The 57,671-nt window shown below is 68.2% G+C and carries 50 protein-coding genes and 1 tRNA gene (2 of these 51 running past the window's edge); 30 read left to right on the top strand and 21 right to left on the bottom strand.

Translation table 11 applies throughout. From position 1 onward, the window contains the following. On the top strand, positions 1-191 hold the end of the coding sequence (gene hisC, locus BM150_RS07380; protein WP_092925403.1) for a histidinol-phosphate transaminase. 862 nt of this gene lie to the left of the window's left edge; the window shows 191 of its 1,053 coding nt (coding positions 863-1,053); its start codon lies beyond the left edge, outside the window; its stop codon occupies positions 189-191. Positions 192-331: 140 nt separating this feature from the next. On the opposite strand, the gene BM150_RS24425 is transcribed toward hisC, so the two are convergent. From BM150_RS24425 to BM150_RS07355, 3 genes are all read right to left on the bottom strand, one after another. Further along, the gene (locus tag BM150_RS24425) at positions 332-802 is read right to left on the bottom strand and encodes a hypothetical protein (RefSeq protein ID WP_139219465.1); all 471 of its coding nucleotides are present in this window, start codon (positions 800-802) and stop codon (positions 332-334) included. Between the two features lie 74 nt (positions 803-876). Then, positions 877-1,713 (bottom strand): L,D-transpeptidase, encoded by an 837-nt coding sequence (locus BM150_RS07365; protein WP_092925401.1) that lies wholly within the window; start codon positions 1,711-1,713, stop codon positions 877-879. Positions 1,714-2,385: 672 nt separating this feature from the next. After that, positions 2,386-2,470 (bottom strand) — tRNA-Ser (locus tag BM150_RS07355). A gap of 234 nt (positions 2,471-2,704) precedes the next feature. Here BM150_RS07355 and BM150_RS07350 point away from each other — a divergent pair. After that, complete coding sequence (locus BM150_RS07350) at positions 2,705-3,691, top strand: ABC transporter ATP-binding protein (RefSeq protein ID WP_092925397.1); 987 nt, start codon at positions 2,705-2,707, stop codon at positions 3,689-3,691. Then, positions 3,688-4,473, top strand: coding sequence for an ABC transporter permease (locus BM150_RS07345; RefSeq protein WP_092925395.1), 786 nt, complete (start codon positions 3,688-3,690; stop codon positions 4,471-4,473). Before BM150_RS07350 ends, BM150_RS07345 begins: the two co-directional genes overlap by 4 nt. Positions 4,474-5,001: 528 nt before the next feature. On the opposite strand, the gene BM150_RS07340 is transcribed toward BM150_RS07345, so the two are convergent. Next, complete coding sequence (locus tag BM150_RS07340; protein ID WP_175496722.1) at positions 5,002-6,525, bottom strand: M28 family metallopeptidase; 1,524 nt, start codon at positions 6,523-6,525, stop codon at positions 5,002-5,004. Positions 6,526-6,803: 278 nt separating this feature from the next. On the opposite strand from BM150_RS07340, the gene BM150_RS07335 reads away from it, so the two are divergent. The 6 genes from BM150_RS07335 (at position 6,804) to BM150_RS07310 (ending at position 14,927) form a co-directional block, all read left to right on the top strand. After that, the gene (locus BM150_RS07335) at positions 6,804-7,793 is read left to right on the top strand and encodes an NAD(P)H-quinone oxidoreductase (protein WP_092925392.1); all 990 of its coding nucleotides are present in this window, start codon (positions 6,804-6,806) and stop codon (positions 7,791-7,793) included. A gap of 157 nt (positions 7,794-7,950) precedes the next feature. After that, complete coding sequence (locus tag BM150_RS07330; RefSeq protein WP_175496721.1) at positions 7,951-8,532, top strand: bacterial proteasome activator family protein; 582 nt, start codon at positions 7,951-7,953, stop codon at positions 8,530-8,532. Between the two features lie 177 nt (positions 8,533-8,709). Beyond that, the gene (gene wzm, locus BM150_RS07325; RefSeq protein ID WP_217641466.1) at positions 8,710-9,573 is read left to right on the top strand and encodes a galactan export ABC transporter permease subunit Wzm/RfbD; all 864 of its coding nucleotides are present in this window, start codon (positions 8,710-8,712) and stop codon (positions 9,571-9,573) included. A gap of 83 nt (positions 9,574-9,656) precedes the next feature. Continuing rightward, complete coding sequence (gene wzt, locus BM150_RS07320; RefSeq protein ID WP_483860517.1) at positions 9,657-10,418, top strand: galactan export ABC transporter ATP-binding subunit Wzt/RfbE; 762 nt, start codon at positions 9,657-9,659, stop codon at positions 10,416-10,418. Beyond that, the gene (gene glfT1 / locus BM150_RS07315; protein ID WP_092925385.1) at positions 10,418-11,347 is read left to right on the top strand and encodes a galactofuranosyltransferase GlfT1; all 930 of its coding nucleotides are present in this window, start codon (positions 10,418-10,420) and stop codon (positions 11,345-11,347) included. Before wzt ends, glfT1 begins: the two co-directional genes overlap by 1 nt. Positions 11,348-11,567: 220 nt before the next feature. Further along, positions 11,568-14,927 carry an arabinosyltransferase domain-containing protein gene (locus BM150_RS07310; protein WP_245755332.1) on the top strand — a complete coding sequence of 1,120 codons (3,360 nt, stop codon included), beginning with the start codon at positions 11,568-11,570 and terminating at the stop codon, positions 14,925-14,927. 256 nt (positions 14,928-15,183) lie between these two features. Here BM150_RS07310 and BM150_RS07305 read toward each other — a convergent pair whose 3' ends face one another. After that, on the bottom strand, positions 15,184-15,633 hold the full coding sequence (locus BM150_RS07305; RefSeq protein ID WP_092925383.1) for a GtrA family protein: 450 nt from the start codon (positions 15,631-15,633) through the stop codon (positions 15,184-15,186). Between the two features lie 211 nt (positions 15,634-15,844). Here BM150_RS07305 and dprE1 point away from each other — a divergent pair, with 211 nt between their 5' ends. The 5 genes from dprE1 to BM150_RS07280 all read left to right on the top strand — a co-directional run bounded on the left by dprE1 (position 15,845) and on the right by BM150_RS07280 (position 21,873). Continuing rightward, positions 15,845-17,182, top strand: coding sequence for a decaprenylphosphoryl-beta-D-ribose oxidase (dprE1, locus tag BM150_RS07300; RefSeq protein WP_175496734.1), 1,338 nt, complete (start codon positions 15,845-15,847; stop codon positions 17,180-17,182). Next, complete coding sequence (gene dprE2, locus BM150_RS07295) at positions 17,179-17,934, top strand: decaprenylphospho-beta-D-erythro-pentofuranosid-2-ulose 2-reductase (RefSeq protein ID WP_092925379.1); 756 nt, start codon at positions 17,179-17,181, stop codon at positions 17,932-17,934. Before dprE1 ends, dprE2 begins: the two co-directional genes overlap by 4 nt. A 328-nt stretch (positions 17,935-18,262) precedes the next feature. After that, entirely contained in the window at positions 18,263-20,035 is a 1,773-nt protein-coding gene (locus tag BM150_RS07290; protein WP_092925377.1) for an LGFP repeat-containing protein, read from the top strand. 231 nt (positions 20,036-20,266) lie between these two features. Then, a complete protein-coding gene (locus BM150_RS07285; protein ID WP_245755331.1) occupies positions 20,267-21,112 on the top strand; it encodes an LGFP repeat-containing protein in 846 nt (281 codons plus the stop codon). A gap of 164 nt (positions 21,113-21,276) precedes the next feature. Continuing rightward, a complete protein-coding gene (locus tag BM150_RS07280) occupies positions 21,277-21,873 on the top strand; it encodes a DUF2017 family protein (protein WP_483860516.1) in 597 nt (198 codons plus the stop codon). 116 nt (positions 21,874-21,989) lie between these two features. Here BM150_RS07280 and BM150_RS07275 read toward each other — a convergent pair whose 3' ends face one another. After that, positions 21,990-22,529, bottom strand: a complete 540-nt coding sequence (locus tag BM150_RS07275; RefSeq protein ID WP_245755329.1) for a nitroreductase family protein — start codon at positions 22,527-22,529, stop codon at positions 21,990-21,992. 115 nt (positions 22,530-22,644) lie between these two features. Between BM150_RS07275 and BM150_RS07270 the strand changes: the two genes are divergently transcribed. Beyond that, complete coding sequence (locus BM150_RS07270) at positions 22,645-23,121, top strand: YbaK/EbsC family protein (RefSeq protein ID WP_092925676.1); 477 nt, start codon at positions 22,645-22,647, stop codon at positions 23,119-23,121. Between the two features lie 521 nt (positions 23,122-23,642). On the opposite strand, the gene BM150_RS07265 is transcribed toward BM150_RS07270, so the two are convergent. The 4 genes from BM150_RS07265 to glf form a co-directional block, all read right to left on the bottom strand. Beyond that, on the bottom strand, positions 23,643-24,899 hold the full coding sequence (locus BM150_RS07265; protein ID WP_245755328.1) for a decaprenyl-phosphate phosphoribosyltransferase: 1,257 nt from the start codon (positions 24,897-24,899) through the stop codon (positions 23,643-23,645). Next, positions 24,892-25,482 carry a phosphatase PAP2 family protein gene (locus tag BM150_RS07260; RefSeq protein WP_217641437.1) on the bottom strand — a complete coding sequence of 197 codons (591 nt, stop codon included), beginning with the start codon at positions 25,480-25,482 and terminating at the stop codon, positions 24,892-24,894. The genes BM150_RS07265 and BM150_RS07260 overlap by 8 nt, the downstream gene beginning before the upstream one ends. A 118-nt stretch (positions 25,483-25,600) precedes the next feature. Then, complete coding sequence (locus BM150_RS07255) at positions 25,601-27,520, bottom strand: glycosyltransferase (RefSeq protein ID WP_342752549.1); 1,920 nt, start codon at positions 27,518-27,520, stop codon at positions 25,601-25,603. A gap of 133 nt (positions 27,521-27,653) precedes the next feature. Continuing rightward, positions 27,654-28,841 (bottom strand): UDP-galactopyranose mutase, encoded by a 1,188-nt coding sequence (glf, locus tag BM150_RS07250; RefSeq protein ID WP_092925371.1) that lies wholly within the window; start codon positions 28,839-28,841, stop codon positions 27,654-27,656. Positions 28,842-29,246: 405 nt separating this feature from the next. Here glf and BM150_RS07245 point away from each other — a divergent pair, with 405 nt between their 5' ends. Beyond that, positions 29,247-30,134 carry a peptidoglycan recognition protein family protein gene (locus tag BM150_RS07245; RefSeq protein WP_245755326.1) on the top strand — a complete coding sequence of 296 codons (888 nt, stop codon included), beginning with the start codon at positions 29,247-29,249 and terminating at the stop codon, positions 30,132-30,134. Between the two features lie 371 nt (positions 30,135-30,505). Here the strand turns inward: BM150_RS07245 and BM150_RS07240 are convergent, their stop codons facing one another. Next, entirely contained in the window at positions 30,506-31,318 is an 813-nt protein-coding gene (locus BM150_RS07240) for an HAD family hydrolase (RefSeq protein ID WP_092925367.1), read from the bottom strand. A 123-nt stretch (positions 31,319-31,441) separates the two neighbouring features. On the opposite strand from BM150_RS07240, the gene BM150_RS07235 reads away from it, so the two are divergent. Continuing rightward, positions 31,442-32,335, top strand: a complete 894-nt coding sequence (locus tag BM150_RS07235) for an LLM class flavin-dependent oxidoreductase (protein ID WP_092925365.1) — start codon at positions 31,442-31,444, stop codon at positions 32,333-32,335. Positions 32,336-32,465: 130 nt separating this feature from the next. Continuing rightward, positions 32,466-33,110, top strand: a complete 645-nt coding sequence (locus BM150_RS07230) for an endonuclease (protein ID WP_092925668.1) — start codon at positions 32,466-32,468, stop codon at positions 33,108-33,110. Positions 33,111-33,201: 91 nt separating this feature from the next. Here the strand turns inward: BM150_RS07230 and serS are convergent, their stop codons facing one another. Then, positions 33,202-34,461: a serine--tRNA ligase gene (gene serS, locus BM150_RS07225; RefSeq protein ID WP_092925363.1), complete on the bottom strand. Its 1,260-nt coding sequence runs from the start codon at positions 34,459-34,461 to the stop codon at positions 33,202-33,204. A gap of 145 nt (positions 34,462-34,606) precedes the next feature. Between serS and BM150_RS07220 the strand changes: the two genes are divergently transcribed. Together BM150_RS07220 and BM150_RS07215 are read left to right on the top strand one after the other, a co-directional pair. After that, complete coding sequence (locus tag BM150_RS07220; protein WP_092925361.1) at positions 34,607-35,638, top strand: septum formation family protein; 1,032 nt, start codon at positions 34,607-34,609, stop codon at positions 35,636-35,638. Positions 35,639-35,643: 5 nt separating this feature from the next. Then, a complete protein-coding gene (locus tag BM150_RS07215) occupies positions 35,644-35,994 on the top strand; it encodes a metallopeptidase family protein (RefSeq protein ID WP_092925666.1) in 351 nt (116 codons plus the stop codon). 14 nt (positions 35,995-36,008) lie between these two features. On the opposite strand, the gene pheA is transcribed toward BM150_RS07215, so the two are convergent. Continuing rightward, on the bottom strand, positions 36,009-36,932 hold the full coding sequence (gene pheA, locus BM150_RS07210) for a prephenate dehydratase (protein ID WP_092925359.1): 924 nt from the start codon (positions 36,930-36,932) through the stop codon (positions 36,009-36,011). A 148-nt stretch (positions 36,933-37,080) separates the two neighbouring features. Between pheA and BM150_RS07205 the strand changes: the two genes are divergently transcribed. From BM150_RS07205 to BM150_RS07195, 3 genes are all read left to right on the top strand, one after another. Next, entirely contained in the window at positions 37,081-37,680 is a 600-nt protein-coding gene (locus tag BM150_RS07205; protein WP_092925664.1) for a macro domain-containing protein, read from the top strand. Between the two features lie 141 nt (positions 37,681-37,821). After that, positions 37,822-38,349 (top strand): DoxX family membrane protein, encoded by a 528-nt coding sequence (locus tag BM150_RS07200; protein WP_092925357.1) that lies wholly within the window; start codon positions 37,822-37,824, stop codon positions 38,347-38,349. A gap of 101 nt (positions 38,350-38,450) precedes the next feature. Next, positions 38,451-39,086, top strand: coding sequence for a response regulator (locus BM150_RS07195; RefSeq protein WP_092925662.1), 636 nt, complete (start codon positions 38,451-38,453; stop codon positions 39,084-39,086). Between the two features lie 124 nt (positions 39,087-39,210). Here the strand turns inward: BM150_RS07195 and BM150_RS07190 are convergent, their stop codons facing one another. From BM150_RS07190 to BM150_RS07170, 5 genes are all read right to left on the bottom strand, one after another. Next, positions 39,211-40,365, bottom strand: coding sequence for a GAF domain-containing sensor histidine kinase (locus BM150_RS07190; protein WP_092925660.1), 1,155 nt, complete (start codon positions 40,363-40,365; stop codon positions 39,211-39,213). 134 nt (positions 40,366-40,499) lie between these two features. Next, entirely contained in the window at positions 40,500-41,684 is a 1,185-nt protein-coding gene (locus tag BM150_RS07185; protein ID WP_092925354.1) for an arginine deiminase, read from the bottom strand. A gap of 128 nt (positions 41,685-41,812) precedes the next feature. Then, positions 41,813-42,640 carry a CPBP family intramembrane glutamic endopeptidase gene (locus BM150_RS07180; RefSeq protein WP_092925353.1) on the bottom strand — a complete coding sequence of 276 codons (828 nt, stop codon included), beginning with the start codon at positions 42,638-42,640 and terminating at the stop codon, positions 41,813-41,815. A 108-nt stretch (positions 42,641-42,748) separates the two neighbouring features. Beyond that, positions 42,749-43,519 (bottom strand): DUF2470 domain-containing protein, encoded by a 771-nt coding sequence (locus BM150_RS07175; protein WP_092925351.1) that lies wholly within the window; start codon positions 43,517-43,519, stop codon positions 42,749-42,751. 460 nt (positions 43,520-43,979) lie between these two features. After that, on the bottom strand, positions 43,980-45,167 hold the full coding sequence (locus BM150_RS07170; RefSeq protein WP_092925658.1) for a homogentisate 1,2-dioxygenase: 1,188 nt from the start codon (positions 45,165-45,167) through the stop codon (positions 43,980-43,982). A gap of 172 nt (positions 45,168-45,339) precedes the next feature. Between BM150_RS07170 and BM150_RS07165 the strand changes: the two genes are divergently transcribed. From BM150_RS07165 to cydD, 6 genes are all read left to right on the top strand, one after another. Continuing rightward, a complete protein-coding gene (locus tag BM150_RS07165) occupies positions 45,340-46,203 on the top strand; it encodes a hypothetical protein (protein ID WP_245755324.1) in 864 nt (287 codons plus the stop codon). Then, positions 46,200-47,405: a fumarylacetoacetase gene (fahA, locus tag BM150_RS07160; RefSeq protein WP_092925349.1), complete on the top strand. Its 1,206-nt coding sequence runs from the start codon at positions 46,200-46,202 to the stop codon at positions 47,403-47,405. The genes BM150_RS07165 and fahA overlap by 4 nt, the downstream gene beginning before the upstream one ends. Positions 47,406-47,409: 4 nt before the next feature. Then, positions 47,410-48,111: an IclR family transcriptional regulator gene (locus tag BM150_RS07155; RefSeq protein ID WP_092628081.1), complete on the top strand. Its 702-nt coding sequence runs from the start codon at positions 47,410-47,412 to the stop codon at positions 48,109-48,111. 534 nt (positions 48,112-48,645) lie between these two features. Then, a complete protein-coding gene (locus BM150_RS07150; RefSeq protein WP_092925347.1) occupies positions 48,646-50,163 on the top strand; it encodes a cytochrome ubiquinol oxidase subunit I in 1,518 nt (505 codons plus the stop codon). A gap of 108 nt (positions 50,164-50,271) precedes the next feature. Beyond that, a complete protein-coding gene (cydB, locus tag BM150_RS07145) occupies positions 50,272-51,279 on the top strand; it encodes a cytochrome d ubiquinol oxidase subunit II (RefSeq protein ID WP_092925345.1) in 1,008 nt (335 codons plus the stop codon). A gap of 315 nt (positions 51,280-51,594) precedes the next feature. After that, positions 51,595-54,987, top strand: coding sequence for a thiol reductant ABC exporter subunit CydD (gene cydD, locus BM150_RS07140; protein WP_217641436.1), 3,393 nt, complete (start codon positions 51,595-51,597; stop codon positions 54,985-54,987). A 214-nt stretch (positions 54,988-55,201) separates the two neighbouring features. On the opposite strand, the gene BM150_RS07135 is transcribed toward cydD, so the two are convergent. The 3 genes from BM150_RS07135 to BM150_RS07125 all read right to left on the bottom strand — a co-directional run bounded on the left by BM150_RS07135 (position 55,202) and on the right by BM150_RS07125 (position 56,871). Continuing rightward, positions 55,202-55,798 (bottom strand): RICIN domain-containing protein, encoded by a 597-nt coding sequence (locus BM150_RS07135; protein ID WP_092925652.1) that lies wholly within the window; start codon positions 55,796-55,798, stop codon positions 55,202-55,204. A gap of 102 nt (positions 55,799-55,900) precedes the next feature. Next, positions 55,901-56,575, bottom strand: a complete 675-nt coding sequence (locus BM150_RS07130; RefSeq protein WP_092925343.1) for a hypothetical protein — start codon at positions 56,573-56,575, stop codon at positions 55,901-55,903. Further along, a complete protein-coding gene (locus BM150_RS07125) occupies positions 56,572-56,871 on the bottom strand; it encodes an HC3 family zinc finger protein (RefSeq protein ID WP_092925341.1) in 300 nt (99 codons plus the stop codon). Before BM150_RS07125 ends, BM150_RS07130 begins: the two co-directional genes overlap by 4 nt. Before the next feature lie 139 nt (positions 56,872-57,010). Between BM150_RS07125 and BM150_RS07120 the strand changes: the two genes are divergently transcribed. Next, on the top strand, positions 57,011-57,671 hold the 5' portion of the coding sequence (locus BM150_RS07120) for a helix-turn-helix domain-containing protein (protein WP_175496720.1). Its footprint extends 191 nt past the window's final position; only the first 661 of its 852 coding nucleotides appear in the window; it begins with the start codon at positions 57,011-57,013; its stop codon lies off the right edge, out of view.

The raw sequence follows: 57,671 nt of genomic DNA, 5'->3' as shown, positions 1-57,671 counted from the left end.
ACGAGGTTCCCGCCAGCCAGGCGAACTTCGTGTGGCTGCCGCTCGGGGAACGCAGCGCGGCCTTCGACGCGCACTGCGCGGAGAACCGGGTGGTGGTGCGGGCCTTCGCCGGAGACGGCGTGCGCATCACTGTCGGTGCGCCCGAGGAGAACGACGCGCTGCTCAAGGCCGCCGCCTCGTTCCAGGGATGACGTTTCACTCCCGGGATGAGGCCGACTCGCGTCGGCTTCTTCCCGGGAAACCGGACCCCGTACCGCCCCGGCCGGGTCGGTCGCGCCCCTTCGGGGCGACAGCCCTTCGGGAACGAATACGGGGTCCCGTTCGGTGATCGTCAGCCGGTGACGGCCGCGTGTCCCTCGTGGCTCACCGGAGTGGGAGCGGTGGGCATCTCCTCCTTCGGCTTGCCCGGCTTCTCCGGGTTGTCGGGCTGCTCCGGCTTCTTGGGCTCTTCCGGCTTCTCGGGTTTCTTGGGCTCGTCGGGGTTGTCGGGCCCCTCCGGCTCCTCGGGTTCGTCGGGGTTTTCGGGCTGCTCCGGCTCCTCGGGACCCTCGTCGCCGGTCTTGGGGTGATCGACCACCGGCGCGTTGACGCACTCGGAGGACTGGCTCGAAAGGACGTTGGCGACAACCCCCAGCACGGCGACGTTGTTACCGCAGAGCTGGACCGGCAGCACACTGGCGTTGTTGTCGTTGCCGACGTTGATGCCGTCGTTGTCGACACTGTCCGCCAGAGCCGGGGTGCCCGCGATCAGCAGACCCGCCGTCGCGGCCACGCTTCCCGCGAAGTATGTCTTCTTGGCCACTGTCACACTTCCTTCGTCGAATACCTGCGGATTTCGCACGGTGAGCCGGCGAAAACGCCTCACCGTCCGCCCACTCAGCGCAGCCGGACAAGCGTCCCCAACGGCAGCGACCGCAATAACCGCAGCGCATCACCGGGAACTCGGACACATCCGTCGCTGCTCGCCGTGCCGAAGACCTCGGGCTCCGGCCAGCCGTGCAAGGCGACGGTTCCGGGACCACCGCCGTACGTGGTGTAGGTCTCGGAGTGCGTCCCGAGCGGCAGAATGATCGGGCTGAAATCGCTGACCGTCTCCCGGATGGAGGCGAGAATGAAGGTGCGCCCCCTCGGTGTCGGCGTATCCACGGAACCGACCCCGACGCTCCAGGAACCGAGTTCCCGACCATTTTCGAGCACCACCAGCCGGCGGTTCCCCACGTCGACATCCACGACGTACGGGGAGTGCGCTTTGTGCACTTTCTCGGTTCCCAACCGAACCCAACCGGTCGAACCGTTCGGGCGCGAAGGCAACAGAACTCGTGCCCAGCCATCGCGTTCGGCGACTATCGGAACCCAGGTCGGCGATTCGAACTGGGTAGCGGGTAGTCGCGCGATCGCTTCACCACCCACGGAATCGTGTACCGCGATGTCCCGCTCCACACGCAGCACCACGCCGTCGGTACCGGAGCGCGGTGTCGGATCGGAGGGTGCGTCGGGCGTGGTTCCGAAAGTGGTCGCGTCCGGAAGCGTGGAGAGATCCACCTTCGCGCGCCGGGTCGACGACGTGGTCTCGTCGGCCTGACGCGACTCGGACGTGGCCGCCGAACAGCCGGTGACCAATACGGCCAGCAGGACACCGAGCACCGCGACGGCGCGACGGGATGTGGATGTCCCGCCGCCCGCGTAACGGAACTCGACTCCCGAGAACTCCATTGCGAACGTCCTTGCGGCCGTGGCTGCCTTCGCTGTGCGCACCGATCCCCTCGGGGGTCGTCTCACCGACCCCGCGAGTACGATCAGCCGCGGAACCGACTCGACTGCACGGTCGGATTCCGAGCGAACGCTAACCGATCACCGATGTATAGCAATCGCCAGGCAACTGTTCACGCATTACGGGAAATTCCCGACAAAAAGCCGATCACCTGGTCAAACGACCGAACGAGTCGACCTCGAAAGCCGTTACGCGAATAATTTTTCACTTCGGATGGATTGAATTTTCACCCGAAAGAGCGAAGCCAACTCCCGATTGAAAGCGTTTCCCACGCGGTTGTCGAAAGTTGATCACTATGTGGGTGGTGACACGTACGACCGGATCGATGTCCGTTCGACGACGCTCACCACATCGCCACGACCGTGCTACTCGAACTGGGCGTCCCGGATCGCACAGCGATGGGGGTGACGGGGTGGTTCCACGCCGCTCTCACAGAGCGCTATCAGCACGTGACCGGACGCGTGCTGGGAACCGTTACCGACAAGATCGGACACCATCTGTGGGAACCACACGAGGCCTCCGACTACCCCTTTGATGAGGGCAACTGAGACGGAACCGAATGAAGCCCGGCGGAACGTCCGCCCACCGGGCTTCGTCTCCCCTGCTCACACCGGCGGAAGCGGGGGGATTCGAACCCCCGGGCCCTCTCGGACCGCTCGCTTTCAAGGCGAGTGCATTAGGCCGCTCTGCCACGCTTCCGCGCAGTAGGGTAGCCCTCGACGCTCACCACGCCAACAGGGGGCCGCCAGCAGGGAGCCGCCGACAGGAGGCCGCCAACAGGCGAAAGTTGACCTCGATCACGGATCGGCGGCGTACAATCACGGCAGTAACCCAGCTGCCGCACGGGTTTCCGGTGCCGCGTGGCCCGCACGAGTGGCATGGGAGCACCACAGAGGGAACAACCGAGACGACGAGTTCCTGCCAGGGGGACGGGTGACTGCTGCGGTCGAAGTGGCGGATCTGGTCAAGCACTACCCAAAGAGCACCCGCAACGCGGTGGACGGGTTGAGCTTCCGGGTCCGGCACGGTGAGATCTTCGGACTGCTGGGACCGAACGGTGCGGGCAAAACCACGACGGTGGGGATTCTGACCACCCGGATCGTGCTCACCGGTGGAAGCGCCACGATCGGCGGGGTCGACGTGGCCCGTGATCCAGTGGCCGCCAGGAGCAAGGTCGCCGTGGTGCCGCAACGGGTAAATCTCGACAGGTCGCTCAACGCCAGGCAGAACCTGCTGTTCCACGCCTCGTACCACGGAATCGGTCGCTCCGAGCGGCACGCGCTGGCCACCCGACTCATGGAACGGATGGGCCTGGCCGACAAGTCCAAGGCACGCATCGACGACCTCTCGGGCGGTCAGGCACAGCGGCTGATGATCGCCAGGGCGCTGATCCACCGACCCGAGGTGCTGTTCCTGGACGAACCGTCCACCGGGCTGGATCCGCAGGCGAGGCTGTTCGTGCACGACCGCGTCAACGATCTGCGTTCCGAGGGAGTGACCGTCGTGCTGACCACGCACGACATGGAGGAGGCCGAGAAGCTCTCCGACCGGGTGGGTGTGGTCGATCACGGCAGGATGCTCACCGTGGACACCCCCACCGCGCTGATCAGGTCGCTGCCGGGCAGCGGAACCATCGACGCGCGGCTCCGTCCGAACGGTTTCGACAGTGACAAGCTCACCGGCCTGCTGTCGGACATTCCCGGCGTGCGGCGGGTCGAAGCCCCGGGCGGTTCGACCGCCCTCGACGGGGTATCCCCGGAAACCGAGCTGCGCCTCTACGTCGACGGTGAACCCGGTTCGCTGCTCGGTCCGATCGCCGCGAAGCTGCACGACAACGACATCACGGTCAGTGACCTCTCACTCGGCTCGGCGAGCCTGGAGGACGTATTCATCGAACTGACCGGCAGGGACCTGCGATGACCGGCACCACGCAGAGCTCGATACGCGCGTTCTGGGCCGTGCTCGGCAGGGACGTGTTCGTCACCGGACGCGAGATGCCCAGTTTCCTGGCGCAGGTGCTGGTGCAACCGGTGGCGCTGCTGTTCATCTTCGGCAAGGTGCTGGGCCAGCTCGGCTACACCCAGCCCGGCTACGCCCAGATCCTGCTGCCGGGGATGATCGCGCTCAACTCGTTCCTGGTGGCACTGCAGAACACCTCGTTCCCGCTGGTGCTGGACTTCTCGTTCTCCCGCGAGATCGAGGACAGGCTGCTCGCGCCACTGCCGATCACCTGGGTGGCCGTGGAGAAGATGCTCTTCGGCGCGTTTCGGGGGCTGTTCGCGGCGCTGCTGATGTTCCCGATCGGGCTGCTGATGCTGGGAAACGTCGCGTGGGACCTGTCCGGCCTGCCGTTCGCGGTGCTGTGCATGGTGCTCGGCTCGCTGGTGGGCGGGGCAGTGGGGCTCACCGTGGGGGCGGCGGTACCGCCTCGGCGGATCAACATCATGTTCGCCGTGATCCTGGCTCCGCTGATCTTCACCGGTGCGAGCCAGTTCCCCTGGGCACAGCTCGACCAGCTGCGCTGGTTCCAGGTCGTCTGCGCGTTCAACCCGCTGACCTACGTCAGCGAGGGCATGCGCGGCGCGCTGCTGCCGAACGTGCCGCACATGGCGCCGTGGGTGTGCCTGCTGGCCCTGCTGGGAGCTTGTGTGATCTTCGGTGCGCTCGGTATCAAGTTCTTCCTGCGCCGTGCCCTGGACTAGGAATCCGCGACAGAAGTTGCTCGGGTGGCCGGGTAGCCGTCACGTGAGTCGGCGCCTTGGGAGTGTTGGGCCGGCTCTCGAGTAGCGACCTACGCGGCGAGCGGCCCGGCCTCGCGATGCATCCGACTCACGCACCGGGGACGATCCCGCTGCCTCGCTCATGGTGCGATACCGGGCCGGTGCCGGTTCGAACCAGTTACGGGTGCCCCGACATCGGGTAGTTACTACACAACGTCGGGCCTTCCTCGCGAGAGCACCACGAGAGAACCCGCGGCGGCGCCGACTGCCAGGGTGGTCGTAGTTCGGCACCGCGCCGTACGCTGCCCGGCGATTTCGCGAGAAATCGACGCCGCCCCTACCCCGGGGACCACTTCACCGCGCCGGGGCCACTCGGTACTCGGGGGCCGATCGAACGGAAACGGCCGGGGCGCCGCGAGGACGCCCCGGCCGTCGATTCGCCGGTCGAGCGACCGTGCTGTGAACCGGTCCCTACGGCAGCCGGGTCACTTCAGCGGGAGCTGGGCCGGCTCACTTCAGCGGAAGCTGGCAGCTGTGACCGTGCGAGTCGGTGTTCGACGCGAGGCTCATGGGCTGCGCCATCGCCATGCTGCGCAGCCGGGCGCGTTCGGCCCTGCTCCGCATCCCGTTGACGTCCTCGGTCGTCTGCCCGTAGTGCTGGACCACTCCGGCCAGTGCCCGGGTGTTGCGGATCAGCGCGGTGCGATCGACGTTGCCGAGGTCGTCACCGGCCTTGTGGTAGTTCGGGTCGTAGGCGACACCGGCTTCGCCGCCCCACTTGGCCGCCTGGGCCTCGGTCTTGATGCCACCGGCGCCGGTGAACAGTCCACCCGCCGGGATGCCCACGGCGATGAACTGCCCGTAGTCCGACCGGCCGTTGAAGTCGGTTCCCTCGACCTCGATGCCCTGGCGCTGCATCGCCTCGGTGAAGTCCTGCTCGATCTGCGCCGAGCCGTACGGCCCGGGACCGGCGCCCACGCCGTCCGAATCGTCACCGTCGTAGGTGAAGTAACCGGCGTTCGGCGACCCGATCATGTCGAAGTTCAGGTACATCGCGATGTCGAGCTGCTGCTCGAAGCTCAGCCCGTTGACGTACTTCGTGGAACCGATCAGGCCGGACTCCTCGGCGCCCCACCAGGCGAACCGCACCGCGTTGTTGACGTCGGGGCTGCCGCCCATCTCCAGGGCCGTTTCCAGCAGTCCGGCACTACCGGTGCCGTTGTCGTTGATGCCCGGCCCCGCGTCCACGCTGTCGAGGTGGGCGCCCGCCATCACGACGTTGTCCTTGCGACCGGTGCGGGTCTCGGCGATCACGTTCTCGGTGGTGATCTCGTCGAAGGTGGCGTCGAGGTTCAACGTGGCGCTCTCGCCGGCCTTGGCGACCAGGTCGGCACCGACGGCCTTGCCGACCGAGGCGGTGGGGATCACGCCCGCGTCACCACCGCCCAGGGTGCCGTTGAGCTCTCCCTCGACGTTGTTGTAGATGATCGCGGCGTCGGCGCCCTGCTCGGCCGCGAGCCGTTGCTTCTTGGCGAAGGTGCAGGCACCCCGCTTGACGAGCGTGATGGTGCCGGTTACGTCCGTGCCCTCGTAATCGGCCGCCTGGCAACCGGTGGAGTCGTCCACCGGTGTGACCGACAGCGGTGCCTGGACTCCGCCGTCGGGAGTGGCGGGCGAGTACTCCATCGCACCGACTTCCTCGACCGACGAGCCCGCGACGCTCAGCGAGACCGAATCGAGGCGGTACTTGGTGTATTCGAAGTCGGGAGTGGACACTTCGTATCCCGCGCGCCGGAGTTTGCCCGCGACATAATCCACGCTGGCCTGATAGCCGGGCGTTCCGGAAGCACGTGTGCCGTCGTTGCGGTCGGCGATCCGCTGGAATGCCACGAGATGCCGATTCACGTCGTTGACATTGAATCCGGGCCCCGCCGCCGGGGTCGCCGCAGCGGGAACCGCCGTGAAAGCGGCGGTCGCGCCGGTGGCGAGCAGCGCGGCGACGAAGCGTCCTGATCGGACGTTGTGCACTGTCATCTTGCTCCCCGTATCGGGTGAATACGTGCCGGCCAAGAGTTCATAAAACTCCCCGGTAAAGTCAAGACGCCATGGCGGTGGAACGGATGGTCGAGATGCCGAAATGTCTCCGTTCACGCGGCCCAGCGGCACGCACGAAGACATTTCCCGTTTTTCCCGAACAACCCTCACTGCCGCTTTCGAGAATTCCACCTTCCCAGCACCGGAACAAACCGACACACCGCGGCCGAAAGGCACTCACCGCGTCCGGGAGGCGTGACGGCGCTACGGTCGGGAGCATGCACGCGATCACCATCCGCGAAGCGGGCGAACCCGATGTCCTGGAGTGGCGCGAGGTCTCCGCGCCCGAGCCCGGCCCCGGCGAGGTGGCCGTCGACGTGACCGCCGCCGGGGTCAACCGGGCCGATCTGGCACAGCGCCAGGGCTCCTACCCACCGCCCGAGGGGGCCAGTGAGCTGCTCGGGCTGGAGTGCTCGGGCACCGTGGTCGAGTCCGGCCCCGGGGTCACCGGCTGGCGGCCCGGGGACCGGGTGTGTGCCCTGCTGTCGGGTGGAGGCTACGCCGAACGGGTGGTGGTGCCCGCCACCCAACTGCTGCCGGTACCTCCGGGGGTCGACCAGGTGGACGCGGCCGGACTGCCGGAAGTCGCCTGCACGGTGTGGTCCAACATCGTGCACGAGGCCGGACTCGAACCGGAACAGCTGCTGCTGGTGCACGGCGGCTCGGGTGGCATCGGCACCTGCGCGATACAGCTCGGCCGCGCGCTGGGCGCGAAGGTGGTCGCCACCGCGGGCAGCGAGGACGGGCTGCGGCTGTGCGAGGAGCTCGGAGCCAGCCCGGCGGTGGACTACCGCGAGGGGGACTTCGTCACCGAGGTCAAGCGGCTCGGCGGGGCGAACGTGATTCTGGACAACATGGGCGGCTCGTACCTGGACCGCAACCTCAGCGCGCTCGCCACCGACGGCCACCTGGCCGTGATCGGAATGCAGGGTGGCCGCAAGGCCGAACTCGATCTGGGAAAGATGCTGGTCAAGCGGCTGCGTATATCGACGTTGGGACTGCGTGGCAGGCCGTTGGAGGGCCCCCACGGCAAGGCCGGGATCGTGCACGACGTACGACAGTGGGTGTGGCCGATGATCGAGCGTGGCGAGGTCCGCCCGGTCGTGTGGCACCGGCTCCCGATGCGGGAGGCGGCACGCGCGCACGAGCTCATGGAAGCAGGCGGGGTGCACGGCAAGATCCTGCTCACGACCGACCGAGCGGAATGACCAGCGGGCGGAGTGACCGGAACTCGGGTGCCGGGCAGGCGAGCCCGAGTTCCCCCGGGGTCACCACCCGGCATCACGGGCGAGTTCCGCCGCCTCGGAGTCACGCAACCGGCACACCGGTTCGCGTTCCGTGTGGCGCACGCGGCACCATTGAACGATGAACGGCAGCGACATCGACCCGGGACGAATGTTCGTGGTCGGCGACGAGAACACTCCGGTGGGGGCCTCGGTCACTCCGAACCAGCCGCTCGGCGACGACAGCACCGAAGGGGACGCCGAGCCCACGACCGAGAACGGTGATCAAAATCTCGGCGAGCTCGTGGAGCAGCCGACCAAGGTAATGCGAATCGGCACGATGATCAAACAGCTGTTGGAGGAGGTGCGCTCCGCTCCGCTGGACGAAGCCAGCCGGTTCCGCCTGAAGGAGATCCACCGGTCCTCCGTCAAGGAACTGGAGCAGGGACTCGCACCGGAACTGATCCAGGAGCTGGAACGCCTGTCGCTGCCTTTCACCAGGGAGGAAACCCCTTCGGAGGCGGAACTGCGGATCGCACAGGCCCAGCTGGTGGGCTGGCTCGAAGGGCTGTTCCACGGACTGCAGACCGCGCTGTACGCCCAACAGCTCGCCGCCCGCGATCAACTGGAGAAGATGCGGCAGGGCGCGCTGCCCGCGGGAGAGACCGACGGCGGCGGGGAACACGATCACCGGAGCGGGTCGTCACACGGGCAGTACCTGTGACCCCCGCCCAGCGGACCGTGCCACCCGCCTGACGGGGGCGTGCGCTGCATCGATCGAGCGGTGCTTAGATCCCCCGTTCGAGCGATCTCGAAACGGAACAACCTGACCAAGCGGACAATGCTCCCCGGGGTGACTCCCACCGCAACAGCGCGTGCCCCGGTCGGTACGCTGCACAGCGTGCAGGCGACCAGCACGACAGACCAAACCGAAGCGCCCGCGGCAGCGCCCATCACGGCACGCTCCCGCAGCTGGCGCAGGGTGTTCGACGACATCAGCAGGGCGGCGCAGCAGCGACAGCTCTGGGCCCATCTGGGGTGGCAGGACGTCAAGCAGCGTTACCGCCGCTCCGTCCTGGGCCCGCTGTGGATCACCATCAGCATGGGCGTCACGGCCACCGGACTGGGGCTGCTGTACTCGACCATCTTCGGCATGGAAGCCGGCGAGTACGTGCCGTACATGACCGTGGGCTTCATCATCTGGTACTTCATCTCCGGATGCCTGACCTCGGGTACGGACGTGTTCATCCAGAACGAGGGGATGATCAAGCAGCTACCCGCGCCGATCAGCATCTACGTCTTCCGGACGGTGTGGCGCGAGTTCCTGCTCTTCTTGCACAACCTGGTCATATATTTCGCGATTCTGGCGATTTTCCGGCCCGAGCTGTCGTGGACCGTCTTCAGCGTGTTCCCCGCGCTGCTGCTGCTGCTGGTCAACGCGGGCTGGGTCGTGTTGCTGTTCGGGATCGTCAGCACCCGGTTCCGCGACATCCCGCCGGTGGTCAGCAGCTTCATGCAGCTGCTGTTCTTCATGTCGCCGATCGTCTGGCCCATGTCGGCGCTGGAGGAGAACGCGGGACCGCGCGCCTGGCTGGCCCAGATAAATCCCGTCTACCATTACGTCGACATCGTTCGTTCGCCGCTGCTGGGCAGCAACCAGGATCTGTACCACTGGCTGATCGTGCTGGCCATCACAGTGGGCGGCTGGGGCCTGGCACTGCTGATGATGCGCAACTACCGGGCCCGCGTTTCCTACTGGGTCTAGAAGGAGGTCGACGAACCGTGGTCAGTATCGACGTGTGGAACGCAGCGGTTGACTTCCCGATCTTCGACGCGAAGTCGCGCTCGATGAAGAAGGCCATGCTCGGCAAGACCGGTGGCAAGATCGGCACCGACACCAAGGTCCCGATCATCGAGGCGCTGCGCGACATCGACCTCTCGCTGCGGCACGGCGACCGGGTCGCCCTGGTCGGCCACAACGGCGCGGGCAAGTCCACCCTGCTGCGGCTGCTGTCCGGCATCTACGAGCCGACGCGGGGCAGCTCCCGCGTGGAGGGCAAGGTAGCCCCGGTCTTCGACCTCGGCGTGGGGATGGACCCGGAGATCTCCGGACACGAGAACATCATCATCCGGGGCCTGTTCCTGGGCATGAGCCGCAAGCAGATGGAGCAGCGGATCGACGACATCGCCGAGTTCACCGAGCTCGGGAACTACCTGTCGATGCCGCTGCGCACCTACTCCACCGGTATGCGGGTCCGGCTCGCGCTGGGCGTGGTCACCTCCATCGACCCCGAGATCCTCGTGCTCGACGAGGGCATCGGCGCGGTCGACGCCGACTTCCTGGAGAAGGCCAAGGGCAGGCTCAACGAGCTGGTCAAGCGTTCCGGGATGCTGGTGTTCGCCTCGCACTCCGACGAGTTCCTCGCCGAGCTGTGCAGCACCGCGATCTGGATGGAGAAGGGTCAGATCAAGGAGCACGGTCCGCTGCGCGAGGTGCTCACGCACTACAAGGGCAAGGACCCCTTCGAGAACCTGAGCCCGCGGGCGAAGGCCCGGATGCAGGAGGACCACGCCGGTTCGACCGCGACCATCGGGAGCGGCGAGGGCTGATGACGGCATCCGAACAATCCGCACCGCTGCCGGCGGACTCGGTCGTGACGGTGATCGTCACCCGGCACCGACCGGAGCTGCTCGCCGAGTCGCTGAAGGTGATCGGCAGCCAGACACGGCCGCCGGACCACCTCGTGGTGGTCGACAACGGCCCCGACCAACCCGCCGCCGAGGTGGTCGCCGAGTGCCCGATCCCCACGACCTATCTGCCCTCCCGGCGGAACCTCGGTGGTGCGGGCGGATTCGCGCTGGGCATGATGCACGCGCTCTCGCTGGGCGCGGAGTGGATCTGGCTCGGTGACGACGACGGCCGCCCCGCCGACGAGCACGCGCTGCGCACCCTGCTGGAAGAGGCGGAAACGCGCGGTCTCGCCGCCGTCTCGCCGGTGGTGGTCGACATCGACAGCCCGGACACCCTCGCCTTCCCGCTGCGGCGTGGCCTGACGTGGAAGCGCCGCCCGGAGGAACTGCGCGGCACCGGTTCCGAGCACGACTTCCTGCCGGGCATCGCCTCGCTGTTCAACGGCGCACTGTTCCGGGCCGGAACGCTGGACGTGGTCGGAGTTCCCGATTACCGGTTGTTCTTCCGCGGCGACGAGGTGGAAATACACCGCCGGATCGTGCGATCCGGACTGCCGTTCGGGACCACGCTGCGTACTCGATTCCTGCACCCCAACGGCTCGGGAGAATTCAAACCGATGCTGGGTGGGAAGTTTCACGCGCAGGATCCGGAGGATTCCACCAAGCGCTACTACACCTACCGAAACCGCGGTTACCTGCTCGCCCAGCCGGGCATGCGCGGGATAGGGATGCTCGAAGTGGCCCGTTTCGGGCTCTACTTCGTGTGGCAGCGCCGGAGTCCGAAGGATTTCCTGGAATGGCTCCGGCTGCTGCGACTGGGCAGGCGCGAACGTTTCTTCCGCAGGTAAACCGGGGCAGTCCACGGCAGGCTCACCCGGCACGCCGGACCGGTCCGACCGCCACGCGGCCGGACCGGAAATCGGCGTGCCGCCGGTTCGACGCCGCGTCGCCGGACGTTGGACAAAACGGCGAAAACCAACTCGGGGAGAATCGGTGCGACGTGTCAGGCGGCACATGCCGGTGATACCGCGAAACAGCGCCGCCTGAACACCTACTATTCTCCAACTCGTGCTTAGCGTCGGGCGGAAAGAGGACGAGCGGCCCAATCGGGGAAACGACTCCGGTGACACCGGAGGCCGCGATGCCGCGAACAACACCGATTCCCGCAGACGTCTTCGGGTGATCGCGGCGGTACTCGGAATAGTGGGGACGATCCTCTCGCTGTCGGTGCCGTTCCTGCCCGTCAAGCACGAGATCACCAACCTCAGCTGGCCCACGGCCGAGGGGACCGACCCGGTGTCCGCCCCGCTGGTCAGCTACTCGCCGGTGGACCTGGAGTTCACCGCGCCGTGCGCGACCGCCCGCAGCCTGGACTCCAGAACCTCGGACTCGGCCAACGTGCTGAGCACGAATCCGCCCTCCTCCGAGTACGGCGATCTCACCGGCATGGTGTTACGCGTCGAGGACGGCAAGCTGACGCTGCTCTCCCGCGGGAGCCGACTCGGCAACGCCACCATCCCGGACGGGAACTGCACGATCTCGGTGCGCTCCGACGGCTCGCGGACGGTCGCCAGTGTGGGCGACAAACCACTGGCGAACGTTACGGGCGAGGACCGGCGCCCGCAGCTGACCGGCATCTACTCCGATCTCGACGAACGGCGGGACCCGGTCGAGGAGGTCTCGTTCCGGGCACAGGTCGACACCCGGTGGTCCACCAGCGCGACGGTGTTCAAGTTCGTCGTCATCGGGTTGGCGGTGCTCTGCTTCATCGGCTGCGTGATCGTGATCCGCAGGCTCGACCGCCACGCCGGACGACGCGCTCCCAAACTGGTCCCGACCGGGTGGTGGAAACCCACGTGGCGGGACGCGTCGGTGCTCGCGGCACTGATCGTCTGGTGGCTGATCGGTGCCATGACCTCCGATGACGGCTACATCCTCTCGATAGCACGCTCCCGGGACAGCGCGGGCTACATCAGCAACTACTACCGCTGGTTCGGCGCTCCGGAATCCCCGTTCGGCTGGTTCTACGAGCTCTACTCGCAGTGGGTTCGGATCTCGGCCTCCACTCCTTGGATGCGGCTGCCCGCCCTGCTGATGGGCATCGCGAGCTGGCTGCTGATCAGTCGGGAACTGCTTCCGAGGCTCGGGCAGCAGGTTCGCCGCAGTCACGCGGCGGGCTGGGCCGCCGCCGCCGTTTTCCTGGCGTTCTGGATGCCCTACAACAACGGCCTCCGTCCCGAGCCGGTGGTCGTGCTGTTCTCGCTGCTCGCGCTGGCCGGTGTGGAACGAGCGGTGGCCACGAAGCGCCTGCTGCCCGCGGCTGTCGGCCTGTTCGGGGCAGCGCTGGCGCTGGGGGCCAATCCGCACGGTCTGATGGCCGTGCTGCCCTTCGTGGTCGCGTTCAAACCGTTGTTCCGGATCGTCAGCCAACGGATCCGGGAGTTCGGCTGGCTGCCGATACTCGCCCCGATATCGGCGTGCGGCTTCGCGATACTCAACATCGTCTACTGGGACCAGACCTGGCAGTCGGTGATCGAGTCGACCCAGCTGCGCGGCGAACTCGGCCCGAGCCTGAGCTGGTACCAGGAGGTGAGCCGCTACTCGCTGCTGTTCAGCCAGATCCCCGACGGATCGATGACCCGGCGGTTCCCGGTGCTGCTGGTGATCCTGTGCCTGGTCATGTGCGCCGTGGTGCTGCTGCGACGCGGCCGTATCCGGGGCGCGGCACTCGGCCCGAGTCGCAGGCTGCTGGGGATGACGGCGCTGACGTTCTTCGTGCTGGTGCTCACGCCCACCAAGTGGACGCACCACTTCGGCATCTTCGCCTCGGTCGGCGGCGCCCTCGCGGCACTGACCGCGCTGGCGACCAGCGGCACGGTGCTGCGTTCACGACGCAACCGCGCCGCGTTCTTCGCGGGACTGATGGCGATCTGCGCGCTGGCTGCCACCGGACCCAACGCCTGGTGGTACGTCTCGGGCTGGGGAATCCCCTGGCACAGCAAGCAGCCCTCCGTCCTCGGCTACAGCGCCAGCACCGTGCTGCTGGTCATCGCGGGGATCGCGCTGATCGTCGCGGTCATCGAGCACTTGCGGATCGACGAGCACCGCCCGCACGTGGTCGACCCACCGAAGCTCGACCGCAACGGCCGCACTGGCGTGGAGGGGCGCAGCCGCGCGCTGCGGCTGGGCACCGCTCCGCTCTCGGTGGTCTGCGCACTGCTCGTCATCGGGGAACTGGTCACCTTCGGCAAGGCGATCCAGAGCCAGTGGAACAGCTACAGCCTCGGCAAGGACTCGGTCAAACAGCTGATGGGCAGCAGCTGCGGGCTGTCGGACTACGTGTACGTGGAGAAGGAGCCCGTCAAGGGAATGCTGCGGGTCTCCGAGAGACAACCCGACGATCCGGTACCGGAAGCCGAGGTCCCCGCCCGGCTGGAGTCCGAGGAGTCGCCGAAGGAGTACCTGGGGGCCAAGATGCGCGGTTTCCGACGCGGCGGTCTGCCTCCCGACAACGGCGAAGCCCAGGGCAAGGACTGGACCCCGCCCTACGACCTGGGCAGCGACGAAGCGCCGGTCTGGGGCAGTTACGACTTCCGGGGCATCGTGACCGGCGAACTGCGCACCCAGTGGTACGACCTGCCGGAACGTGCCCGCAAGGGCAACGTGCCGGTGGTGATCACGCTGGCGGGCAAGGTGAACGGTGCGAACAAGGTCTACGTGGAGTTCGGCAAGCGGACCGAGGACGGCTTCGAGGTGATGGACCGCCGTCGCGTGGTGACAGCTCCCAAAACCGAGTGGCGGGACGCTCGGATCAGCGTGAACGGCAGGGCCGAGGGAGCGGAGCAGGCCCGCGTGGTGGCGGTCGACCAGTCCCTCGGCGAGGACGGCTGGCTCGCCTTCAGCGCCCCCAGAGCGCCCCGGCTGACGAACATGACCGACTTCATCGGCGACGCACCCGCGTTCGTGGAATGGACGGCCGCCTTCCAGCACCCGTGTCTGAACCTGCCGGACATCAGCCACGGGATCGCGGAAGTACCGCGCTTCCGGATCAGCGCCGGTGGCAACCTGCGTTCGGTCGGCCAGGCCTGGTCCTCCCCCGACGCGGCGGGACCGTTCGGCTGGCTCAACGTCACCAGCAGCATGCGCGAGATGCCGACCTACCTGCGCGGCAACATCCACCGGGACTGGGGAACGCTCTACGCGGTGGACCAGTACCGCCCGGCGGCGTTACCCGCCCAGACGGCCATGAACATCGAGGAGGAGACCCACTGGGGCACCTGGAGCCCGGGGCCGATGAGCAGACCGGTGCAGCTGCCCGGTGACGTCCCCAGTTCGGACGACCGCAACGACACCTCCGCGGAGGAGGAGTTCGACGGCGACGAGATCGGGCACGTCGACGGTTCCGCCAACCGGCGCGGAAGCCAGTGACGGTCAGAGCCGTGACGGCTGCCGGGGTGGTCGGAGTGCGGCCCGCGGGAGCGGTGGGAGCTCGGCTCTGCGTCGTAGCGGCGCGGCGTTTTCGCGAGAAATCGACGGCGCCTCGGGGCACCGCCACATCGGCGCGGCGATTTCGCGAGAAATCGACGCCCACCAGGACCGAGCCACCTTTCGCGCCGGGGCCCTCGCCCTGCGGCGCGGCGATTTCGTGGGAAATTTACGCCGGGCCCGCGGGTCGGGGTGCGGGTCACTCGCGGAAGACGACCCAGCGCAACAGCACGAAATTGATCGCGGTCCCCAGTCCCTGACCCGCCAACCAGCACACGGTCCACTTGAGCTGCGCCCCGTAGTGGAAGCCGAACTCGGGCAGCAGCAGGAACAACATCTGGTTGGTGCCGATGTTGACCAGGAAGGTCACCACGTAGACCAGTACGAAGCCCCCGGCCTTCGCCTTGGTGTTGCCGGTGTTGGCACCGGCGAAGGTGAGTCTTCGGTTCGCCACGTAGGAGGCGCTGGTCCCCAGCACGAACGCCAGGGTTCGGGCCGCCCAGTTCGGCAGGTCCAGCGCGAGCAGCGTCATGTACGAGCCGTAGTCCAGCAGCGCACAGACGACTCCGATGAGCCCGAAACGGATGAGCTGCTCGACTATCCCCAGCTTCTTGGCATCAGGTTCGGCGGTGCTTTCGGCCACGGCCACTCGTTCACCTCGGCTGTCACGACGACACTTAAGCGGGAACCGGGCCGAGCGGCAATCAATCCGCCCACGCGTCACCCGCCGCCCCTGACTCAACGGCAAGTGTAGCCACTCGACCGGTCAAGCGGGGCAGGGCCGGGTTTCACCCGGCGCTGCCGTGCCACGGTACGCAGCTAGACTCGTCACAGTGGGATCGGTTAACAACGAGCGACGGATGCTGACGGGCTGGGGACGTACCGCCCCCACCATGGCCGAGGTGATCAGCACACCGGATGTCGAGACGATCGCCCGTGCCGTGCGCGAGGCCGGCCCACGCGGGGTGATCGCCAGGGGTCTCGGCCGCAGTTACGGCGACCCGGCGCAGAACGCCGGTGGGACCGTCATCGACATGACCGCGCTCGACCGGATCCACACGATCGACGTCGACAACGCGCTCGTCGACGTGGACGCGGGCGTGTCCCTGGACACATTGATGCGCGGACTGCTCCCACACGGACTGTGGCTACCGGTACTCCCCGGCACCCGACAGGTGACAGTCGGCGGAGCCATCGGGGCGGACATCCACGGCAAGAATCACCACTCGCAGGGGTCGTTCGGCAGCCACGTGATCTCGTTGGACCTGCTGACGGCGGACGGCGAGGTGCGCACCCTCACCCCCGAGTCCGATTCGGCCGAGCTGTTCTGGGCCACGGTCGGCGGCATGGGGATGACCGGGATCGTCCTCCGAGCCACCATTCGCCTCAAACGGGTGGAAACGGCCTACTTCGTGGTCGACAACATCCGAACCCGGAATCTGGACGAGCTGCTCGAACACTTCACGGACGGTTCCGACGACGATTACGTGTATTCGGTCGCCTGGTTCGACTCGCTGGCGCGAGGCGACCGGATGGGACGCGCACTGCTCACCCGTGGCAATCCGGCCACCCTCGACGAACTCCCGAAAAAACTGCGGAAGAATCCGCTCGGATTCGACGCCCCCCAATTGATGACGGCACCGCCGGTCTTTCCGAACGGGTTGGTGAACAAGTACACCATCACCGCCTTCAACGAGGTCTGGTACCGCAAAGCACCTACGAAGTACGGCTCGGTACAGAACATCACGCAGTTCTTCCACCCGCTCGACCTGGTCGGCGAGTGGAACCGCGTGTACGGTTCCAACGGTTTTCTGCAGTATCAGTTCATGGTCCCGTTCGGCCGGGAACAGATGTTCCGCCGCTCGATCGACAAGATCAGCGCTTCGGGGCACGTCTCGTTCCTGAACGTCCTCAAGACGTTCGGTCCGGGAAACGCGGCACCGATGTCCTTCCCGGACAAGGGCTGGACGCTAACCGTGGACATCCCGGTCACACCGGGACTCGATCGGCTGTGCCGGGATCTGGACGAAATGGTGTTGGAGGCCGGTGGCAGGCTTTATCTCGCCAAGGAGTCCCGCACCACTCCCGAGATGATCGAGCGCATGTACCCGCGTATCGACGAGTGGCGCAAGACGCGTGCCGCGGTCGACCCCGAAGGAATCTTCCGTTCCGACCTCGCCAGGAGGCTGAACCTGTGATCGATGCGGTTGGCAACCCCCAGTCCCTGCTGCTGCTCGGCGGCACCTCGGACATCGCGCTGGCCACCGCCGAGCGCTACGCGCGACAGCGTCCACTTCGGATAGTGCTGGCCGCGCGCCCCTCCGACCGGCTGGAAGCGGCGGCGGAGCGGCTGCGCGGGACGGGCAGCACGGTGACCACGGTCCCGTTCGACGCCCGCAAGCCCGAGACCCACGCGGAAACCCTGGACAAGGTCTTCGGCGAGGGAGACATCGACATCAGCATCGTCGCATTCGGCATGCTGGGTGACCAGGAGAAACTCTGGACCGACGTGGCGGCGGCGCAGGAGATGGCCGAGATCAACTACGTGGCCCCGGTGACGGTGGGAGTACTGCTCGCCGAGCACCTGCGCAAGCAGGGGCACGGCCACATCGTCGCGCTCTCCTCCGTCGCGGGGGAACGGGTGCGTCGCTCCAACTTCGCCTACGGCTCGTCCAAGGCGGGCATGGACGGGTTCTACACCGGCCTGACCGAGGCGCTGCGCCCCTCCGGAATCAAGGTGACGGTGGTGCGCCCCGGTCACGTCAAGTCGAAGATGACCGAGGGACTCAAGGAGGCGCCGCTGGCGCAGACTCCCGAGCAGGTCGCGGAAATCATCGTGAACTCGGTGCGCAAGGGCAAGGAGCTGGTGTGGGCACCGGCGCAGTTCCGCTACGTGATGAGCGTGCTGCGTCATCTGCCGCGCGCGGTGTTCCGCAGGCTCCCGTTCTGACCCTGTCTGTCGATACGTCCCGATTTCCGGCTGCTCCGTCCGGACGGCACAACCGTCACGCGGCATACCGACTTCGCCCGGCGCGTGTTCCCGTCGAACGCGCACCGGGCGTTTTCATCTTCGAACTCGGTTCCCGAACGACCGCTCACCGATTCGAAGCGGAACTCACTCCCGTGCCGACGAGAAAACGGTCATCGGATAGTTCGGTGTTCGGTGCGCATCGCGCGATGAAAGCCTCGTGTTACACCCCGAACAAAAACAGTTGCACGGGTAAATTCGGCTGCGAATCGATAACAGCACGCGACAGTCACTCTCCTTTCGTTCGATCATGGAACGAGACCTGAAAGGGGAAATAGTGACGGTCAAGAATCTTGTGGGACGTGCCGTCGCACTGGGCACTGCCGCTGCTCTGGTCACGGCCGCTCCGGCCGCGGCCGCGACCGCCGAACAGCCCGAACCGAACGAGCGGACCACTCAGTCGGCCCAGCCGACAACCGAGCCCGCGGAAGGCTCCGGCCAGAGCGACTCGGCCAACGGGTCCGGTGAAACTACGGACGCTTCGGATTCCGGGGACACCGCTTCCGACGGGACTTCCGGAGCGAACGAGGGCTCCACCGGTGATTCCGGTTCGGACGCCTCCGGTGACGGATCGAACGACAGCTCAGGTGAGGATTCCGGGAACAGCGGCGACCAGGCCGACGAGTCCCCGGGAGCCGGCGAGATCGACGAGTACTACCAGAACCTCGGTGCCGCCGAGCGGGAGCGGCTGGGCGAGCCGGTCGGTGAAGAGCAGGTCGTCAGCGACTCGATTCGCTACCAGGAGTACGCCAACGCCCGGATCTACTGGTCGGCCGACCAGGGCGTGCACTCCGTCTCGGGTGCCGTGCTCGAAGCCTTCGTGCAGGCGGGCGGACACGAGGCACTGGGCGTGCCCGCCACCGGCAGGAAGACCGACGAGGCCGGAACCCCCTACGGCGAGTTCGTCGGCTCCGACGGCACGAGCGCGATCTACGCGCCTGAGGGCGGCACGGCTCACGTGCTCGGCGGGCCGGTACTGCGGAAGTGGCGCTCGACGGGTGGCGGCAACGGGCCGCTGGGCTACGCCGTGACCGACCGGACGGCCACCGAGGACGGTCGGGGCCAGTACAACGACTTCGCCAACAACGCGGCGATCTACTGGACCGCCGAAACCGGTGCTCACGTGGTTCGGGGCCCGATCCTGCGGAAATGGCGGGCGCTGGGGGCCGAAAAGGGCTCGCTGGGATACCCCACCACCGATGAGTCGACCGTCGCGGACGGGCAGGGCAGCTACAACGAGTTCGACGGCTCCGGTGGCGGCGCCGTCTACCTGGCTCCCGGCTCCGACGAGGCGTTCGCGGTCTACGGCGGTATCTACGCCAAGTGGCAAGCCCTCGGCGGTGCTACCGGCGTGCTCGGCTACCCCACTTCGGACGAGCAGAACACCTCGGACGACCAGGGACGCTACAACGAGTTCGCCGGTGGCGACGGCGGCGGCGCGGGCGTCTACTGGTTCGAGGGCGGCCAGGAGGCGTTCGCGGTCTACGGGGCCATCCACGACAAGTGGCTCGCGACCGGCGGGATCGGCGGCCCGATGGGTTATCCGCTCAGCGACGAGCTTCCCGGTTTCGGTGACGAGGGCGGCAGGTTCAACATCTTCACCGGCACCATCGAGGAAAACCACCCGGCTGTGATCACCTGGACCCAGCCCACCAAGGCGCACACGGTACGCGGCAAGATCGCCGAGAAGTACCTGAGCCCCGAGTACGGTGGACCGGGCAGCTTCCTGGGGTACCCGACCACCGACCAGCGCACCACGCCGAACGGGGAGGCCGTCTACAACCACTTCAGCGGCGCGGGCGACAGCTCGATCTACTACGTCAAGGGTGCCTCCGAGGCGCACGCGATCTACGGCGGCATCCGCGACAAGTGGCAGCAGCTGGACTGGGAGCGTTCCTTCCTCGGCTTTCCCGTCAGCGACGAGGAGCCCACTTCCGATGGCAACCGCAGGGTGCGGTTCCAGGGCGGTGAGATCGTCTACAACCCGAACACCGGCGAGATCGTCGCTCGGCCGTTGGACTGATCACGGTCTCACACGGATAAACCACCTTTGACGGTGTGACATCCCCGAGGGGCCTTCCGGATCCACTCCGGAAGGCCCCTCGTTATCTCGAACAGGTGAAATACCGGGATTGGCCGCGTGATCGGGCGTGTCCGTGCCACAGCTCCGGCCCACCCGCTCCCAAGCTGGGCATCGTTCGGAGTTCGCCGAGCTGAACAGGAGCATCCCGTGTTTTCCGGAAACGGTTCGATCTTGCGTAGAGCGGTGGCCGGTGCGGCCACCATGCTCGCGGCCACGCTGTCGCTGGGGCTGTCCGGCACCGCGAGCGGTGACGTGGACACTCCCCGCGCGGAACAACAGACCCAGGCCGAACAGCAGCCCCAGGCGGAGGAACGGCCCCAGGAGGCATCGTCCGCCGAATTCACCCCCATCGAACACCGGTACTGGAACGATCCGAAGCTGCGTAAGCTGCTCGGTCACCCCGTGGACACCGAGTACCACAAGGACGGGATCTCCTACCAGCAGTTCCAGAACGGCTGGATGTACCACACCGACGACACCGGCACGCACGAAGTGCACGGTGCCATCGCGGACCGCTACACCGAGGTGGGCACGCACGAAACCTACGGTGTCCCCACCACCGACGAGCTGAAGACTCCGGACGGCAAGGGGCGCTACAACCACTTCACGGGAACCAAGGCGATCGGGATCGCCTCGATCTACTGGACCCCGAAGACCGGCGCACAGGGAATCTGGGGGCCGCCGAGGCAATTCTGGGCCAAGCACGGCTACGAACGCGGTTTTCTGAACTACCCGACCTCCACCACCACGGACACTCCCGGTGGCAAGGGGGTTTACACGCATTTCCGCGGCGCGGACCGTCACGGGGCCTCCGTCTACTGGAGCGAGAAGACCGGTACTCACTCGGTGCAGGGTGCGATCCGCGCCCATTGGCTGAAGCTCGGCGCCGAGAAATCGTGGCTGGGTTTTCCCAAGTCCAACGAGTACGGCGTCAAAAACGGGCGGCGTAGCGATTTCCAGCACGGCTACATCGTCTGGAACTCCAAGACCGGCAAGACCAAGGCGTACCGTTACTGATCGGTGTTCTCCACCGGGTTGCCGACCTGGTCTCCTTCGGTGCGGAAGCGCCGGGGGAGACCGGGCAACGGGCGGAAAACACCGCTCGCTATCGCATCGTGGATGCGGTTGTGACTCCCGTCGAGTCGGCTGCGAGAATCGACTGTGGATTCGGGGCCGGGGCGATGGGAGACTCGGATATGGCCGTGAAGTGCTCCATTGTGGATAACACGCTGGTCGCTGAGTTCGATTCGACCATGTTCAAGTGGCTACGCGCTTCACTGCCACGATATCGGGAACTCGTCCAGGGAAGGTTGGACGAATACCGCGAATACGACTGGCTGTGTGAGCGGCTCTCGTTGCCGCTGCCGGTCACACCACTGGACTCGACCATGCTCCGCGCGCTGCGCGACAGTTGGTGCGATCCCGTGGACGACGACGCGTTGCGCGGTTGGCTGGAGGCCGATCTGATCAATCGGCTCCGCGAGGACGCCGACGTCGTGTTGCGCACCCTGCCCGCCACGGGCGAGCAGCTGGTGCTGCACAACGCCGAGCAGGTCGAGGCGTGGTTCTGGGTACTGGTGAACATGCGCATCGCCTACGGCGTGGAGCACGGCGTGCTCGGCCCCGGTTGCGCCCCCATCGACGAGCACTTCGACAAGACCGCGGACTGGAGCGATCCGCTCACGCCCGCCCGGTTCGCCGTGTGGTGGATGCAGAATGTCGCGGACGTGCTGCGCAAGGTTTCCGGGCAACCCCTGCCGGAGTACTCCTACTACTGACAGGTACTACCGACAGCGTCCGCGGCCCGGTTCGCGCTGGTGGACCGGTGGCTGTTACGTGATGCGACGCCTGCCGCGTCGGGCCGCTTGAGCGGCGCTCACTCCCCTGACCAGGCTCATTCCCCCGACCAGAGGGTGTCCAACGGCAACCTGCCCCGCGGAATCGCGGACCTGCCGGTAGGCGCGGGCGCGGGCCATCCCAACGCGATCCCGGTACGCACCGACCACGGCTCCTCGAACCCGGCGATCGCGGTGGCCCGCTCGGCGTTGACCGCGGGGAAGAACGTCGCCGGGCAGCAGCCGAGTCCGAACGCGCCCGCCGCCGCGATGAGTGTCTGTGCGAACCTGCCTCCGTCGAACTCGGCGTCCGCCCCGCCGCGATCCAACGCCAGCAGGATCACCACAGGTGCCTGTGCGAGGTGCAGGGCGTAGTCGCCGCAGCGTCCCAGTTCGGCACGGGTGTCCGCGTCGCGAACGGTGTGCACCCGCCACGGTTGACGATTACGCGCGGAACCCGTCCAACGGGCCACCTCGAGTATCCGGCGCAGATCCGTCGCGGTCACCTCGGCATCGGTGAACCAGCGGCTGGCGCGCAACCCGCGCAGCATCTCCAACGACTCCGGGAAAAGGGCACCACGCCCGGGTGATTCGGTCACGATCGAAGTATGGTGCGCTAGGGTGCGAACTGTCGCGAGAGGTCGGCCCAATGCGCCGAAAAACCGTACGGAGGTTCGCCGCGTGCAGTCGGAGACGACCGCGTCCTCGGAGAGCATGCTCCCCGAACGCAGCAAAGAGGTTGCCCGTCGGCTCCGGGCAGTCGGTGTGCCGGGCGAGATCCGGGAAATGCCGGGATCGACCAGGACCGCCGCCGATGCCGCGGCCGCGCTCGGCTGCGAGACGGGCGCTATCGCGGGCAGCCTGGTCTTCCTCTCCGGCGAGGAGCCGGTCCTGGTGCTGACCAGTGGGCGTCACCGGGTGGACACGGAAGCGCTGGCCCTGCGACTGGGTTGGCAACCGCTCATCCGCGCCAAGCCGGAGCGGGTTCGTCGGGCCACCGGTCAGGCGATCGGCGGGGTGGCCCCGCTGGGACATCCCGAAGCGCTGCCGACGGTTGTCGACAGCGCGCTGGCGGACTACGAACGGATCTGGGCCGCGGGTGGCACGCCCCGAACGGTGTTTCCCACCACCCATGACGAGCTGCTGCGGATAACCGACGGCCGATCCCTGCCGGTCGCCTCGGAAGGGTGAACAGTGCCCGCACCGGCCCGCGTCGATTTCTCGCGAAATCGCCGCGCCGGTGGGCGAAGGCCCGGTGCGTACGGCGGTCCGGCCTGGGGTGGCCGTCGATTTCTCGCGAAATCGCCGCCCTCGGCACCGCCGTCGGGAAGTGACCATGCGGGTCGCAGCGCACGTGTCCCCGGTGCTCAACCCCTACCACTCTCGCGATCGGCGCCGCAGCGGGTTCTCGCGTGCGGTTCTCGCGAGGACGCCGGAGACGTTGTGTAGGTCGCTACCCGATGTCGCCGGCCCCGCAGCGAGAGCCGTGCGGCGAGGTTCCGCCACGAAACCAACTACGGCAGCCGAGTCGCGAGGCCGCACCACTCGTCTTCCCACGTGAGCAGCGCGCGTGTCTCCGGTGCGTGAGTCGGATGCATTGCGAGGCCGGGCCGCTCGCCGCGTAGGTCGCTGCTCAAGAGCCGGCCCAACGCCGCAAGGCGCCGACTCACGTGCCGGCTAACCGACCAGACACGCAACTCCCAGAGTGATTCTCAGAGGTAGAAGGCGAGGAAGAGACACCAGGCGAGTATGCCGAACAGTACCAGCAGCACCTTGTCCTTGAGGGCCACTTCCTCCGGCTCACCGGCCACGCCCTTGTCCACGTCCACCGCGTAGCGCAGGATGCCGATCACGAAGGGAATGATCGACACCACTCCCCAGATCGAGTTGTCCTCCTGCCGGATGTCGTAGGCCCACAGGCTGTAGGACATGATCATGATCGCGGCCGAGATGGCCCAGACGAACCGCAGGTACGAGGCGGAGTAGGCCCGCAGCGACTTGCGGATCTTGGCTCCGGTCTCGTTGGCGAGCTTGACCTCCGCGTAGCGCTTGCCCGCCACCATGAACAGCGAACCGAAAGCGACCACGATGTAGAACCACTGGGTGATCTCCAGCCCGGCGGCGGCGCCGCCCGCCACCGCGCGCAGCAGGAAGCCGGAGGCCACTATGCACAGGTCGATCACCGGCTGGTGCTTGAGTCCGAAGCAGTAGCCGAGCTGCACGGCGACGTAGACGGCCATCACCGCCAACAGCCCCATGCTCATCAGGCCGGATATGACCAGCGAGCCGACGAGCAACAACCCGCACACCGCGTAGGCCACCGGCAGCGGAATCAACCCCGCCGCGATCGGCCGGTTTCGCTTGGTCGGGTGCGCCCGGTCGGACTCGACGTCGAGAGCGTCGTTGATGAAGTAGATCCCCGAAGCGGCCATCGAGAAGACCACGAAGGCCACGGCCGCGTCGAGCAGGGTCGGAACCGCCCACAGCTCGCCCGCGCTGAACGGTGCGGCCAGCACCAGGATGTTCTTGACCCACTGTTTCGGCCGCAGCTCCTTGAGCAGTCCGTTGACCAGCCCGGTCGGAGTTCCCGCGGCGGCGATCACCCTCGCGTGGTAGGTATCCGAGGACTTGTCCTGGTGCGATCCCGGGGCGGTCGTTGCCCCGCCCGAGTCCGTGGTCGCCGTGTCTCCGATGAACCGGTCCTCCAACGCACCGGCCTCACCGCCCGCCTCCGAGCCGATCAGTCCTTCGGAGTCGTCCCGCACGGCCTCCTCGGTATCCGCGGAGTCCACCTCGGCGGCCGAGGGCTCGGCGTCACGTTCGGCCTCGGCTTCCCATTCGGTGGTGGCGGTGTCGACGCCGCCACCGGAAGCGGGGGTCGTCGCCGACCGTTCGGACCGCTGTCCGTCGTTGGTTCCCGGAGTGCTCTCCTCCTGGGACCGTGAATCGACCTCGTTCCTGTCAGACACGGTTCCTCCGCCGCTCGACGTATCGACGTACGCCCAGTGCGACCGCACCACCGAGCCCCGAGCCGACGAGCACGTCACTCGGATAGTGAACACCGAGCACCAGGCGGCTGACCATCATCGGCGGCACCACCACCGGTCCCAGCCCGCCGCGTCCGAGCAACCTGCCGTAGAGAATCGCGGCCGTGGTCGTCGAAGTGGCGTGCGAGGAGGGGAAACTCAACCGGCTGGGGGTGTCGACCAGCACCCGGATACCCGGGTCACTGGGGCGTCTGCGCCGCACAAGGCGCTTGACCGCGATCGAGGCGCCGTGCGAAGCGGCGACACCGGCGGCCGCCAACACCCACTCACGACGACGTCGGCGGTCGGTGATCGCCCCGACCGCCCCGACCGCAAGCCAGCCGAGTGCGTGGTCACCGAATTTGGACATGCCCTTCGCGAGGGTAACTACCGGCTGTACTGCCAGCACGCTCTGAACCCGACGCACCGCGGTGGTCTCGGCCGTGACCGCAGCGGGCGGTTTCTCCTCCGTGGCCTGCTCCGGCTCGATCGGCTCGGTTGCCACGGTGGTCAGCTCTCCGTCCACTTCGTCTCCGGCTCCCTCTCCTGCCGAGGTGCGTCCACGCCGGGTGCCCGTCCGGGACCGGTGTTCCGGTCCCGGATCCGCGCACCCGGCAGTGCCCGACGCTCGGGTTCACTTCGAATCACTCGTACATCCGCTTCCAGGACTCCGGACTGGTCAGTTCCGGCAGCGCCTGGCGGTAAGCGTCACGCAGCCGGGGCCACTCACTGACGAGCTTGCGGTAGTCGGCCAGAGCCCGCCTGCCGAGCCTGCGGAACTCGTCCGGGTCGCGTCGCCGGAACACGGTACCGCTCCCGTCCGCGGTGGATACGGTGGCACTGTCCAGCGCGCCGAGCAGGAACCAGAGCGCGTTCGAGGACGGGATGTTCAGCTGCGGCCGTTGCTTGGCGTTCGGATCGGGGGCCTTGAGGTTGTGCAGCAACGCCTGGGAGGCACGCTTGGCTATCCGCACCGGGTGTACCGGCGGATCCAACAGCGCTTCGGCCATGGCGGGATTGGCGGAGGGAGTCGGTAGTTCCCGGGCGGAGGAGTAGGTCTGCGCGTCGGAGTAGTGCTCACGCAGCTTGCGGACCTCCGGTAAGGCGGTTCGCAGGCTGTCGAAGAGCCCCTCGGGCCCGGCCAGGAAGTCCTCGACGGCCTTGAGCTGCACCGCGACCGTGGAGTACTCCATGGAGAACAGGTGTCGCAGCGTGAGCTTCAGGCTCTGCTTGACCAGGTTCTTGCGCACGTCGTCCGGGCTGTGCAGCGCGGCGAGGATGAGCCTGTTGCGGGTGTGGAAGTAGGCCGTCCAGTCCGTCGCGTCGTTCTTGTCCGTCCAGGGCATGTGCCAGACGGCGGCCCCGGGCAGCGAGACGGTCGGATAGCCGCGTTCGCCCGCGCGCAGGTGATACTCGGCGTCGTCCCACTTGAGGAAGAGCGGCAGTGGCAGACCCGTCCGCTCGATGACTTCCCTCGGGAACAGGCACATCCACCACCCGTTGTAGGTGGAATGGATGAGCTTGTGCAGCTTCTTGCTCTTGCGCAGCGGGTACTGGGCGAAGTCGTGGTCGGTGGCGGCTCCGGGTGCGGCACGCCACATCGCGGCACCGAGATCGACGACCTCACCCATCGTGTGCAGCCGTGACCTGGCCTGGAGATTGAGCATGTGCCCGCCGACCACCACAGGCTGCACCGACGCACGCGCGAAGGCGTTGGAGCGCAGGACACCGTCGGGTTCCATCGCGATGTCGTCGTCGAACAGCATCACTTGTTCGGCGTCGGAGTTGTAAATCCCCTCGTACATCACGCGGGTGAACCCGCCGGAACCACCGAGGTTGGGCTGTTCGATGACGTGGAGCTTGTCGCCGATCCGACGAGCGGCCTCGTCGAAGCCCTCGGTCTCGCGGATCTTCTGCGCCCCCTGATCGGCCACCACCACACGTTCGACGAGATCGAGGACCTGCGAGTCCTCGCCCAGCGTCTGCAGTGTCTGCACGCAGTCCTCCGGGCGCATGGTGGTCGTACCCACCACCACCCGCTGCTTCGGCAGTTTGAGGTCGGTGGTCCAAGCCGCTTCGTCCAGCTCGATGTCACCCTCGTTGGTGAACAGGTCGAACCAGATCCAGCCGCCGTCCTCGAAGGGCTTGAGCGAGATGCGGAACTCCAGCCGGCGCCAGGACTTCGGACTGGATACGGCCGTTCCCTCCAGGTGCACGATGTCGCCGTTCGGCTTGGAGCGGTAAACGTCCAGCCTGCCCGAGCCACGAACCTTGAGCCGCAGCACGACCTCGTTCAGCTTCGTCCAGCGCTTCCAGTAACTGGCGGGGAACGCGTTGAAGTACGAGGCGAACGAGATGTTGGTGTGTACCGGAACACGCAGCGATCGGCGGGACAACACGGTGGCGTGCTGCGAAGCGGCTTCCGGCTCGTCGAGGTAGAGCGGACGGGCGTCCATCGGGTCCTCCGGGCGGGGGAGCAACACCCGCTGCAGCACCTGTTCCGCCCCGATCCGCTTGCCGCCGGTACGGACCGTGGCCGAGTCGGCGAGTTTGCTCTCACCCACGGCCTGTGCGGAGTCACTCTCCGTCCCGGAAGCCGTCGTGTCCTGTTCCGAGGAGTCCCGCTCCGCGGCGTCCTGCTCCAACTGATCCGACTCGGCCAGGTCAGGCTCGGTCGGAGAAGTCCGGTCAGTCACGTCAGTCCTCCATCGAGCCGTCCAGCGAGCGGCCCTCGGTGAAGTAGGGGTAAACCTTGTTGTCGAACATGCTCAGCGCGGATCCGATGGCCATGTGCATGTCCAGGTACTTGTAAGTGCCCAACCTGCCGCCGAAGAGCACCTTGCGCTCCTTCGCCTCCCGTTTGGCCAAATCACGGTAGGCTTCCAGCTTCGCCCGGTCCTCGGCCGTGTTGATCGGGTAGTAGGGCTCGTCACCACTCTCCGCGAAACGCGAGTACTCCCGAACGATCACGGTCTTGTCATTGGGATAGTAATCGCGCTCCGGATGGAAGTGCCGGAATTCGTGGATCCGCGTGTAAGGGATCTCCTCGTCGGCGTAGTTCAACACCGGCGTGCCCTGGAAGTCACCCGTTCGTACGACCTCGGTCTCGAAATCGAGGGTTCGCCAGCCGAGCTCACCCTCGGAGTAGTCGAAGTAACCGTCCAGCGGACCGGTGTAGACGACCGGGACGTCGGGCAACTGGTCGCGCACGTCGAAGTAGTCGGTCTCCAGCCGCACCTCGATGTTGGGATGGTCGGCCATCCGACGCAGCCAGGCGGTGTAACCGTCCACCGGCAGGCCTTCGTAGGTGTCGCTGAAGTAGCGATTGTTGAAGTTGTAGCGCACCGGCAGTCGAGTGATGTTGGCAGCGGGCAGTTCCTTGGGATCGGTCTGCCACTGCTTGGCGGTGTAACCGCGCACGAACGCCTCGTAGAGCGGACGACCGATCAGCGAGATCGCCTTCTCCTCGAGATTCTTGGCGTCGGCGGTCTCGATCTCGGCAGCCTGCTCCGCGACCAGCGCCTTCGCCTCGTCGGGCGTGAAGGCACGTCCGAAGAACTGGCAGATCAGCCCGAGGTTCATCGGGAAGGAGTAGATCTGTCCCTGATACCGGGTGAAGACCCGGTGTTGGTAGTCGGTGAAGTCGGTGAAGCGGTTGACGTAGTCCCACACGCGCTTGTTCGAGGTGTGGAACAGATGCGCACCGTAACGATGCACCTCGATGCCGGTTTCCGGCTCGGCCTCGGAGTAGGCGTTACCACCTATGTGGTGCCTTCGCTCCAGCAGCAGTACTCGCTTGTCCAACTGGGTGGCGGCGCGTTCAGCGATCGTAAGTCCGAAAAATCCGGAACCTACGATTATCAGGTCATAACCTCCGAAGCTCACAGCCGCGAGGGTAGCGTTAGACCGATCGGGTGCCGAAACCGCGTGCCATCAGCGACTGATCGTGTCGGTTTCGCGATCGTGGTTTCGGATAACGAGGCTTCGACGGGCGCGTGAAGTTATCGGGTCGCATACTGCCCCGCGAAGGTGTGAACAACTCACATCGAAAACCACCCTCCGGGGCTCCCGGCAATGTGAGCGAGGCGACCTATGCTCCGCGGCTTAATCGTCGGAACCATCGCACTGGCCACGACCACACTGCTGACCACCGGCGCAGCCGGTTCGACCACGGAACGATCGAGTCCGACTCGCGGGGAAACCACGGCGGTGCACCGATCGCTGTCCGATGCACCGGGAACACGGAGCTCACCGGGCGTACGCACGGTGCGGACCCGAAAGCGGTTCAGCATGGTCGCTGTCACCTGGGACGGGAGAGCCCCGGACCGAACAGCGGCACAGTACCGGCAGGACGGGCGCTGGAGCTCCTGGCACGAGCTGTCGCCGCTGGGCTCCTCCGGACACGGCGGCACCGATGTGTCCGGCGCGGCGGGCGCGAGCGGTGCCTGGTGGACCGGGCCGAGCTCCCGCATCCGGATACGCGCGGTTCGGGCGGGCGAGTACGTGACCGGGGAGCTGGAACTGATCGCGATCACGCCGGGCACGGAGCCGGTGCGTTCGGAAATCGAGCGGCGGAGCGCACGGCCGCCGGTGGTGACCCGAGCGGAGTGGGGCGCCGACGAGAGCCTGATGCGCTGGCCACCGGAGTACTCGGCCACCACGCGGGCGGCGATCGTGCATCACACCGTGGAGACGAACGACTACACCTGCGCGCGCTCCGCCGAGGTGGTCCGGGGGCTGTATCACTACCACGCCGTGGAACTCGGGTGGGGCGACATCGGCTACCACGCGCTGGTGGACAAGTGCGGCACGATCTTCGCCGGACGTACCGACGGACTGCGACGCCACGTCGTGGGTGGCCACACCAAGGGATTCAACGGTCAGACCTTCGGGGTGGCGCTGATCGGCAACTTCGAGACCGCCTATCCGACCGAGAGCGCGCTGCGTTCGACCGGACGGATCGCGGGCTGGAAGCTCGGCACCGTCGGCCGTGATCCGCTGGGGCAGACCACGCTGGTTTCCGGGGGAGGCAAGGGGAACAAGTATCCCGAGGGCACCTCGGTCACGTTGCCCAGGATTTTCACCCACCGCGACGTCGGCGAGACCGCCTGCCCCGGCGACAACGTCTACGCCCGGATGGACACCATCAGACAGGAATCAGTAGCCGCTGCCACTTGACAAGCGGTGCGGGGGCGGCAATTTCTCGCGAAATTGACGCCCCGGTACCCCGGTGCCCCGGTGCGGCCCCAGTTGGCGGCAATTTCTCGCGAAATCGCCGCGCCACTGGGCAAGGGCCCCGGTGCGTACGGCGGTCCGGCTTGGGGCGGCCGTCGATTTCCCACGAAATCGCCGGGCTGTGGGACGGCACGGGCCGCGCTCCGACCGTTCTCGCCATCGGCGCCGCAGCGGGTTCTCGCGTGCGGCTCTCGCGAGGACGGCCCCGACGTCGTGTAGGTCGCTACCCGATGTCGGGGCACCCGCGGCGAGAGCCGTGCGAGAGGCTCCGCCACCCGCACCGCCACGCAAACCGAGCCGCCGACAGCAGGAGTTCACCACCAGCGTTCGAGCACGGTTGCCACCCCGTCGTGGGTGTTGCTCGTGGTCACCTCGTCGGCGACCTGGCGAACATCGGGGTGCGCGTTGCCGACCGCCACGCCGTGCCCAGCCCACTCCAGCATGGGGATGTCGTTGGGCATGTCGCCGAACGCGATGACGTCGCGGGGATCAGCCGCCAGCTGCTCGGCCACTCGCGCGAGTCCCGCCGCCTTGTTCACGCCCGGCGCGGACAGCTCCAGCAGCCCGGCGCCGGTGGAGTAGGTGACCCCCAGCCGTCCCCCGATCAGTTCCTCCGCGACGGGCGCCATCTCGGCGCTGGTCATCCGCTCGTGCATGACCAGCAGCTTCACCACCGGCACACCGACCAGTTCGTCCCGCGCGGCGATGCGCAGGTCCGGGTTGGGCCAGCAGCGGTGGAACGCGGACTCGGCGATGAACTGCTGGTCCAACCGGTCGTGCGCGCCGCTGGTGGAACGCTCCACCCCGAAGGAACAACCCGGTAAGGCGTCGCGCAGCTCGCCGGTCACCTCCCGCAGGGTCGTCGGTTCGATCGCCGTGCTGTGCAGCACCCGGTCCGCCGCCGCGTCGTAGAGCACCGCCCCGTTGGAGCACACCACCGTCCCGGCCACGCCGAGACCCGCGACGATTCGCGGGATCCAGCGAGGTGGACGGCCGGTGACCAGCACGAACGGAGTTCCGGAGTCATGAACGCCGCGCGCGCCGCGCGCGGTGCGTTCGCTGACCCGCTCCGCGGGATCCAGCAGGGTTCCGTCGACGTCGGAAGCGACAAGGGATGGTCTGCGCACCAGACCATTCTGCCGTGCCGAGCCGGTTATCGGGACGCGATGCGCACCACTTTCATGGCACATGCCGCCTACGCCGTGCCTACCTCTCGTAGCGGAGCGGCATGAACGTATACGGTCACGAGTGTGCGCGTTGGGATAGTGATTCTGCCCGAACACCGTTGGTGGGCCGCGGAGCCGCTCTGGCGTATGGCGGAGGAGTACGGCTTCGACCACGCCTGGACCTACGATCACGTGGGTTGGAGATCGTTGGTGGACAAACCGTGGTTCGACGCGGTTCCCACCCTCACGGCGGCGGCCACCGTGACTTCCCGGATCAAGCTGGGCACGCTGGTGAGCTCCCCCAATTTCCGACACCCGGTGCATTTCGCCCGCGAGGTGACCGCGCTGGACGATGTCAGCGACGGCCGCTTCCTGCTCGGCCTCGGTTCGGGAAGCAGCGGTTTCGACGAGCGGGTGTTCGGAACCGAGCCCTTGTCCATCTCCGACCGGGTCGAGCGTTTCGGGGAATTCACCGAGCTGCTGGACTCGATCCTGACCAACGACAACGTCAGTTCCGACGGCAAGTACTACTCGGCGGTGGAGGCGCGCCGCTCCCCCGGCTGCGTCCAGACACCGCGTGTCCCGTTCGTGGTGGCCGCGGAGGGACCCCGCGCGATGCGCCTCGCCGCGCGGTTCGGCAACGGTTGGGTGACGAACGGCCGCGGGTCGGGCGCGGAAGTGACCGGTGACGAGGCGTGGTGGCGTTCGCTGCGGGACAACACGGAACGTTTCGAGGAAGTACTGCGGGAGCGGGGGCGCGTGCCGGGAAGGGTGCCGCGCTACCTGAACGCCGACGCCGGCTCGGTCTACTCGCTCAGCAGCGTCGAGCGCTTCAGGGACGTGCTGGGCAGAGCGGGCGAACTGGGATTCACCGACGTGATCGTGCACTGGCCCCGGACGGAGGCACCGTTCGCGGGGCAGGAATCGGTACTGGAGGAGATCGCATCGGAGGTGCTGCCCGGTTTGAAGGAGCACTGACCCGCTGCCGTGCGAACCGCTGCCCGCGACGCGGAACAACGCGGAATACCGACGGCTCGTGCCGGGTATTCACCGGGCGGAACGCGAAACGCTCGGAAGTGACGACCTCGCCGTCGGGAGATCCCGGCCCATGACGACACGAACCACGGCCCGCCGCCTGTTGGACGTGGCGGGCACGACCTATGCCGCGCAGGCGGACATCACGCTGCGGAACCGACCGGAACCGCTGTACCGGCTGCTGGTGCTGTCGGTGCTGCTGTCCACCCGGATCAAGGCCGAGATCGCGGTGGCCGCCAACCGCGAGCTCGCCGAGTTCGACACGCCCGAACGGATGCTGCGCGCCACCTGGCAGCAGCGGGTGGACGCGCTGGGACGTGGACACTACGTCCGCTATGACGAGAGCACCGCCACCGCCCTCGGCCAGGGAGCGGAACTGCTGCGGGACGAGTACGCGGGCGATCCGCGCAACGTGCGCGCGGAGGCGGACGGGGACGCCGACGCGCTGCGGAAATCGCTGCGACGGATCCCGAAGCTGGGTCCGGTGGGGGCCGACATCTTCTGCCGCGAGGCACAGGCGGTGTGGCCGGAGCTGCGCCCCTACTTCGACAAGAAGGCCCTGACCGGCGCGCAGCGGGTCGGCCTGCCGGGAGGTGCCGAGGAACTCGCCGAACTCGTCGACGAGGCGGATCTGGCCCGGCTGGCCGCGGCCTGCGTACGCGTGACGCTGGAGAAGGGAACGGCGGAACGGGTCACGCAACCCGCCGCCACCGGGTGAGGACAGGAGATCGAACTCGGCCTGCCCGAGTTTTCCCCGGCCGGAACCTCCCGCCCGCTCTCGCGGCGGGAGGTCCGGAACCGGGTGGCGACTACGGGGTCAGGACCTCGGTACCGCCCATGAAGGGGCGCAGCCCCTCCGGAACCCGAACCGAGCCGTCGGACAGCTGGTGGTTCTCCAGGATGGCCACGATCCAGCGGGTGGTGGCGAGTGTCCCGTTGAGCGTGGCCGCGATCCGGTTCGCCCCGTCCGCGTCGCGGTAGCGGACGTTCAGCCGCCGTGCCTGGAACGTGGTGCAGTTGGAGGTGGAGGTGAGTTCGCGGTACTCCCCCTGGCTGGGGATCCACGCCTCGCAGTCGAACTTGCGGGCGGCGCTGTCACCGAGGTCGCCGGCGGCGGTGTCGATCACCCGGTAGGACAGTTCGAGCTTGCCCAGCATCTCCTCCTCCAGCGCCAGCAGCCGCTCGTGCTCCTCGCGGGCCTGCTCCGGTGGGCAGTAGGAGAACATCTCCAGCTTGTTGAACTGGTGCACCCGGATGATGCCGCGGGTGTCCTTCCCGTAGGAACCCGCTTCCCTGCGGAAGCAGGTGGACCAACCGGCGTAGCGACGCGGACCCGCGGTGAAGTCGAGGATCTCGCCCTGGTGGTAGCCGGCCAGCGGGACCTCGGAGGTACCGACCAGGTACAGGTCGTCCTGCTCCAGCCGGTAGACCTCGTCGGAGTGCGCCCCCAGGAAACCGGTTCCCTCCATGACCTCGGGGCGAACCAGCACCGGCGGCACGGTCAGCGTGAAACCGGCCGCGGTCGCACTGGCCGCGGCCATGTTGAGCAGCGCCAGTTCGAGCTGGGCCCCCACACCGGTGAGGAAGTAGAACCGCGCCCCGGAGACCTTGGCCCCGCGCTCCATGTCCAACGCGCCCAGCGAGGTCCCCAGTTCGAGGTGATCGGCGATCCCGAAGTCGAACTCGGGGGGCGTACCGACGTGCTTGAGCACGACGTAGTCCTGCTCGCCCCCGTGCGGGGTCTCGGGTTCGATGATGTTGGAAACGGCCCGCTGCGCCCGTTCCAGTTCGGCGTCGGCGGCGGTCTGCTCGGCCTCGGCCTCCTTGACCCTGTTGGCGAGCTCCTTGGCCTCGGCGAGCAGGCGATCGCGTTGCTCGCCCGACGCCTTGCCGACTTCCTTGCCCATCCGCTTCTGCTCGGCACGCAGCTCGTCGGCGCCGGCCACCGCTGACCTGCGCCGCTCGTCGGCGGCGAGCAGTGCATCCACCAGAGCGGAGTCCTCCCCACGGGCGCGCTGCGAAGCGCGCACGGCGTCGGGATCCTCGCGCAGCGTCTTCAGGTCGATCACGGCAGGTCAGCCTAGCTTGTAGCGGCCGGTGTCCCCCAGCCTGGGTGGCCCCGCGCGCCCACGGGCGTGCTCCGCACCCCCCTCAGGAGCGAAACACACCGTGCTGTGCGCGTTCCGATGTCGAGCCAGGCAATATGGAGGAGTGATGGCCGAGCCCCCCGAATCACCGTCGGAGCAGAACTCCGGCGACAACAACTCCTCCCGTGGCGACCGGAGCCGGCAGGGAGCCGCGAACGCACGACTGGTGATGATCATGGCCGTTATCGGCGCCCTGCTGGTGTTCACGGTAGCGGCGCTGCTGAACTGGCCCTCCGCCGAGAACCCGCCCCCCGGATTGGCGCAGAAGCCCACCACGACGGCTCCTCCCCCCGACTTCGAGGCACCGGCCGGGACCTGCCTGAACTGGACCCAGGACGACGCCAGCGACATCAGCGAAGTCCCCTGCTCCGAACCGCACCTGTTCGAGATGACCGGGACCACCGAGGTGTGGGCGCGGTTCGGTCCCGACGCCGAGTTCCCCAGCACCGAGGTGTTCAACGAGATCAAGACCAAACGTTGCGCCGACGTGGCACGGCAGTACCTGCGGAACGGCTTCGACCCGAACGGCCGTTACGAGGTCAGCGCCTTCCTGCCGAGCAAGCAGAGCTGGAACAGCGGTGACCGCACGCTGCACTGCGCGCTGCAGCAACCGGGACCTGCAGGCCAGTTGTACCGCTTCACCGGCAAGGTCGACTCCCTCGACCAGTCCGACATCTACGACGTGGGCACCTGCCTGGGAATCAGCGGTTCCTCGGTGTCCTCCCCCGTCGAGTGCTCGAAACCGCACTCGGTGGAGATGACCGGTGTCGCCGATCTGAGCCAGAAGTTCAAGGACGGCCGTCCCGCCACCGAAAAGCAGGACGAGTTCCTGCTCACGACATGTCAGAAACAGCTGGCCGACTACGCGGGCGGCAAGAACGTGGCCGAGGACAAGGGATTGTCGCTCTACTGGGACAACATCTCGAAGCAGAGCTGGCAGGCCGGATCGCGCAAGGTCAACTGCAAGGTCGCGGCCACACTCGACGACGGTGGGTTCGCCCCGGTGACTGGCAGTGTCACCGGCGAGATCTCCATCAGTGACCAGCCCGCCCCCGAGAAGACGCCACAACCGGGAGTTCCCGCCGACGGCCAGAGGTGAACGAGATGCCGGTGGAAATGTCGTCACAGCGTTTCGAGGAGCTGGTCGGCGACGCGTTGGACCGGGTTCCGCAACAGCTGCTGCGGGAGCTGAGCAATGTGGTCATCCTGGTGGAGGACCGCAACCCGGACGACGAGTCGCTGCTCGGGCTCTACGAGGGGGTCGCGCTGACGGAGCGCGACAGCAACTACGGCGGAGTGCTGCCGGACAGGATCACGATCTACCGGGAACCACTGCTGGAGATGTGCTCCAGCGAGCAGCACCTCGTCGAGGAGGTCGCGGTGACCGTGGTGCACGAACTGGCGCACCACTTCGGGCTGGACGAGGAGAAGCTGCACGCGCTCGGCTGGGGCTAGCGGCGGCCCGGGTCTCAGGCGGTTCTTCCCCTGCGCACCTCGCTCAACCACCGCATCGAGCGGCGGAAGGCCTGTTCGGAGTCGGACGCCCGCACGCTGACGGGCTTGCTGTCGGCCTTGGGGAACGATCCCAGGAAGCGCACCTCGGAACAACGACGGTGCAACCCGGTCAACGCGTCGCCGATCCTGGTGTCGGCCACGTGGCCGTCGAAGTCGAGGAAGAACCGGTAGGCGCCGAGACGGTCCTTGGTGGGCCGGGACTCGATCCGGCTCAGGTTGATGCCGCGCAGCGAGAGCTCGGACAGCACCTCACCGAGTGCTCCCACCTCGTCGTGCGCGACCACGGCGATCGAGGTCCGATCGGCTCCGGTCGGCTCCGGCAGGTGCCCCGGGCGACGGACCAGCAGGAACCTGGTGACCGCGTCGTCCACATCGGCGATATCGCTCGCCAACCGGGTGAGTCGGGAGTGGTACCGGTGGGCGACCGGAGCCACCACGGCCGCGTCCGCCGTGCCGCTCTCCACCTCCACCGCGGCGGTGGCGGTGGAAGCGGTGGGCACGTCCTGCGCCCGGGGCAGCTCCCGGGCCAACCAACCGCGTACCTGAGCCAGCGCGTGCGGATGGCTCGCCACCGAGGTGATCTCCGCGGGGTTGGTTGCCGGGCGCGCCAGCACGTCGAACCGGATCGGCAGCACCAGCTCGGCGACGGCCACCACGGGGTCACCCGCCACCAGCCCGTCCAGGGTCGACGGAACGGCCCCTTCGACGGAGTTCTCCATCGGCACACCGGCCGCTTCGACCTCCCCGGCACGTACCGCCTCCAACGCCGAGTGCACGGTGTCGTGGGCGATCAGCTCTGCGGCGAAGTCCGCTGTCAGCTCACGCGCGGCCTGTTCGGTGAACGTGCCTTGCGGACCCAGATACGCGATTCGGGGCACGCGGCCAGCCTATGCCGAGCTGCTACGGGAGCTGTCACCCGGGCACTGCCGAAGAAACCCCAGTTCACACGTTAGTGGTAAAGATCATGCCCCCAGAGTGTGACCTACCCAATTACGCGAACCCCGTTCCGACTGCGATGCTGTGCACGTGACCGCGGATTCGGAGCGCTCGAGATACGGGGCGGAACCGGAGCTGCGGCTGGTCCTGTGCGCACTGGACGAGCCGCTGGCCGCAGCGTGGAACAGCATCGCCTACGGCCGGGAAGGCATCAGCGTTCACCACGGTTCGGTACTCGACACGCACGTCGACGCCGTGGTCAGCCCGGCGAACTCGTACGGCTGGATGCGGGGCGGGATAGACGCCGCCTACGCGAGCGCGTTTCCCGATGTGGAACAGCAGGTGCGCAGTGCCGTACTCGCCTACCACGGGGGCGAGCTTCCGGTCGGCGAGGCGCTGTTGGTCCCCACCGGCTGCCGAGTACCCACCTGGCTGATCAGCGCCCCCACCATGCGGGAACCGGGCGAAACACTGCCGGGTGACACCGTGCACCCCTACCTGGCGGCCAGGGCGATGCTTCGGCTGTGGTCCGGAGCGGTGCTGGACAACGGGACACCGGTGCGCCACGTGGTGCGTTCCATAGCGCTGCCCGGGCTGGGAACCGGGGTGGGCGGCGCGGCGCCGGAACTCTGCGCCAAGCAGACGGCAGCCGCGTGGGACGAGGTGTTCGCACGGGTGGACACCGCCTGACCGCACGGAAGCCGCCCCACCCGCGGGCATCGTCGAGCGATGACCGAGCGATGACTCCGCCCCGAGCGGAACGGAACGCGGAAGCGTAACGTCGGCCACGTCGCAGGCTGGCTAGGTGTAGTACCTCGGGAGGTTTCGTCGATGCTCATCCGCAGGCTCGCGCGTCCACTGTTGGCTTCGATCTTCGTCTGGGGCGGTATCGGAGTCTTCCGCGACACCGAGGGTCACGCCAAGGCGGCCACCCCGCTGTTGGAGCGAGCCACCGCTCCGGTCAAGGACAGCCTGCCCCAGCAGGTACCCACGAATCCCCGAACCCTGGTCAAGATCGATGGCGCGGTGAAGATCGGCGCGGGTGTGCTGCTGGGACTCGGCAAGTCACCGCGGCTGGCCGCGTTGCTGCTCAGCGGCAGTCTGGTACCGACCACACTCGCGGCGCACGCCTTCTGGGAGATCGACGATCCGGAGCAGCGCGCCGCACAGCAGATCCACTTCCTGAAGAATCTCGGCCTGCTCGGCGGGCTGCTGACCACGGCGGTGGACACGAAGGGCAAGCCCTCGGTGGGCTACCGGGCCCGGCAGGGCGCGCACCGAGCCGTCGAGCAGACGCAGCAGAGCGTACCCGGCAAGGGCGGCAGGAAGAACTGCCGGAGCGGGAAGCTCCGGCACTAGGAACTCCCGAGCTCGCGGGTCGGGACGATTCCGGCCCGCCGGAACGAGCAGCGGACACCCTGCCCGACCGCGCGGCGGAGCACGCCAGTAGCGTGGAGGCCGTGCAGGTACGCGTGCTGCTCGTCGACGACCACGAAGTCGTGCGCAGAGGGCTGCGCGATCTACTGGACACCGAGCCGGACGTCAACGTCGTCGGTGAGGCGAGCAACGTGGACGAGGGACTCGTCCGGGCACGCGCGGATCGGCCGGACGTGGCGGTCGTGGACATGCGGCTGCCGGACGGCGACGGGCTGCTGCTGTGCCGTGGGCTGCGCGAGTTACCCGAGCCGCCACGCTGCCTGGTGCTGACGGCGTTCGACGACGAGCAGGCCCTGGTGGGAGCGATCAACGCGGGTGCCTCCGGCTATCTGCTGAAGCAGGTGCGGGGCCAGGACCTCGTCAACGCGGTCCGCGAGGTCGCCGCGGGACGCTCCCTGCTGGATCCGGTGACCACGCGCCGCGTGCTGGACCGGATGCGCGAGGACAGCGAGAAACCGCCGGACGAGCTGGACACGCTGACGGAACAGGAACAGCGGGTGCTGGAACTGATCGGCGAGGGCATGAGCAACCGCGAGATCGCCAAACGGCTGTTCCTCGCCGAGAAGACGGTGAAGAACTACGTGACATCGGTGCTGGCAAAGCTGGGGATGGCACGCCGCACCCAGGCGGCCGCCTGGTACGCCCGCAGACAGGGCTGACCGGCCACCGAACAGCTGACCGGCCACCGGAGAGCTGACCGCCACCGATGGCCCGATCCGCCACCGGCGGACCGGTATCGGCAGCCGCTGGATCGCTCGTCCCCGGTAGCGACCATCGCCGGACTCAGCTCGCGGCGAGCGGCACCTGCCACGTGACGGTGCTGCCGCTGTCCGGGGAGGAATCGATGGTGCAGCTGCCTCCGGCGGCCGTGGCGCGCTCCGCCATGTTGCGCAGCCCCCGCCTGGTCACGTCCCGCGGAATACCGCAACCGTCGTCGGTGACCTGCAACAGCAGCCCGTCGTAGGTACGTCGCACCCGGACCAGTACGTTCCGGGCGCCGGAATGGCGCACCACGTTGGAAAGCGCCTCGCGCAACGCCGCGCGTGCGTGGTCGGCCACCGCCACCGGAACCTCGTCGAGGTCGCCGGACAGCTCCAGCTCGGGCGGCTTGCCGAGCAGCTCACCCGCGATGCGAACCTCACCGCGCAGTGACTCCGCCAGATCCGGTGCCCGCGCGGACTGCTCGGGATCGGAGGAGGTCAGCGTGCGCACGGTCGCGCGCACCTCGGCGATGGTCTGATCGATCTGATCGGTGATCTCGGTCAGTCGCTTCGCGTCCGAGGGATCGAGATCGTCGGCGATCCTGCGGTCGAGCACGTTGAGCTGGACACCGGCCGCGTAGAGCCGCTGCACGATAACGTCGTGCAGGTCGCGCGCTATCCGCTCGCGTTCCTGGTAGACGGCGATACGCTGCCGGGCGGTGGACCCCTCCGCCAGCACCAGCGCCAGCCCGGCCTGCGCGGCCAACGAGGTCAGCAGATCCACGGTCACCCTGGTGAAGGGCTCCGCCCCACGCCTGCGGTACACCGCCAGCGCGCCCAACCTCCGTTCGTGCGTGCCGAACGGGGCCACGGCGAACGGACCGTACACCCGCAGTGCCCACGGGACGTAGGGAGCCGTCATCGGATCGTCGATGAGGTCGTCGACCACCACCGGCACACCGCCGTGTGCCACCTGGGAAGCGGCGGAGTGCGGTGAGAGCACCGAACCCACCGGGTCGGTCAACGGCTCGGGGGCGTGCGGACCGACGTGGGACGCCTCCACCGTGAGGTTGTCCTGCTCGTCGCGGACCATCACGAGCCCGAGGTCGGCCTCGGCCAGCGCGGCGGCACGCCGGACCACCAGCGGAAGCACCGCCCCCGGGTCCTCCTCCGCGAGGGCGGCCTTGGTGATCTCGGTGGAAGCGGCGAGCATTCGCCTGGCGAGCGTCGAATCCATGACACCCACGACGTTATAGCCATCCGGCGATTCACGCGCTCACCGCAGGAGCAAACTCACACCCGGAGCCCCGCCGGGACGTAAATCTCGCGCGAAATCGCCGCGCGGCGGAGGGACCGTGGCCGGCTGCGGGATCAGTACAGCGGATCCCGCACGATCGGCGAGGACATGCAGCGGGGACCGCCGCGTCCGGAGCCGAGTTCTGAACCGCTGATGCGCAGCACCTCGATGCCCGCGTCCTCCAGCCGCGCGTTGGTCTCCACGTTGCGTTCGTAGGCCACCAGCGTTCCCGGGGAGACCGCCAGCGTGTTGTTGCCGTCCTCCCACTGCTCGCGCTCGGCGGTGACCGGATCGAGCCCGGTGTCGACCACCCGCAGCCGGTCCAGTTCCATCGCTTCGGCGGACGCACGGAGGAACGGCTCGGGGCCGGACACCTTGATGCCCTCACCGGCGGGTCGCAGCACGTAGGCGGTGAGGTGATCGCGGATCGCGGGATACATCAGCACCGCGTCGTGGTCGACCATCGTGCACACCGTGTCCAGGTGCATCGAGGCCCGGGTCTGCGTGATCGGCACCGCGAGCACGGTGTGCGCGAGGTCGTCGGCGAACAGCGATCGGGCCAGCGACTCCGCGCCCGCGGGAGTGGTGCGCTCCCCCACCCCCACGGCCACCACGCCCGGAGCCAGCAGCAGCACGTCCCCGCCCTCGACCGGGGCGGAGTGCGCACCGTAGGCACGGGCGGACTGCGCGAACCTGGGGTGGTAGGCGTAGACCAGGTCGGTCAACGCGGACTCGCGGATCCGCGCGGGCATCGCCAGCGAGGTCACCGCCACCCTGTCGTCGATCCACACCGAGGAGTCCCTGGTGAACAGCAGGTTCGGCAGCGGGTCGATGGCGAAGTCGTGCGGCTGGTGCATCCTGCGAACCAGCGACTGCCCCTCGGCGGCGGGAAGTTCCTCGAAGGTCATTCCCGACACCAGAACGCCGGTGAGCGTCTTCTCGTCCATGCTGGACAGGTAGGAGCACAGCGTGTCCGCCACCTCGGCGCCCAACCTGCGTTCGTCCACGCCGCTGTGCAGCGCCGCGGTGCGGGCCCTCGGGTCGCGCAGCGCCTCGGACAGCAGTTCGTCGAGCAGCAGCACCTCGACGCCCTGCTCGCGCAGCACCGCCGCGAACGCGTCGTGCTCCTGCTCGGCACGGTCCACCCAGGGAATCGCGTCGAACAGCAGTTGGTCGTTGTTGCGCGGGGTGAGCCGCTTGAGCTCACCGCCGGGGCGGTGCAGCAGCACGGTGCGCAGCGGGCCGACTTCGCTCGTCACGTGTGGGGTTGTCACGGTCCCGCAGCCTAGCCCTATCGAGCGAGAATAGCCGCATCCGACGCGAAATTCGACGGATCGTTAACCGATTCCGGCACGACGGGAACGATTCGTTGTGCCCGGGTGTGCGATCAGGGCAGCCAACCCACCTGATCGCGCAACAGGGCATAGCCGACGAAGGCGACGACGTCGATCAACGCGTGCCCGATGATCAGCGCGTGGATCCGGTTGGTGCGCTGCCACACCCGGCCGTAGACCAATCCCATGACCACGTTGCCCACGAACCCGCCGAATCCCTGGTACAGGTGGTACGAGCCGCGCAGCACCGCCGAGATCCACAGTGCGCGGTTCTCGCTGGCACCGAGCTGCCGCAGTCGTGTGAGCAGGTAGCAGACCACCAGCACTTCCTCGGCCGCGGCGTTGCCCAACGCCGACAGCACCAGTACCGGAGCCCGCCACCACGCCTCGTCCAGGGTCGTCGGCTGCACGGCCAGGTTCAGCCCCAACGAGTGCGCCACCAGGTAAAGCCCCAGGCCGGGGATGCCTATCAGGGCGGCCAGCCCGGCGCCTCCCGCGAGGTCCCGCCCCGGCCCGCTGTTGTCGAAACCCACGTTTCGCAGCGCGATACCGCCCTGCCACAGCAGGTAGACGCCGAGGGCGGCCCAGGCGAACAGGCGCAGCACACCCAGCAGCTGCTCCAGCAGGTCCAGCAGTCCCAGCCGCGCCTGGGAGGCGTTGATCGCCACCGCCTGCTGGTCCAGCGACTCGGGACGCAGCAGCGCGTCCAGCAGGGACAGCAGGCTCTGCAACCCCGCCATGCCCAGCGTGATCGCGAAGACGATGATCAGCTCGACGACGATCGCCCTGCGCTTGCCCGGATCGGTGATCCGGGCCGGTTCATCGGGACGGTTCGGCAGTAACCAGGAACGCGGCGAGGCGGGACCGTGACTGGTGCTCACCCCGGAAACCCTACTGACCGGTGTTCTCCGACCGCGTCGCCGTGTCCTTCCGAGCGGCGGACGCCGAGACGACCGCGCGACCACCGCCGCGCGGTCAACTCAGCGCGGTCACCGCCGCTCCGCCAGGAACGGGCATCCCATCAACCGCCGCAGTTCGGCACCGAGCTGCTCGGAGTCCTCCACGGCACGGGAGAACCCGAGCCGGACGTCGTGATCGCCGTCCGCCGATTCCACCCGGAGCCGTACCCCGTAGCGGTCCAACCCCAGCGGCCGCACGTGCCCGCCCCGCAACCGCTCCGGCAAGTAGCGGGTGAGCAGCCCGACCACGTCACGGTGGGAGAGTTCCAGGTGCCGTAGCCAGCCGTCCTCGTAGAGGCAGAACGGATCCGGACTCGATGCGGCGAACTCGGCGGAGTCGATCGAGCTGGTCTCCTCGGAATCCGCGAGTACCAGCGAGACGGCCTCCAGGCGCAGTGCGGTCACGCCGTGCCCGACGTCCAGCAGTCGCGGATCGGGGCGTTCCTCGGCTATCTGCAGTACCCGTTCGTGGCGTTCACCGCTATCCGGGACACGCAGCCATCCGGTCAGCCAGATCAGCCCGCGCACCGGTTCACGCAGCCGTACCGGGGCGGAGTCGGCCACCTCCAGCACGGCACCGAACTCGCCGCGCGGAGCCTGCCAGACCGCCGCGACAAGGGGGTGCCCGTCCGAGAGCAGCACCGTGGCGGTGCCGTCCCGGTGGACGTGGTGCAGCAGCGGTTGAACCCGTTCGGCGTCGTTTCCGGAGGGCTGTACCGCCGCTCTGCCACCCCGTTTGGCGATCGTGCGGGCGCGCTCGGCGGCATCGGGCTTCGCGGGCGTGCGAGCGGTCTCGGGCATCGCTCACCTCCAGAGGCGGCACAGCAGGACTTATTAGGTAACCCTAACCCAGTCGGCGCCGTTGTGGAAGTGACCCGATCAGGGGCCACCGCGTGCGGTGTACCGCGCTGCCGACCGGGGCCGTGGCACCGGCGATTTCTCGCGAAATCGACGGTCCACTGGGGGGCGGTGTGGCCCCGTGGGCGTAGATTTCTCGCGAAATCGCCGCGCCCGGAACCCTCGTCGGGAAGCGACCGTGCGGTTCGCAGCGCGATTGTCCCCGGTGCGTGAGTCGGATGCATTGCAAGGCCGGGCCGCTCGCCGCGTAGGTCGCTACTCAAGAGCCGGCCCAACGCCGCAAGGCGCCGACTCACGTGCCGGCTACCCGACCACCGCGCCAGAGCAACCGGCACAGCAATACGGCGAGAGCCGTGCGAGAGGTTCCGCCACCCGCACCGCCAGGCAAACCGAGCCGACCTGCTCAGTTGCCCGGGTTGTTGGTCACCCAGCTGCGGTAGTAGGTGGGGTCCTCGGAGGCGGTGGCGGCCTCACCCAGCCGCAGCGGCCGGAAGGTGTCGATCATGACGGCCGTTTCGTCGAACCGCTCTGCTCCCAGCGACGCCTCGGCGGCACCCGGTTGCGGCCCGTGGCTGCACCCGGAGGGGTGCAGCGACAGCGAGCCGATGCCGATGCCGGAGCCCTTCCGGGCCTCGTAGTTCCCGCCCACGTAGAACATCAGCTCGTCGGAGTCCACATTGGCGTGGTTGTACGGCACCGGGATCGAGTCCGGGTGATAGTCCACCTTGCGGGGGCAGAACGAGCACACCACGAAGTTCGGCCCCTCGAAGGTCTGGTGCACCGGCGGCGGCTGGTGGATGCGTCCGGTGATCGGTTCGAAGTCGGCGATGTTGAACACCCACGGATACAGGCAGCCGTCCCAGCCGACCACGTCGAACGGGTGATGCTCGTACGTCATCCGGGTGAGGCCGTCGTGGTGCCGAACCAGCACGTCCACGTGCTCGCCCTCCAGCAGCAGCGGCTCCGTGGGACCGCGCAGGTCCCGTTCGCAGTACGGGGAGCTCTCCAGGAACTGCCCCTTGGCGCTGAGATAGCGCTTGGGCGGACCGATGTGCCCGGTGGCTTCCACGAGGTACAGCCGGGGCGGTTGTTCACCCAGCGGCACCACCCGGTACGTGGTGGAGGCGGGCAGCAGGACGTAGTCGCCCTCGGCGACCTCCAGGGCTCCGTAGATCGTCTCGAACCGTGCCGAGCCGCGCTGCACGTAGCACAGCTCGTCACCGGTCGCGTTGCGGTAGAGCGGGCTCGTGGTGTCGGGCACCGCGAAGCAGATCGACACGTCGCTGTTGCCGAACAGCAGCCTGCGCCCGGTGACCGCGTCGGTCCCGGCCTCGCCGCCCGGGAACGCGAGCTCGCCGGTGCGGAAGTGCCGGGGCCGGAGCGGCAGGTTGGGCTCGGTGGCACGCCCCTGTTCGGTGACCGCTTCGGCCGCGACGACCGCGGTGGGCAGTCCGCGGTGATACAGCAGGGCCGACTCCGAGGAGAACCCCTCGATTCCCATCAGTTCCTCGGCGTAGAGGCTGCCGTCCGGTTGACGGAACCGCGTGTGCCTCTTGCGCGGAATCTCACCCACTTGGCGGTAGTACGGCATACCGGCCTCCGGTAGATCGAGCGCGGCGAAGTCGAGCGCTGCGAAAACACAGGACTGTTCGCCCAGCGGTCGCCGCTTCGCCCCGAATCGGCGGCGAATCGGACAATCCCGCAAGGCGTTCGTTTTGCGGACACTTTTGTTCACTGCCCGGCACGGCATTAGCGTGACACTCGTGTCAAGCGCTGTTGAACTCCACGCGCCCGGTCCGCGCGGTATTCCGCCCCTGTTCGCACGTCTGGTGGACGATGCCTCGCTGTTCCCGCCCGCCAACGCGTCCGTCGCTCAGGCGGTTGAGGAACACCTGCGTGCGCGGGACGGCGAGTACGCGGGGTTGCTGGGGCCGATCCTCTGCCAGGTCTCCCGCCTGCCGGAACTGATCACCGAACTGGCCAAGGCCAAACCGGCCGAACCCGTTCCCATGTCGCTGGTCTGCGACACCGGGCTCGGCGAGGTGCCGAAGGCGCTCTCGATCATCGAGGGACGCCACGAACTGCTCTCGCTCCGAATGGTCGAGATGCCCGGGCCGTCCGAGGTCGACGACGTGTGGTTGGAACGCGTTTCCGAGTTCGTCCCGGAGGACGTGGTTCGCGTCGTCGAACCGCGACGCGGCGAGGGGTGGCTCGACGGGGTTCGTCGGGTCGCCGAGTTCGGCTGCTGGCCGAAACTGCGGTCGGGAGGCCAGACCGTCGAGTCCTTCCCCGGGGTCGACGTCGTGGCCGAGTTCCTGGCCGTGGCCACCACGCTGGAGGTCCCGTTCAAGGTCACCGCCGGAATGCCCCGCGCGGTGCGCCGTACCGACTCGGAGACCGGCTTTCCGCACCACGGTTTCCTGAACCTGCTGGTGGCCGTGGGGCGCGCCCTGTCCGGCCAGGACGTGCGCGCGGCCCTGGCCAGCACCGACGAGCGGGCACTGACCGAGGAGGCGTGCTCGCTCTCCGACGAGGCGGCGAAAGCGGTCCGGAGCGTGTTCTCCTCGTACGGGGCGACTTCGCCCACCGATCCCGTGTCCGATCTCGTCGAGTTGGAACTGTTGTGACCTGGATCGAGGACCCAGAGTTCGCGCCGGACCGCCCGTTCGGGCCGCAGACACTGCCTTACGGCGTGCTGGGCACCGCCAAGGGACCGACGGTGGCCGTGCGGGTGGGCAAACACGCCGTCCCGCTGCGGAGCGTCGCCGACGAGCTCGGCCCGCGGGTGGGCGGGCTCGTCTCCGGTGACTCGTTGGACCCGCTGCTCGCGGCGGGACCGGCGGCCTGGCGCGAGCTGCGGGAACGCCTGCTGGAACTGGTCGTGGCGGACTCACGTCCCAAAGGCGCCGAGTTGATCCGCGCCGACTGGCACACCCAGCTGCTGCCGTTCACCGTGGCCGACTTCGCCGACTTCTACTCCTCACGGCACCACGCCGAGAACGTCGGCAAGATATTCCGCCGCGAGGCGGAGCCGTTGCTGCCGAACTGGACGCACCTGCCGGTCGGCTACCACGGCCGATCCGGCACCGTGGTGGTCTCCGGAACGGACGTGGCCCGCCCCAACGGGCAGCGCCGCGTCTCCGGCGACCCCACCCCGGTGTTCGGGCCCACCCGCAGGCTCGACTTCGAGGCGGAGGTGGGCTTCGTCTGCGGCGGCGAACCCGCCACGTCGATCGAGACCGAGGACTTCGCCGAGCACGTCTTCGGGGCGGTACTCGTCAACGACTGGTCCGCCCGTGACATCCAGTCCTGGGAGTACCAGCCGCTGGGGCCGTTCCTGGCCAAGTCGTTCGCGACCTCGATGTCGGGCTGGATCACCCCGCTCGCGGCACTGGAACAGGCCCGGGTCCCCACCACCGGCTATGATCACCAGCTGCTGGACTACCTCGTCGAGGAGCGGCCGTGGGGTCTGGATCTGCGCTTGGAGGTGCGGTGCAACGACACCCTGCTGTCCCGACCGCCCTTCGCGGAGATGTACTGGTCGCCCGCGCAGCAGTTGGCGCACCTGACCGTCAACGGCAGCACGGTGCGACCGGGTGACCTGTTCGCCTCCGGTACGGTTTCGGGCCCGGAGCCCGATCAGCGGGGATGCCTGCTCGAACTCAGCTGGGGCGGCTCCGACCCCGTTACGCTGGAGGACGGCGAGCAGCGCACCTTCCTGCAGGACGGCGACCGCGTGACGATCAGCGCCACGGCGCCCGGTGAGCACGGCCGTCCGGTCGGGCTGGGGGACGTGTCCGGCACGGTGCTGCCCGCGGTTCGGAGGTGACCCGATGAGCACGAGCTCGGCCCGATCCGCCGGGGATCCCACTCCGGATCCCGAGCGGGAGCCCGCCGGAGCCACTCCGACGAAGGAGAGTTCGCTGACGCTGGAGCGTGGCCTCAACCTGCTGCAGGCGGTGGCCGACGCCGACAGCGAGGCACCCACCATCAGCGATCTCGCCACCATCGTCGGCGTCAGCAGGGCGGCGGTGTATCGGTTGCTGGGCCCGTTGCAGAGTCGTGGCCTGGTGCGGCGCGAGGGTTCCAAGGTTCGGCTCGGTCTCGGCGTGCTGTGGTTGGCGGGCAAGGTGGTGCCGCAGCTGCGGTTCGCGGCACTGCCCGCGCTGCGCGCCCTGGCGGAACGCGTGGGGGCCACGGTTCACCTCACCGTCGCCGACGGCAACGAGGCCCAGGCCATCGCCGTGGTCGAGCCGTCCTGGACGAGCTATCACGTCTCCTACCGCGTGGGCACCAGACATTCCGTGCAGCGCGGCGCGGCGGGTCGCGCCGTGGACCTCTCGGAGGAGGGGCCGAAGTGGGTGGCCAGCGTGGGCGAGCTCCAGCCGGGGGCGTACGGGGTCGCCGCCCCGGTACGTGGTGTTCCCGGCCTGCGCGCCAGCGTGGGCGTGGTGGCCATGGAGCCGCTCTCGCCGGACGAGGTCGGGCCGCTCGTGGTACGCACCTGTTCCGCCGTCTCCGACGCTCTGGGTTGAGAAGGGATCCCGGCGCTGGTTGCCAGGGTGGTTACCTGGCGGAACCTCTCGCGGGCTCTCGCTGCGGGGCCGGAGACATCGAGTAGGTACTACGCCACGTCTCCGGCGTCCTCGCGAGAGCCGCACGGGAGAACCCGCGGTCGGTCCCGCTGCGAGGGTGGTAGGAGCTCGGCCTGCGGGAGTGACCGGAGTTCGCCCTGCGGGGGGTGGTGGGAGCGCGGCCCGCGTCGAAGGGGCGCGGCGATTTCTCGAGAAATTGACGGTTCGGTACGGCCGGGGCAACGAATCGAAGCGTCCACTACGGCGGAATTTTCGGACGGACGGTTTACAACGGCGGATTTCGGAGTGAGAATTCCGCTCATTCGTGGGTGAAGCCCTTGCCACTCACCCGATCGCGGCCCGATTCACCCCGGATCGGGCTACAGGTCCTCCCCTGTCAGGACCAACGTCCCGGTCACCGCCAGGACCCTCGTCCGAGGGAATGAGGACGATTTGTCCTGCAATTCCCGTCGGCTCGGGGGCAGGCTGGTACGCGTGGATCTCCTCGACATCGCCAGGTGGCAGTTCGGGATCACGACGGTTTACCACTTCCTGATGGTCCCGTTGACGATCGGACTCGCGATCCTCGTCGCGGGAATGCAGACCGCCTGGTACCGCACCGGTAACGAGCGGTACCTGAAGATGACCAAGTTCTGGGGCAAGCTCATGATGGTCAACTTCGCCATGGGCGTGGTGACCGGCATCGTGCAGGAGTTCCAGTTCGGCATGGCCTGGAGCGAGTACTCCAGGTTCGTGGGCGACGTCTTCGGGGCACCGCTGGCCATGGAAGGCATCGTCGCCTTCTTCGTCGAATCGGTCTTCCTCGGTCTGTGGATCTTCGGGTGGGACCGGCTGTCCAAACGGGTACACCTGGCCTGCGCCTGGGCGTTCTCGCTGGCCACCGTGGCTTCGGCCTACTTCATCCTGGCCGCCAACTCGTGGATGCAGCACCCGGTCGGTGTCGAGATGGTCGACGGCGAACCCAGGCTGAGCTCGATCTGGGCCGTGCTGACCAACAACACCCTGCTCGCTGCCTTCCCGCACACGATATTCGGGTGCTTCGCGGTGGCGGGCACGTTCGTGCTCGGCATCGCCGCGTGGAAGGTCTGGAAGCGCGACCGGCAGGGCATGCCGCACGACGAGGACCGCCGGGTCTGGCACAAGTCGATGCGGGTCGGCGCGTGGGTGGCGCTGTTCTCCTTCGTGGGGCTGGCGATCTCCGGCGACATCCAGGGCAAGCTGATGTTCGAGCAGCAGCCGCTCAAGATGGCCTCGGCGGAGGCGCTGTGCCACACCGAACAACCCGCCAGCTTCTCGGTCTTCGCCTACGGCGACGTCAGCCGCCCCGACTGCGAGAGCGTCAAGAGCATCACCGTGCCGTTCATGTTGTCCTACCTGGCCCACGGTGACTTCAGCACCGAGGTCAAGGGCGTGCAGCAGCTGCGGGGCGAGTACGCGGCGAAGTACGGCACCCACTATCCGAACGACCCGAGGTTGGGCGAGCTCGCGGGCGAGCGGATCGAGTACCAGCCGAACCTGCCGGTCACCTACTGGGGATTCCGGTTCATGATCGGCTTCGGCGCGGTCTCGGCACTGGCCGCCCTGGGGGCGCTCTGGTTCACCAGGGGCGGCAGGTTCCCGCGCGGGCGACTGTGGGGACCGCTGGCACTGGCGTCCATCGCCACCCCGTTCCTGGCCAACGTGTTCGGTTGGATCTTCACCGAGATGGGGCGCCAGCCGTTCGTGGTGGCCCCGAATCCCAACCCCTCGGGGGTGGACGGCGTCTGGATGTACACGGCGCAGGCCGTCTCGTCCGGCGTCTCACCGGGCGAGATGATGACCTCGCTGATCGCGCTGACCTCCGTCTACGGCGTGCTGCTGGTGGTGGAGGTGTTCCTGATGGTGCGCTACGCGCGCGGCGGTTTCGAGTCCGTGATGCCGCACAAGTCCTCCGATGACGACTCCGGTTCGGGCGGCTCCGGCTCGGACGACGTCCTCTCCTTCGCCTACTGACGCCGAGCTGGAGGACCGGTTCGCCCGATCCCTCGACCACTACCGTGACCCGTTCCCGCGCGGAATCAGCCGCGCACGCCCCACCGCCCCGACCACCGGAGTGACCTGATGGACCTGCCGACCGTCTGGTTCTGCATCATCGCCCTGCTCTGGCTGGGCTACCTCTTCCTGGAGGGCTTCGACTTCGGCGTCGGCATGCTGCTTCCCGTGCTGGGACGCAGGGAGACCGAACGTCGAGTACTGATCAACACGATCGGCCCGGTCTGGGACGGCAACGAGGTCTGGCTGATCGTGGCGGGCGGCGCCATGTTCGCGTCGTTCCCCGGTTGGTACGCGGGGCTGCTGAGCACCGCTTACCTGCCGTTCACCGTGCTGCTGCTGGTGCTCATCGGCAGAGGGGTGGCGTTCGAGTACCGGGGCAAGGTCGACACCGACCGGTGGCGTCGTGCCTGGGACACGGTGATCGTGCTCGCCTCGTGGGTCGCTCCGCTGATGGTCGGACTCGTGCTGTCGGCGACCGTGTTCGGGCTGCCGCTGGACGCCAACGGTGACCGGGTCGGTGGTCCACTGGTCATCCTCACCCTGCCCAACGTGCTCGGAGCCGTGGCCGTGGCGGCCTTCTCGCTGCTGCACGGCGCCGCGTTCCTGGCGCTGAAGACCCAGGGCGACGTGCGGGAACGGGCCCACCGCTTCGCGCTGCGGTTCGGGATCCCGCTGCTGCTGCCCGTGGTGGGGCTGCTGCTGGTCGCCCAACTGCGGGAAGGAGCGCCCTGGACCTGGATTCCGCTGCTGATCGCACTGCTGACGGGGCTCGCCGCGCTCGCGCGGCAGGCGGTGGGCCGCGACGGTCAGGCGTTCGTGCTGCAGGGAGTGGCGCTGGCCGGAGTGGTGGTGACGCTGTTCGGCGCGTTGTGGCCCAACGTGCTGCCCTCCACGCTCGACCCGGCGTGGTCGCTGTCGATCGCCGAGACCGCGTCCAGCCCCTACACCCTGACCGTGGTCACCTGGGTGGCCGCGTTCGGGACCCCGGCCGTGCTGGTCTACCAGGGGTGGACCTACTGGGTGTTCCGCAAGCGGATCGGAACGAAGCACATCCCCCCGGTGCACGCCGCTTGAGAGGTTCGTCTGCTCGGGTGTGGAGGGTGGTCGCTTGGCGGAACCTCTGGCACGGCTCTCACTGCGGGGAGGCCCGACATCGGGTAGCGACCTACACAACGTCGGGCCTTCCTCGCGAGAGCCGCACCCGAGAACCCGCGGCGGTGCCAGTGGCGAGGGTGCTCGGGGCGCGGCCTGCGGCGAAGGGGCGCGGCGATTTCGCGAGAAATTTACGCCCCCGGGGCCACGGCTCGGTTGGCGTCACGACGGCACGAAGCAACGAAAGCGCGAAGCAGCAGTGAGATCGGAAGAGACCGGGTGAGGGAGGTGGGAAGCGTGACAGGTCGTTCGAGGGAGTCGAGCAGCACCGCGGGTGCCGACGGCGGCGCCGTCCTCACGAGGGGACCGTTGGGGGCGCTGCCCCGGCTGTCGCCGTCCACCCGGCGCGCCCTCTACCTCAGCGGCGCGCTGGCCGTGCTGAGCGCGTTCGCACTGATCACGCAGGCGTGGGCGCTGGCCGACGCGCTGGCGCGAGTGGTCATGCACGGCTTCGGCACCGCCGCCATCGGCGACCGGCTGGCGGTGTTGTGCGGCGCGGTGCTGGCCCGGGGCGTGCTCGGCTGGGCCACCGCGAGCGTCTCCGCCCGCGCCGCGGCCGGTGCGAAGGAGGAGCTGCGCGCCCTGCTGCTGGACTCCGCACTGCGGCGCGGCCCCGAGTGGATCGGCCGTCACGGAGCGGCGGAGCTGACCACGCTCGCCGCCAAGGGGCTGGACGCGCTCGACGCCTACTTCACGCGCTACCTCCCCGCGCTGGTGACCGCCGCCGTGGTGCCCGCGATCGTCGGTTTCCGGATTCTGCTGGCCGACTGGACCTCGGCGGCGATCGTCCTGGTCACGGTCCCGCTCATCCCGCTGTTCGCCTGGCTGGTCGGCCGCTACACCGAGAGCCGCACCAGCCGGGCCGCCGAGTCGCTGCGGCGCATGTCCGGGCAGCTGTCCGAACTGGTCCGCGCCCTGCCGGTGCTCACCGCCTTCGGCCGCGCCGAGGCACAGCGCGAGGCGGTGCGCCGCGTCAGCGAGCGGTACCGGCGCGACAGCGTCTCCACCCTGCGGATCGCGTTCCTGTCCGCGCTGGTCCTGGAGTTGTGCTCCTCGCTGTCGGTCGCGCTGGTGGCCGTGAGCATCGGGATGCGGCTGGTCTCCGGCGACCTCGACCTGGCGACCGGGCTGCTGGTGCTCGTGCTGGCGCCGGAGTGCTACCTACCGCTGCGCAACGCGGGAGCGGCGCACCACGCCAGCGAGGACGGCCTGGAGGCGGTGCGCCGCGTCGAGGAGGTCCGGTTCGACCCCGCGGATGCCGGGCAGGGCACCTCCTCGCCCGCTGACTCCGGGATTCCGAACGACGCCGAAGTTCCGAACGCCGCCGCTCCACTGCGGGTGACCGGTCTCCGGGTGGCCCGTCGGGAGGGCCACGCGCCCGACGGGCTGGATTTCACGGCTCCCCCGGGACGGGTGACCCGGCTGGAGGGCTTCGGCGGGATCGGCCCCAGCGGCAGCGGCAAGTCCACCACGTTCGCGGTACTGCTCGGGTTCACCACCCCCGAGTCCGGGACGCTGCGCTACGGCGAGACCGAGATCGGCAGGCCGGACTCCGCGAGCTGGCGCGCCACGGTCGCCTGGATCCCGCAACGCCCCGCGTTCTCCGGTGGAACGGTCACCGACGAGCTGCTGCTCGCTGTCAGCGACCAGCCCGAGGGCACCGCCGACCACATCGACGAGGTGCTGCGCGCGGCGGCGGCCGAGCACCTGGCCGGACGTCCCGTCGATTCGCTGTCCACCGGTGAGCGGCAACGCGTGGCGGTGGCACGTGGCCTGCTGCGGCTGCGCGGCCGGGCCCGCGTGCTGCTGGCCGACGAGCCGACCGCCCATCTGGACGCCGCCACCGCCGCGCACATCGCCGCCGCGATCGGGGACGCGGCGGACTCAGGAGCGGTCGTCGTGCTGGCCAGCCACCGCCCCGGACCCGCCGAGCCCCGCGAGGCGCCACCCGACGACCACGAGCGCGGCACCGAACACTCCCCCACCGCCTCCGGCCCCGCCCGCATCCGGGAGCTGGTCACGGCGCGCGGAGTCGGCGGCGCCGCGCTCGGTGTGCTCTCGCTGCTTTCCGGTATAGCGCTGACCGCCACCTCGGCGTGGCTGATCGCGCGTGCCGCGCAGCAGCCACCGGTGCTGACGCTCAGCGTCGCCGCCGTGGGGGTCCGGACCTTCGCGCTGTCCCGCGCCGTGCTGCGCTACTTGGAGCGGCTGGCCACCCACGACGCCGCGTTCCGGCTGGCGGGGAGCCTGCGGGAACGGCTGTGGGACGGGTTGGTCCGCTGGGGACCCGCACGCGCGGCCGCGCTGGTGCGCGGCGACGGCGCCGCCAGGCTGGTGGACGACACCGACAACGTGCGGGACCTGGTACCCCGTGTGCTGGGGCCGCCGTTGACCGCTGTCGGAGTGGGCGGCGGGGCCGTTGTCGTGCAGGCCCTGGTGCTGCCCGAGGCCGGACTGCTGCTCGCGGTCGCGCTGCTGCTGGCGGGAGTGCTGGCTCCGCTGGTGGCGCTGGCGGTGCAGCGTCACGCGGCGGCCGTGGTGGCCGCGGGACGCCGTGAGGTGTCCATCCGGGTGCTGGGACTGCTCGAATCCGCCGCCGAGCTGCTGTCGTTCGGTGCCGCCGGTGAGCGGCGTGCGGAACTGGCACGCGCGGACGCGAAGCTGGCGCGCGAGGCCCGCAGGGCGGCCTCGGGTGAGGGGGCGGCCGGAGCCGTCGTCACGCTCGTGATGGGGGCCGCCGTGGTCGGCTGCACCGCGCTGGCGGCGCGGGCGGTGGCGGCCGGGGAGCTCGCCCCGGTGCTGGCGCCGCTGCTCGCGTTGGTGCCGCTGGCGGCCGGCGAGGCGGTCGCCGAGCTCCCCACCGCCGCGCAGCAGTGGCTGCCGCTGCGCGGGGCGCAACAGCGGTTGAGCCCGTTCCTGTCCGATTCGGACCGGGCTGAGGGGACACCACCCGAGTCGGCGGAAACCGGTCCGACCCGGGAACAGCCGGTCGCTCCGGGTGAGGTGCTGCTCGAGGACGTCCGAGCGAGGTGGCCCGGGGCCGATGTGCCCGCGTTGTCCGGCGTGACACTGCGCGTGCCACCGGGATCGCACGTGGCCGTGGTGGGCGACTCGGGCGGTGGGAAATCCACCACGCTGGCGGTGCTGGCCGGTCTGCTGCCGGTGACGAGCGGGACGTGCGCGGTGGGCGGCAGGGTCGCGTGGTGCCCGCAGGACCCGCAGCTGGTCTCCACCACGATCCGCGAGAACCTCCGGCTGGCCGATCCCACCGCCGACGACCGCCGGTTGGCGGCGACGCTGCGCTCGGCCGGGCTGAGTGGCTGGGAGGACTCGCTGGACAGCGTGGTCGGCACCGGCGGGACCGAGCTCTCCGGCGGCGAGGCGCGGCGGCTGGCGCTGGCCAGGGCGCTGCTGGTTCCCGACGCGGAGGTGCTGCTGCTGGACGAGCCGACCGCCCACCTGGACGAGCCGACCGCGCTGGAACTGCTGGACACCCTGGAGCGCGAGTCACACGGCCGCACCGTGGTGCGGGTGACGCACCACGACCGCGAGGTGCACCGGGCGGATCTGGTGGTTCGCATCCGCCACGGCCAGGCGGAGGTGGTGCACCGCTCGGCGCACCCCGCGTAGCGCGAGTGTCGGGAACCGAGCCGAACCGGAGTGGATTCCCGACGAGGTGCTCTCCGGCTGAATCCTCCGGCGGGGATCACCGGCGGGTGCTCGATTCAGCGTTCCCGGCGAAGCGGAAAAACCCCGCTCGGAATTGGAACGGAAAAACGGTCGGCTCGATCCTTTCCGATCCGTCGGAAGGAACGAGCCGACCGTTCCGCTCGTCAGGTGCGAATCAGTCGATGGGAACGGCGCTCCACCGCTGGGACAGGCTGTCCACGTCCTTGTTCAGCACGATGTCGCGCGAGGGGTAGGCCACCTGGTAGGGGTTCATCACCCGGTGAGCGTTGTTGTACGGCGAGATGCGCAGCCCCTCGTCCTTGTCCACGTTCCACCACTGCTCGCGGTCACCGCGGTCGCACTCCTGCTGCCGCACGTGGCGCAGCGCGTCCTGGTTGTCCGGCTGCAGGCAGAGCCCCGAGCCGACGTTCTTGATGCGGAGCACCCCGCTGAACCCGGTGGGCAGAAACTTCCACTGCTCCTGGAGCCGGTTCGCGTCGGTCCGGTGCTGGTACCACAGGTCCAGGATGCCGTTCTCCGAGGTGTTCCACCCCTTGGCGATCATGAACAGGTGGGCGCTGCGGTTGTAGAGGTGGTAGGGCTCGTCCAGCACGATCGAGGTCTGCGCCTCGCGCGCCCCAGGCCGCTGTTCGTGTTGTTCAGCGGCACCGGCCCCTGCCCCCATCACTCCGAGCATGGAGAGCGTCGTGGCGAGCACCAGGGCGATCCGCTTGTTCAACTTCACCGGGATCCGGTCCTTTCTCGTGATCATTTCGTGATTCCCGGTGAAACTGTCGAGCACTCGAGGAACAAGATCAACATATCGTTCGGGTGAACCGCCCAAGGTGCTTCACCGCGAGGGCTATCCGGCTGCTCAGGCAGCCATGACCCGTTCCCGGTACGACGACGGCTCGGCAACGTCCCGTGCGTCGCGACCTGCTCCCCCGTTTCCAAAATTCGTCCGTTGTAGCTGGCGTAATCCGGAACCGGCACGACTCGGCACGAGCCGGTGTTTGCCGATGTAGCCGGATTCGGGAATCCGCTCGGGCACTTCGGGCAGGCTGAGCAACCTGGCGAGGTCTTCTTCGGCGAGGCTGGCGGGGCGGCGTGGTCGTTGTCTGCTCGCGTTCGGGGGTCGGTAGTCGGGATGGTTGCGCAGGGCGAGTCGTTCTGCCGGTGTGGGGTTGGGGTCGGGCCGGTGGCCGAGGGCGTCCCACCAGCCGGAGTCGGGTGAGCGGTCGGGGCCGTGCAGCACGATCGTGGCTGTTTCCAGTAGTGAGTCCGACGGGATCGGACCACAGCTCGCTCCCGGCGTGCTGTCCCCGGAGGTGGAACCGTCGTGGTGCTTTGCCGAGTCGCTGTTCGGTTGCCGCGTGAGCAGACCGGCGACCGTCAGCGCGCCCGGACCGGCGTCGGCGTGCTCGCCGTGCCCGCCGCGCAGCGGGGCCAGCGCGCTGCCCACCGCCAGCGCCAGCAACGTTCCCACCAGCCACAACAACCCCAATGGCTGGTGCAGCGCGGCCAGCCCCAGCGTGCTCACCGCCGTCACAGCGCACCCCCGTGATCGCCAAAGCGTTCGCGGAGCTTGCGGCTGGTCTCCTGTTCCTGGCGCTCCTGCTCGCGGCCGTGTTCGATGGCCGCGCTCATGCAGATGTCGCAGGTCGGCACCAGCCAGTCCACCTCGGACGGATCCGTCAGCACCACGTGCTGCCCGCACAACGTGTCACGCCGCTGCTCCGGACGCGGCCGGATCTCGCGGGAGAAGGCGTGGCGAAACCCGCCCACCGGGTTCCACCACACCACCGGACCCGACCAACCCCACCCCAACAACGGAACCTCAAGCATCGCCAACACTCCTTACTTATCAATCGGTGTAACTACTTTGTAGAAGTAGCTCGTGTTAATAGCAACTACTATGCCTCGATCGGATGATGCGAAACGAGCTGCGAAACTGGGGCAGAAACGACCTACAGGAAGGCCGCCGATGCACGTGAACGCCAGCCCTGCAGTGGTGCGCCGTCTGGTGGCGTACGGCCTGACCAACCTGCGCAAGCGTGCCGGGCACTCCCAGGCCGAAGCCGCGAAGTACATGCGCTGTTCACAGGGCAAGATCGCCAACCTCGAGAACAGCCGTAACCTGCCGAGGCTGGAGTTCATCGAGAAGCTGCTGCGCCACTACGACGCCGAAGACGAGATCCCGCGCTACACCGAACTGCTGGAAACCGCCGAACAGCGAACCTGGTGGGATCGGCTATCCGACACGAAAACCCTCGTTGGTTTGCAAACTTTCATCGGACTGGAAGACGGAGCCAGCAAGACCGAGGGATTCCACGCGCTGCTGGTTCCGGGACTGATGCAGACCTCCGATTACACACGCGAAGTCGTTCGGGGCGGCCAGCAGTCGGACAGCGACCTGGAGTACAAGGTCGAGTTGCGCGGCAGACGCCAGCAAGCGCTCACCCGGTCTACCGAGCCGCTGCACGCCTGGATGGTCATCGACGAATGCGCGCTCGATCGTCGCGTCGGCGATACGGCGACCATGCGGGGACAGCTCGAACACCTCGTCGAGCTCGCCGAACTCGACAACGTCCAGATCCAGGTCTGTCCCGCCAGCGTAGGACCGCACCCTGGCCTGACCGGCACAT

The sequence above is a fragment of the Actinopolyspora alba genome (genome assembly GCF_900112765.1).
In the GTDB taxonomy this organism is placed as follows: Bacteria; Actinomycetota; Actinomycetes; order Mycobacteriales; family Pseudonocardiaceae; genus Actinopolyspora; species Actinopolyspora alba.
The sequence above is the reverse complement of the archived record's forward strand: the minus strand, read 5'-3'. Positions and strand labels throughout refer to the sequence as shown.

Bases quoted from the DNA above. Each gene is read 5' to 3' on its own strand.
- BM150_RS07365 (WP_092925401.1), bottom strand. From the start codon at position 1,713: ATGGAGTTCTCGGGAGTCGAGTTCCGTTACGCGGGCGGCGGGACATCC.
- BM150_RS07345 (WP_092925395.1), top strand. From the start codon at position 3,688: ATGACCGGCACCACGCAGAGCTCGATACGCGCGTTCTGGGCCGTGCTC.
- BM150_RS07340 (WP_175496722.1), bottom strand. From the start codon at position 6,525: ATGACAGTGCACAACGTCCGATCAGGACGCTTCGTCGCCGCGCTGCTC.
- BM150_RS07335 (WP_092925392.1), top strand. From the start codon at position 6,804: ATGCACGCGATCACCATCCGCGAAGCGGGCGAACCCGATGTCCTGGAG.
- BM150_RS07330 (WP_175496721.1), top strand. From the start codon at position 7,951: ATGAACGGCAGCGACATCGACCCGGGACGAATGTTCGTGGTCGGCGAC.
- wzt (WP_483860517.1), top strand. From the start codon at position 9,657: ATGAAGAAGGCCATGCTCGGCAAGACCGGTGGCAAGATCGGCACCGAC.
- glfT1 (WP_092925385.1), top strand. From the start codon at position 10,418: ATGACGGCATCCGAACAATCCGCACCGCTGCCGGCGGACTCGGTCGTG.
- dprE1 (WP_175496734.1), top strand. From the start codon at position 15,845: ATGCTGACGGGCTGGGGACGTACCGCCCCCACCATGGCCGAGGTGATC.
- BM150_RS07290 (WP_092925377.1), top strand. From the start codon at position 18,263: ATGGAACGAGACCTGAAAGGGGAAATAGTGACGGTCAAGAATCTTGTG.
- BM150_RS07280 (WP_483860516.1), top strand. From the start codon at position 21,277: ATGGGAGACTCGGATATGGCCGTGAAGTGCTCCATTGTGGATAACACG.
- BM150_RS07270 (WP_092925676.1), top strand. From the start codon at position 22,645: ATGCTCCCCGAACGCAGCAAAGAGGTTGCCCGTCGGCTCCGGGCAGTC.
- BM150_RS07245 (WP_245755326.1), top strand. From the start codon at position 29,247: ATGGTCGCTGTCACCTGGGACGGGAGAGCCCCGGACCGAACAGCGGCA.
- BM150_RS07230 (WP_092925668.1), top strand. From the start codon at position 32,466: ATGACGACACGAACCACGGCCCGCCGCCTGTTGGACGTGGCGGGCACG.
- BM150_RS07220 (WP_092925361.1), top strand. From the start codon at position 34,607: ATGGCCGAGCCCCCCGAATCACCGTCGGAGCAGAACTCCGGCGACAAC.
- BM150_RS07215 (WP_092925666.1), top strand. From the start codon at position 35,644: ATGCCGGTGGAAATGTCGTCACAGCGTTTCGAGGAGCTGGTCGGCGAC.
- BM150_RS07200 (WP_092925357.1), top strand. From the start codon at position 37,822: ATGCTCATCCGCAGGCTCGCGCGTCCACTGTTGGCTTCGATCTTCGTC.
- BM150_RS07190 (WP_092925660.1), bottom strand. From the start codon at position 40,365: ATGGATTCGACGCTCGCCAGGCGAATGCTCGCCGCTTCCACCGAGATC.
- BM150_RS07175 (WP_092925351.1), bottom strand. From the start codon at position 43,519: ATGCCCGAGACCGCTCGCACGCCCGCGAAGCCCGATGCCGCCGAGCGC.
- BM150_RS07170 (WP_092925658.1), bottom strand. From the start codon at position 45,167: ATGCCGTACTACCGCCAAGTGGGTGAGATTCCGCGCAAGAGGCACACG.
- BM150_RS07155 (WP_092628081.1), top strand. From the start codon at position 47,410: ATGAGCACGAGCTCGGCCCGATCCGCCGGGGATCCCACTCCGGATCCC.
- cydB (WP_092925345.1), top strand. From the start codon at position 50,272: ATGGACCTGCCGACCGTCTGGTTCTGCATCATCGCCCTGCTCTGGCTG.
- BM150_RS07135 (WP_092925652.1), bottom strand. From the start codon at position 55,798: ATGATCACGAGAAAGGACCGGATCCCGGTGAAGTTGAACAAGCGGATC.
- BM150_RS07125 (WP_092925341.1), bottom strand. From the start codon at position 56,871: ATGCTTGAGGTTCCGTTGTTGGGGTGGGGTTGGTCGGGTCCGGTGGTG.